At 59.3% G+C, this 45,714-nt stretch carries 42 protein-coding genes and 1 pseudogene; 17 read left to right on the top strand and 26 right to left on the bottom strand.

Features of this window, described 5'->3' with window-relative positions; all coding sequences use genetic code 11:
• The 4 genes from PHAMO_RS13590 to hpnC all read right to left on the bottom strand — a co-directional run.
• Positions 1 to 1,005, bottom strand: a protein-coding gene (locus PHAMO_RS13590) for an IS3 family transposase (protein WP_155801811.1) whose coding sequence is annotated in 2 segments (ribosomal slippage) — positions 1 to 744 and positions 744 to 1,005 — 1,006 coding nt annotated over the 2 segments. Because the reading frame shifts where the segments join, the coding sequence is not laid out codon by codon here. This gene is flagged as partial in the annotation.
• Between the two features lie 428 nt (positions 1,006 to 1,433).
• A complete protein-coding gene (locus tag PHAMO_RS13580; RefSeq protein WP_004156750.1) occupies positions 1,434 to 2,030 on the bottom strand; it encodes a superoxide dismutase in 597 nt (198 codons plus the stop codon).
• 97 nt (positions 2,031 to 2,127) lie between these two features.
• Positions 2,128 to 3,348, bottom strand: coding sequence for a hydroxysqualene dehydroxylase (locus PHAMO_RS13575; RefSeq protein WP_004156748.1), 1,221 nt, complete (start codon positions 3,346 to 3,348; stop codon positions 2,128 to 2,130).
• Positions 3,349 to 3,362: 14 nt separating this feature from the next.
• Positions 3,363 to 4,226 carry a squalene synthase HpnC gene (hpnC, locus tag PHAMO_RS13570; RefSeq protein ID WP_004156745.1) on the bottom strand — a complete coding sequence of 288 codons (864 nt, stop codon included), beginning with the start codon at positions 4,224 to 4,226 and terminating at the stop codon, positions 3,363 to 3,365.
• Positions 4,227 to 4,284: 58 nt separating this feature from the next.
• Between hpnC and PHAMO_RS13565 the strand changes: the two genes are divergently transcribed.
• Positions 4,285 to 5,127 carry a phytoene/squalene synthase family protein gene (locus PHAMO_RS13565; RefSeq protein ID WP_004156743.1) on the top strand — a complete coding sequence of 281 codons (843 nt, stop codon included), beginning with the start codon at positions 4,285 to 4,287 and terminating at the stop codon, positions 5,125 to 5,127.
• A 310-nt stretch (positions 5,128 to 5,437) separates the two neighbouring features.
• On the opposite strand, the gene PHAMO_RS19090 is transcribed toward PHAMO_RS13565, so the two are convergent.
• Positions 5,438 to 6,034 carry a transposase gene (locus tag PHAMO_RS19090; RefSeq protein ID WP_155801810.1) on the bottom strand — a complete coding sequence of 199 codons (597 nt, stop codon included), beginning with the start codon at positions 6,032 to 6,034 and terminating at the stop codon, positions 5,438 to 5,440.
• Here PHAMO_RS19090 and PHAMO_RS13555 point away from each other — a divergent pair.
• Positions 5,957 to 7,223, top strand: a pseudogene (locus tag PHAMO_RS13555) (IS256 family transposase). The gene PHAMO_RS19090 and the pseudogene PHAMO_RS13555 sit on opposite strands and share 78 nt — an antisense overlap.
• Here the strand turns inward: PHAMO_RS13555 and PHAMO_RS13550 are convergent.
• The 4 genes from PHAMO_RS13550 to PHAMO_RS13540 all read right to left on the bottom strand — a co-directional run bounded on the left by PHAMO_RS13550 (position 7,208) and on the right by PHAMO_RS13540 (position 9,566).
• Positions 7,208 to 7,756 carry a hypothetical protein gene (locus PHAMO_RS13550; protein WP_004156735.1) on the bottom strand — a complete coding sequence of 183 codons (549 nt, stop codon included), beginning with the start codon at positions 7,754 to 7,756 and terminating at the stop codon, positions 7,208 to 7,210. The pseudogene PHAMO_RS13555 and the gene PHAMO_RS13550 sit on opposite strands and share 16 nt — an antisense overlap.
• Positions 7,756 to 7,920, bottom strand: a complete 165-nt coding sequence (locus PHAMO_RS19545; RefSeq protein ID WP_004156734.1) for a hypothetical protein — start codon at positions 7,918 to 7,920, stop codon at positions 7,756 to 7,758. The genes PHAMO_RS13550 and PHAMO_RS19545 overlap by 1 nt, the downstream gene beginning before the upstream one ends.
• A 184-nt stretch (positions 7,921 to 8,104) precedes the next feature.
• Positions 8,105 to 9,307: a site-specific integrase gene (locus PHAMO_RS13545; RefSeq protein ID WP_155801809.1), complete on the bottom strand. Its 1,203-nt coding sequence runs from the start codon at positions 9,305 to 9,307 to the stop codon at positions 8,105 to 8,107.
• Positions 9,308 to 9,377: 70 nt separating this feature from the next.
• Positions 9,378 to 9,566 (bottom strand): DUF6538 domain-containing protein, encoded by a 189-nt coding sequence (locus PHAMO_RS13540; RefSeq protein ID WP_004156725.1) that lies wholly within the window; start codon positions 9,564 to 9,566, stop codon positions 9,378 to 9,380.
• Positions 9,567 to 10,381: 815 nt separating this feature from the next.
• On the opposite strand from PHAMO_RS13540, the gene PHAMO_RS13535 reads away from it, so the two are divergent.
• Positions 10,382 to 10,606 (top strand): hypothetical protein, encoded by a 225-nt coding sequence (locus PHAMO_RS13535; RefSeq protein ID WP_004156723.1) that lies wholly within the window; start codon positions 10,382 to 10,384, stop codon positions 10,604 to 10,606.
• A 75-nt stretch (positions 10,607 to 10,681) separates the two neighbouring features.
• On the opposite strand, the gene PHAMO_RS13530 is transcribed toward PHAMO_RS13535, so the two are convergent.
• A complete protein-coding gene (locus PHAMO_RS13530; RefSeq protein WP_004156722.1) occupies positions 10,682 to 11,137 on the bottom strand; it encodes a hypothetical protein in 456 nt (151 codons plus the stop codon).
• Positions 11,138 to 11,298: 161 nt separating this feature from the next.
• On the opposite strand from PHAMO_RS13530, the gene PHAMO_RS19540 reads away from it, so the two are divergent.
• Entirely contained in the window at positions 11,299 to 11,568 is a 270-nt protein-coding gene (locus PHAMO_RS19540) for a hypothetical protein (RefSeq protein WP_004156721.1), read from the top strand.
• Positions 11,569 to 11,603: 35 nt separating this feature from the next.
• Here the strand turns inward: PHAMO_RS19540 and PHAMO_RS18625 are convergent, their stop codons facing one another.
• Complete coding sequence (locus tag PHAMO_RS18625) at positions 11,604 to 13,328, bottom strand: ATP-binding protein (protein WP_155801808.1); 1,725 nt, start codon at positions 13,326 to 13,328, stop codon at positions 11,604 to 11,606.
• A 463-nt stretch (positions 13,329 to 13,791) separates the two neighbouring features.
• Between PHAMO_RS18625 and PHAMO_RS13520 the strand changes: the two genes are divergently transcribed.
• A complete protein-coding gene (locus tag PHAMO_RS13520; protein WP_004156718.1) occupies positions 13,792 to 14,946 on the top strand; it encodes an EAL domain-containing protein in 1,155 nt (384 codons plus the stop codon).
• Between the two features lie 57 nt (positions 14,947 to 15,003).
• Here the strand turns inward: PHAMO_RS13520 and PHAMO_RS13515 are convergent, their stop codons facing one another.
• The 5 genes from PHAMO_RS13515 to PHAMO_RS13495 form a co-directional block, all read right to left on the bottom strand.
• On the bottom strand, positions 15,004 to 15,192 hold the full coding sequence (locus PHAMO_RS13515; protein ID WP_004156717.1) for a YgaP family membrane protein: 189 nt from the start codon (positions 15,190 to 15,192) through the stop codon (positions 15,004 to 15,006).
• Between the two features lie 78 nt (positions 15,193 to 15,270).
• A complete protein-coding gene (locus PHAMO_RS13510) occupies positions 15,271 to 15,927 on the bottom strand; it encodes a Crp/Fnr family transcriptional regulator (RefSeq protein ID WP_004156714.1) in 657 nt (218 codons plus the stop codon).
• Between the two features lie 111 nt (positions 15,928 to 16,038).
• Positions 16,039 to 16,413, bottom strand: coding sequence for a NifB/NifX family molybdenum-iron cluster-binding protein (locus PHAMO_RS13505; RefSeq protein ID WP_004156712.1), 375 nt, complete (start codon positions 16,411 to 16,413; stop codon positions 16,039 to 16,041).
• Between the two features lie 42 nt (positions 16,414 to 16,455).
• Positions 16,456 to 16,998 (bottom strand): ubiquinol-cytochrome c reductase iron-sulfur subunit, encoded by a 543-nt coding sequence (petA, locus tag PHAMO_RS13500; protein ID WP_004156711.1) that lies wholly within the window; start codon positions 16,996 to 16,998, stop codon positions 16,456 to 16,458.
• A 129-nt stretch (positions 16,999 to 17,127) separates the two neighbouring features.
• A complete protein-coding gene (locus tag PHAMO_RS13495) occupies positions 17,128 to 17,553 on the bottom strand; it encodes a nucleoside deaminase (RefSeq protein ID WP_004156704.1) in 426 nt (141 codons plus the stop codon).
• Between the two features lie 153 nt (positions 17,554 to 17,706).
• On the opposite strand from PHAMO_RS13495, the gene PHAMO_RS13490 reads away from it, so the two are divergent.
• Genes PHAMO_RS13490 through rsmD form a run of 3 tightly spaced genes read left to right on the top strand, consistent with a single transcriptional unit; the run spans position 17,707 to position 19,791 of the window.
• Positions 17,707 to 18,360, top strand: coding sequence for a gamma-glutamyl-gamma-aminobutyrate hydrolase family protein (locus tag PHAMO_RS13490; protein ID WP_004156700.1), 654 nt, complete (start codon positions 17,707 to 17,709; stop codon positions 18,358 to 18,360).
• Positions 18,357 to 19,262, top strand: a complete 906-nt coding sequence (locus PHAMO_RS13485; RefSeq protein WP_004156686.1) for a pseudouridine synthase — start codon at positions 18,357 to 18,359, stop codon at positions 19,260 to 19,262. Before PHAMO_RS13490 ends, PHAMO_RS13485 begins: the two co-directional genes overlap by 4 nt.
• Entirely contained in the window at positions 19,237 to 19,791 is a 555-nt protein-coding gene (gene rsmD, locus PHAMO_RS13480) for a 16S rRNA (guanine(966)-N(2))-methyltransferase RsmD (protein WP_040567230.1), read from the top strand. Before PHAMO_RS13485 ends, rsmD begins: the two co-directional genes overlap by 26 nt.
• Positions 19,792 to 19,925: 134 nt before the next feature.
• On the opposite strand, the gene PHAMO_RS13475 is transcribed toward rsmD, so the two are convergent.
• The 4 genes from PHAMO_RS13475 to PHAMO_RS13470 all read right to left on the bottom strand — a co-directional run bounded on the left by PHAMO_RS13475 (position 19,926) and on the right by PHAMO_RS13470 (position 23,521).
• Entirely contained in the window at positions 19,926 to 22,253 is a 2,328-nt protein-coding gene (locus PHAMO_RS13475) for a response regulator (protein WP_051002432.1), read from the bottom strand.
• A 229-nt stretch (positions 22,254 to 22,482) separates the two neighbouring features.
• Positions 22,483 to 22,629 (bottom strand): DUF3096 domain-containing protein, encoded by a 147-nt coding sequence (locus tag PHAMO_RS19085; protein ID WP_002730109.1) that lies wholly within the window; start codon positions 22,627 to 22,629, stop codon positions 22,483 to 22,485.
• 238 nt (positions 22,630 to 22,867) lie between these two features.
• On the bottom strand, positions 22,868 to 23,158 hold the full coding sequence (locus PHAMO_RS19535) for a hypothetical protein (protein WP_002730108.1): 291 nt from the start codon (positions 23,156 to 23,158) through the stop codon (positions 22,868 to 22,870).
• Positions 23,159 to 23,203: 45 nt separating this feature from the next.
• Positions 23,204 to 23,521, bottom strand: coding sequence for a BON domain-containing protein (locus PHAMO_RS13470; protein WP_002730106.1), 318 nt, complete (start codon positions 23,519 to 23,521; stop codon positions 23,204 to 23,206).
• Positions 23,522 to 23,975: 454 nt separating this feature from the next.
• Between PHAMO_RS13470 and PHAMO_RS19530 the strand changes: the two genes are divergently transcribed.
• Both PHAMO_RS19530 and PHAMO_RS13465 read left to right on the top strand, forming a co-directional pair.
• Positions 23,976 to 24,140 (top strand): hypothetical protein, encoded by a 165-nt coding sequence (locus PHAMO_RS19530; protein ID WP_155801806.1) that lies wholly within the window; start codon positions 23,976 to 23,978, stop codon positions 24,138 to 24,140.
• A 64-nt stretch (positions 24,141 to 24,204) separates the two neighbouring features.
• Entirely contained in the window at positions 24,205 to 24,594 is a 390-nt protein-coding gene (locus PHAMO_RS13465) for a PRC-barrel domain-containing protein (protein WP_002730104.1), read from the top strand.
• 113 nt (positions 24,595 to 24,707) lie between these two features.
• Here PHAMO_RS13465 and PHAMO_RS20235 read toward each other — a convergent pair whose 3' ends face one another.
• Positions 24,708 to 25,028, bottom strand: coding sequence for a collagen-like protein (locus PHAMO_RS20235; RefSeq protein WP_002730103.1), 321 nt, complete (start codon positions 25,026 to 25,028; stop codon positions 24,708 to 24,710).
• Between the two features lie 368 nt (positions 25,029 to 25,396).
• Here PHAMO_RS20235 and kdpF point away from each other — a divergent pair, with 368 nt between their 5' ends.
• The 7 genes from kdpF to PHAMO_RS19525 all read left to right on the top strand — a co-directional run bounded on the left by kdpF (position 25,397) and on the right by PHAMO_RS19525 (position 33,690).
• Positions 25,397 to 25,486 (top strand): K(+)-transporting ATPase subunit F, encoded by a 90-nt coding sequence (gene kdpF / locus PHAMO_RS13455; RefSeq protein WP_002730102.1) that lies wholly within the window; start codon positions 25,397 to 25,399, stop codon positions 25,484 to 25,486.
• 9 nt (positions 25,487 to 25,495) lie between these two features.
• Positions 25,496 to 27,202 carry a potassium-transporting ATPase subunit KdpA gene (kdpA, locus tag PHAMO_RS13450; RefSeq protein WP_002730101.1) on the top strand — a complete coding sequence of 569 codons (1,707 nt, stop codon included), beginning with the start codon at positions 25,496 to 25,498 and terminating at the stop codon, positions 27,200 to 27,202.
• 14 nt (positions 27,203 to 27,216) lie between these two features.
• The gene (gene kdpB / locus PHAMO_RS13445) at positions 27,217 to 29,268 is read left to right on the top strand and encodes a potassium-transporting ATPase subunit KdpB (protein ID WP_002730100.1); all 2,052 of its coding nucleotides are present in this window, start codon (positions 27,217 to 27,219) and stop codon (positions 29,266 to 29,268) included.
• A gap of 13 nt (positions 29,269 to 29,281) precedes the next feature.
• Positions 29,282 to 29,896: a potassium-transporting ATPase subunit KdpC gene (kdpC, locus tag PHAMO_RS13440; RefSeq protein WP_002730099.1), complete on the top strand. Its 615-nt coding sequence runs from the start codon at positions 29,282 to 29,284 to the stop codon at positions 29,894 to 29,896.
• A gap of 11 nt (positions 29,897 to 29,907) precedes the next feature.
• Positions 29,908 to 32,613 carry a sensor histidine kinase gene (locus PHAMO_RS13435; RefSeq protein WP_002730097.1) on the top strand — a complete coding sequence of 902 codons (2,706 nt, stop codon included), beginning with the start codon at positions 29,908 to 29,910 and terminating at the stop codon, positions 32,611 to 32,613.
• The gene (locus PHAMO_RS13430) at positions 32,610 to 33,287 is read left to right on the top strand and encodes a response regulator (RefSeq protein ID WP_002730095.1); all 678 of its coding nucleotides are present in this window, start codon (positions 32,610 to 32,612) and stop codon (positions 33,285 to 33,287) included. Before PHAMO_RS13435 ends, PHAMO_RS13430 begins: the two co-directional genes overlap by 4 nt.
• A 100-nt stretch (positions 33,288 to 33,387) precedes the next feature.
• A complete protein-coding gene (locus PHAMO_RS19525) occupies positions 33,388 to 33,690 on the top strand; it encodes a hypothetical protein (protein ID WP_002730093.1) in 303 nt (100 codons plus the stop codon).
• Positions 33,691 to 33,751: 61 nt separating this feature from the next.
• Here the strand turns inward: PHAMO_RS19525 and PHAMO_RS13420 are convergent, their stop codons facing one another.
• The 5 genes from PHAMO_RS13420 to PHAMO_RS13405 form a co-directional block, all read right to left on the bottom strand.
• Positions 33,752 to 33,976, bottom strand: a complete 225-nt coding sequence (locus PHAMO_RS13420; protein ID WP_002730091.1) for a hypothetical protein — start codon at positions 33,974 to 33,976, stop codon at positions 33,752 to 33,754.
• Between the two features lie 23 nt (positions 33,977 to 33,999).
• Entirely contained in the window at positions 34,000 to 34,125 is a 126-nt protein-coding gene (locus PHAMO_RS20230; RefSeq protein ID WP_268869805.1) for a hypothetical protein, read from the bottom strand.
• 30 nt (positions 34,126 to 34,155) lie between these two features.
• A complete protein-coding gene (locus tag PHAMO_RS20475; protein ID WP_456085342.1) occupies positions 34,156 to 38,886 on the bottom strand; it encodes a GH36-type glycosyl hydrolase domain-containing protein in 4,731 nt (1,576 codons plus the stop codon).
• 4,252 nt (positions 38,887 to 43,138) lie between these two features.
• Complete coding sequence (locus tag PHAMO_RS13410; RefSeq protein ID WP_002730088.1) at positions 43,139 to 43,828, bottom strand: acid phosphatase; 690 nt, start codon at positions 43,826 to 43,828, stop codon at positions 43,139 to 43,141.
• A 369-nt stretch (positions 43,829 to 44,197) separates the two neighbouring features.
• The gene (locus tag PHAMO_RS13405) at positions 44,198 to 45,418 is read right to left on the bottom strand and encodes a DUF2325 domain-containing protein (RefSeq protein ID WP_002730086.1); all 1,221 of its coding nucleotides are present in this window, start codon (positions 45,416 to 45,418) and stop codon (positions 44,198 to 44,200) included.
• Positions 45,419 to 45,714: the final 296 nt, after the last annotated feature.

Here is a 45,714-nt window from a genome sequence, read left to right as displayed (position 1 = left end):
ATTCTGTCGCTTGATCCTGCACCTCCGCGATGGTTTCGAAGAGGAACTGGCCCAGCCATTCATGCCGGACCGTCCGGTTGTAACGCTCGACATAGGCGTTCTGCTGCGGCTTGCCGGGCTGGATGTGTTGGAGGCCGATGCCGCGCGTCTCGGCCCATTTCATCAGCGTGCCGCTGATATATTCGGGACCGTTGTCGACCCGAATTGTCGCTGGCTTGCCGCGCCATTCGATAATTTGGTTCAGCATCCGGACAACCCGTTCTGCGGGCAGCGAAAAATCGACTTCAATGCCGAGCCCCTCCCGATTGAAATCATCCAGCACGTTGAGAAGCCGGAAAGCCCTGCCATCCTCCAGACGATCCGCCATGAAATCCATCGACCAGACCTGGTTGGGGGCGTCTGGTACCACCAGTTCGTCGGGCTTGTCGCGTTTGAGCCGCTTCCGGGGCTTGATGCGCAGGTTCAGTTCCAACGCGCGATAAATCCGATAGACCCGTTTGTGGTTCCAGTCATGCCCCTGGATATTGCGCAGATACAGGAAGCAGAGGCCGAACCCCCAGGTCTTTCTGGCCTGGGTCAGCCCGATCAAAAGGTCGGCGATCTGCTCGTTCTCGTCGGAGAGCCTCGGGCTATAGCGATAGCACGTCTCGCTGAGCCCAAACGTCCGGCACGCCAACGCAATACTGATCCCTCGTCGCGCCACAGCTGTCTCGGCCATCTCCCGGCGCTGGGATGGCCGGGTTATTTTTTTCCGAGAGCCTCCTTCAGCAATTCGTTTTGCATGCTGAGCTCGGCGAACATCTTCTTCAGCCGCCGGTTCTCGTCCTCCAGCCCCTTCATCTCCGAGATCATCGAGGCGTCCATGCCGCCGTATTTCGCCCGCCATTTGTAGAACGTCGCGCTGCTCATCTGGTGCTCGCGGCACAGCGTCAGGACCGGGATACCCTCCTCCGCCTGACGCAGGATCCCCATGATCTGGGCGTCCGTGAACCGACTCTTCTTCATCCGAATCTCCTCGTTCGCAAAACCGAGAAAATTCTACGTCCGCATCCCCTTATTTCCAGGGGGGATTACCGGACCAAGTCGTGGCGCAGGTTGATGATCTGGTCGAGCCGCGACCGGAACAGGTCGCCCTCGGTCTGCGGCGGTCTCTTGTGCGGCGTCATCTCTCCTCCCCGAGCGGCTCTGAGAGAATGCAATCACAACCGATGGGGGGGCGTAAAGGGGCAAGGTTGGGATACGAAATTTGCCGGGAATCGGGGGGACACGACGCCGAATCTGGCAAATTCGATTACTTCGCCACAGCCCCAAACCCAGGTGACAGGCCGGGCTTGGGGTTATTCACGGACGACTAATTATTATTTATCGCTACATTAAAACCCCCTGGAAGGATATCTCCCAGGGGGCTGTCGTGTCGTAGTCTTAAGAAAGCGTTAGTTCAGATTGGCTTCAACGAAGGACCAGTTGACGAGATGGTCGAGGAATGCCTGAATGAAGTCTGGACGGCGGTTTTGCCAGTCAAGGTAATACGCGTGCTCCCACACATCGATGGTGAGTAGCGCTTTTTGGCCGTGCGCAAGGGGAAGATCTGCATTGGCGGTCTTGGTGATCTTAAGCTTGCCGGCATCTTCGACCAACCAAGCCCAGCCCGATCCAAACTGCGTCACAGCCGCGTTTTTGAATTCAGTTTTAAACGCCTCAAATCCGCCGAAGTCGGTCTCGATTCGAGCGAGCAGGTGGGGGCCGGGCTGCCCGCCGCCGCCCTTGGTGAGGCTGTTCCAAAAGAAGGTGTGGTTCCACACCTGAGCGGCATTGTTGAAAATGCCTTGTTTGGCAGGAAGATCGGCTGCGGCGATATGAATCAACTCTTCGAGCGATTTGGACGCCAGATCGGTGTCCTTGATCAGACCGTTGAGGTTGTTGACATAAGCTGCGTGATGTTTTCCGTGGTGAAATTCAAGGGTTCGTGCCGAGATGTGCGGCTCCAGCGCATCAATAGCGAAAGGAAGCGGCGGAAGCTCGAAGGCCATGGGGTACCTCGCTCTCTCAGAATGTTCTTGTTAGGCTTAGAAGAAGTCTAAACCATCCTGGGAAAGATAGGCATTTATCTAGGAGATGTGAAGGGTCTTACAGCCCAAAGGATAGGGTCTTTTGTTCCAATGCCCGCTGGGCTGCGTACAATCCGCTACTCACCGCGGCTTCGATCGTGCAAGGCCAGGGCGAGCGCAACCAGTCTCCCGCAAGAAATAGTCCGGGAATAGGGGTCTCGTGGCCTGGACGGGAAACGATGGTGGCGGGATCATGGGCCAGAGTGGCTCGGCGCTCCTTAATGACACGTGCCGGAGGCACTGGCCGTGCGGGCATCCCGATGGCGAGGGTCGCTTCGTTCCACAAGATATCGGCGATCTCTTCGCCCGAACGATCGACCAGCCCCTCTGCTGCCGAAACCGTCACAGAAAGCACATCGCCGCGAGGAAACAGCCAGTGAGCATAACCGTTGACTAACCCCATGAATGGCACCCCCTGAGGAAGCGTCACGGCGTGGTCAAGACGGAAATGTGCGTTGACAATGGTGCGGGTCGGTAAGGGAGGAATCCAACTAGGCAAGACTGCCGCTGCTGCCCACGGGGGGAGAGCCAGGATAACCCGATCATTAGGACCAAGCTTAACCGAACGGTTATCAAAATTAAGTCGGTCCGGAGCCACGCCGATCAGACGGTGGCGGAAGTGAATTTCGGCTCCGAACGTGCTCAGAGTGGCGAGGGCAGGGGCAACCAGTGCCGCCGACAATCCCAATGGGAAGGTCCAAGGTGACAGCGCGGGGGCACCACCCAGCAAAGCGCGGCGCATCGTCCACGAGAACATTCTCGCTGAGGATTCTTCGGGCGTCGTGTTGAGGATCGCTTCGCACAACGGCTTCCAAAGTCTGGAAAAGCTCCGGGTTTGTCCCAGTTTGTCCGAGACGCTGGTCTCGGCCCCAGTCCAAGGCAGGCCGAGCGCCAGGAGTATCTCGCCTAATCCGGCGGGAAGGCTGGTCGGGCTGACGGTCCAGCGCGATTTATCGGCCAGATCGAAGAAGTCGAATCGAGGCGGGGCAGGGACCATAGCCTCGATTCCGCCGGTGGCGCGGGCATAACTCAAGGCGATCCGGTTTGCGCCGAGGAGCAGGTGGCTGCCGTTGTCGATCAGTCTGTTCAACTTATCATCGAAAAATGAGCGGCATCGCCCCCCAGCGTGACTGGCGGATTCATACAGACAAACCCGCGTTCCGGCACGGGCCGCGGCCGTGGCGGCCGCGAGACCGGCCAAACCGGCACCAACAACATGCAGAGTCTTTGGATTGGACATACTTATCCGCCGCCTTAAAATAACAACCCGCGCGCCACACCGACGACAACGACACCTGCATAGTCAAGCGGAGACAGTTTGACGCGTGTGGCGAGCGGATCGCCAGTACGAAGCCGTGCCGACAAAACTTCAGCAACCCGGACGGTGATCGCCGTCTGAAGCCGCAGGCGAATATCGCGTATCTTGCCGACCAGAGGACGGGCATTTGCAATCAGTCCGTCAGTCTGATCGAGCATCTGATCGAGCACCGTCCGCAAGGCGGCAGGACTGGATGGTTGACGCAGAACCTCGCGGGTCAAGCCTGCGGCCGTCAGAAGGTCAACCGGAACATAGACCCGGTTCAGTTCTCTCAGATCCTTGCCGCAGTCCTGAAGATGGTTCAGAACCTGTAGGGCTGCACACAAAGCATCGTTGGCAGGAAAGGTTTCGGGAGACTCGCCGTGCAGTGTTAACAGGAAACGTCCGACTGGTGCCGCAGACGAGCGACAGTAGCTCATCAGGTCGGACCAATCTGTGCAATAATTACGCAAGGCATCGCGGCGAAAGGCATTTAACAATTCTGCCGCAGTTTCTATCAAATCGGGATCGCCCGACACGGCGTGACGATAGGCGGTGGCAAGTGCCAGATCTGGCTCCTCGCGGGTACCACGCAATGCGGCTTCCAGCGCGTCGAGCGCAGCGACCTTTTCTTCAGCGGTCAGAACCGCAGAATCGGCGACATCGTCGGCGTGGCGGGCGAAGTGATAATAGGCCATCACCGTCGCGCGGCGCGATTTGTGCAACAATAGCGACGCGACCGGAAAATTCTCCTCGTTCGCGGTCTTACTGGCTGCGGCAGACAAAGGGGCTGCGGCGCTGGTCAAGGCGAATCCTTCCATGGACGTATCGGTGAGGAATTCGCATATATGACACGGATTGCACGGAAGGGACAGAGTCTTGCCTGATCGGAAACCGGCCCTGTCTTACGCGGCCTCTCTGCTGCGCTGCGACGACCGTGAGCGCTTCCTTACCGTTTTGTTCGCTCCGGCGGACTGCCGCGAGGATTTGTTCGCGCTTTACGCGCTTAATGTCGAATTGTCTCGGATACGGGAACAGGCCCGCGAGCCAATGGCGGGGCTAATTCGCTTGCAATGGTGGCGAGATGCGCTGTTGGCAGGGCAGGGCGGGGCCGGTCACCCGCTCGTAGCGCCTTTGCGCGAAGCGATCCGACGCTACCATCTCGATCCAGATCTTCTCGATGGGCTTCTCATCGCCCGTGAACGAGATTTCGATCCAGATCCTCCCGCAGATCCAGACGATGCGGAAAAACTGGCAGCCGCTGGCCCTGTGGGATTGGGGCTGCTGGCTTTAGCCATATTAGGGGCTAATAAAAAAAGTGGTGAGGCTGAACGCAATGCAGTCTGTGCCGTTAGTTCCGCCTGGGGTGTGCTGGGCCATCTCCGTTCGATTGCCTATCATGCCGCCCTCGGACGGGTGACATTACCGGCCTCATTATTGCCTAAAGACGGAGCTGTGGCGATCTTGGCCGGACGCGCCACGGGAGAAAGCTTGTCTAAGGCGACGCGGACCATGGCTGAACGTGCAGAACGTCACCTTATTCACGCTCGAAGCGTCAACGTAATGCGGGAGGCTCTTCCGGCCTTGTTGACAGCGGTTCAGGCTAAGACATATGCGGCCGCGTTACGGCGCTCGAATTGGAATCCATTCGAGCCGCGAATTGCCCGTAATCGCTCACGACCCTTAGCCTTAGCCTGGACGGTTTGGCGAGGACACCTCTGAAAAAGCCCCATTAGGAAAACACTGGGCATCTCACCCCCACCTTGTTTTCGCCATAATATACATTATGCGAGAGTGGGGATCTCAAATTTCAAAGCCCTACTTTGTTAATTCCATGAACACAATTAAAGTAACGACATTCTTTAACCACGTAGCCCCATGCTGGGGGAATGATATGGCTAGCCCGGATTATTCATCCGGCTCCGGAGCGGCCATGATTTTGGCATCGTGAGGCCGTTGCGCCAAGGGCGCTATGAGTTCGGTCTTGCGGGTTGAAGGGAGGGGTTTGGCTGGGGGCACATAGCCCCATTTTTCATGGCGGCAGCTTGGCGGTTCGTGCGGCGAGCAGCGCCAGACTTTCTTGGTGGGGGTAGCTCGACGGCAGGGCAACCTTGATGCGGGTGACCATCTCGGTGACGCGGGCGGCGATCTTGATGAGGTTCATGCGAATGGTGTCGAACTGGGCATCGCGCCAGAACGATGTCTTGGGTGCCAAGCCGCGCAGGGTATGGATCAGCCAGTAGGCGGCGGTGTGGATGAGCAGGCGGAACTGGTTGGCCGTGGCGCTGGAGCAGGAGGTTCGGTCGGAGGCCAAGTGCAGCTTGTGTGCCTTGATCAGGTTCTCCATCTGGCCGCGGCGGCAGTAGATCTTTTCGCAGAGCGTTCCGGGCAACCCTCTGAGATTGGTGACGATGAAGCGCGAATCGGTTCCCTGCGCCGACGCCTCGACACGGGGAGCTATGCAGGAAAATGGGTGATGACGGCCTGAAGAGGGCGGCGTATCGAGGCGGGTAACCAGCCAGCCAGAACCTCCCTGAAGGAGCGATACGCCATGAAGGAAGATAGCACCGTAGTTCGCCTTCGTCAGCCCGATGAGCTTGACGATCCGTTGACCGAGATTCTGCGCCAAGGGGCGCGGCGTCTGTTGGCCCAGGCGGTGGAACAGGAGGCCGAGGCTTTCCTGGCGGAGATGAAAGCTTGCAAGCTGGCCGATGGCCGTGACCGGGTGGTGCGCCACGGTCATGGCCCGGAACGGAGCCTCCAGACCGGGATCGGACCGGTGGCGGTGTCGCGGGTGAAGATCCGCGACCGGGGCGCCACCAGCGGCGCGGACCAGATCCGCTTCACCTCGGCGATCCTGCCGCTGTGGGCGCGGCGGACCAAGAGCCTGGATGCACTGTTGCCGGCCTTGTATCTGCGCGGGATTTCGACCGGCGATTTCCAGGAGGTCTTGTCGGCTCTGCTCGGCAAGGAGGCCCCCGGCCTGTCGCCCGCGGTGATTTCCCGGCTGACGGCGGAGTGGTCGGGCGAATACGAGCGCTGGCAGAAGCGTGACCTGTCAGCGTGCCGCTATGTGTATGTCTGGGCCGATGGGGTCTATCTTCAGGCCCGCATGGAAGACAGCGCCGAATGCATGCTGGTGCTGATCGGCGCCACCCCGGAAGGTCGCAAGGAGCTGATGGGGTTCCAGGTCGGCGTTCGCGAGAGCACCCAAAGCTGGCGGGAATTGCTGGTCGATCTGAAGGCTCGTGGTTTGGCCATTGCTCCAGAACTGGCCATCGGTGATGGCGCGCTGGGCTTCTGGAAAGCGATGGACGAGGTGTTCCCCTCGACCCGCCACCAGCGCTGCTGGCTGCACAAGACCCACAACATCCAACAAGGCGGCCAAATCCGTCCAGCCCGGCATGAAGAAGGACCTCGCCGAGATCTGGATGTCGCCCGACCGGGCGGCGGCGGAGAAAGCCATCGATGTCTTCGCCTCCAAATACGGCGCCAAATATCCCAAGGCGGTCGAATGCCTGGAAAAGGACCGCCACCCCTTGCTGGCTTTCTACGATTTTCCCGCCGAGCATTGGGTGCATTTGCGCACCACCAATCCCATTGAAAGCGTCTTTGCCACCGTCCGGCACCGCACCGTCCGGACCAAGGGGGCTTTGTCGGCGACGACCGCCAAGCTGATGGTCTTCAAGCTGGTCATGGCCGCCGCCAAAACCTGGCGTCGTCTCAAGGGCGAAAATCAGTTGCCCAAGCTCATCAGTGGCATCAAATTCATTGACGGTGTCCAGAGCCCCGAGGCCGTTTCTCAAACCGCCGCCTGATCGGGCTCGTCACCCAGATTCCAGCATAGCTCTGCCGGAAAGAGTTCTCCGCCCTCAGTGAATAGGCCCCTTACCGTCTCAAATGGTTCACCCGCTTCATCCATCGCCGCATGAAGCCGACGAATGACCGCGCAATCTAGATAGCGAAGAAGAATGTCCTCGTCACCTGAATGGGCTTTTTTATTGACTGGAAGATCTCCCAGATCGCGATCCATGTCATGCGTTGATTTTAATGACTCATAGGCGAAAGCTAGAGTCTCAAGACTTTCTCTTGACATGAGGTCAAGGCAGGCGCCAAGGTTAATGATCGCCCCCACAACAAAGGGCGTTTCGTATTCTCCGCGAGAAACCTTCCACTCAGCCCATTCGAGCGCCCTCTGCGGATCAGCTTCCCAGAAATATACCCCGGGGCCAAGCCAATCATATTGCTGTTCGCTGGCATTCAAGACAGCATGACCTGCGAGAACATTCTCGCCGATTGCCGCATCACATCCGTGATAGCCGAGAACGAATGATGTGTGGAGGCGGCTCATTAAGCCGTCTTAGGCTCCTGCGAATAGCTCGGCGCAAGCTTGCCATCAGCGAGGTAAATCCCCTCGCGCACCAAGGTATCGCGAGCCGACGCGATCGACTTGGTGGCTTTTTCAGTATAGTCTGCGAGAGCGGTCTTGACGCGAGTTTGTTGCTCCTTGGTCATTGAACCCTCCCTTGCTTACGTGCTCAACGCAGCAATCACTAAAGTGGGAAGAAGCGACAAACCCGCTATCTGCGCCACAACGACAGCCGCATGAGCAAAACTCATAATCATGGCTATCCTAGGGAATATCGGCAGATCTCGCAACCGTTCTCTGCCTCCGTCATCGGCGATCGGTCACCGAGGATCATCCTCGCAAATGCGACAGATCCAACCCTTCATACTGGACGCGCTCAACGATGGCTTGGCGCCCCCGTGCGCCCAGGTCGATAACTCCATCGTGGGTGTAGCTGTCGGTGACAGACTTCGCCGTGTGCCCCACGATGATTTGGATCGACGCCTTGCTCAGGCCCGCGTGCCCGGCCCAGGTGATGAAATTGTGCCGGAACGAGTGGAAAGATAGTCGCTCGGTCTTCACCTTGATCCCGTCGAGGTATTGGCTGAAGTCCTTGCTGAACTCTGACGACAGACGGCCCTGGGCGTTCTCCTTCATTCCGTAGAACACCGGGCCGCCGCCCGCCCGCCGCCGTTTCTCGACCATCCGAATGAAGCCGAGTTGTTCAAGCTGACTGTGGACAGGAACCAGCCGCTTTGCGTTCCTGGTCTTCAGGCTGCGGCCGCCGGTAGTGGTGATGTTCATACAGGCGATGCTATCAACCATCAGAAGGTCGTCGGTGGTCAGGCGAAGGATTTCCTCCATCCGCGCCCCAGAGAACAAGGCGATCAACGGCGCCCAGCGATATTGATCCTCAGCCTGGACGGTGCCGGGCAGGTGACGCTGTGCCTGCTTGCTGGCCGCGCACCCGGTCCAGATCGGCGAACTGAAGATCGTTGCGAGTTGGGCAAGGGTGAACGGGTCCTTGTTGTCCTCGTCGTCCACCTCCAGCATCAAACTATGGGTCGGGTCGTTGTCGATTACCCCGCGCTTGATCGCCCACTTCATGAACGACCCTACGGTCGAGATGTATTTATTGATTGTCTTCTCGTCCAGGGTGGGCTGGTTTAGCTTGTCGTTCAGCGCCAACACCCCCTTGAACGACAGTCCCTTGAACTCTTTCTTTGTGTTCGCGTATTGCGGAAACCGCATCAGTTGATCGCGCCAGTTCCTGACATCGGTGCGTTCGATCGACTGGATCGACCGTTCGTGGCCGATATAGTCGAGGAAGTAGCGGAACGTCGTGGCGTAGTCCTTCTTCCCCCCGTCTGTCAGATTGCGCTTCTGGGTGATGAACAGGTCGAACAGGTCTGGAGGCCGTTCGCCGGGGGCGGGCGTGGCGGCGACGGGTTCTGTCAGATAGGTGTCGCGCGGCACTGCGTCGAACCGCCCCTGGTCACGTTGAACGCGGATTTCGGCAAGCTCAGCCAGGGCGCGGGCCAGATTGTGCGTCAATCCCTTGTATAGATCCGACTTTTGGTCGATTTCTAGTCGATTGGCACGGATCAACGCATCGGCGACGTTCTCAGCGGGCGAGGTGTCGCCTCGCCCGAGGCGTTACGGACGGCGCCTTGCGCCTTGCGTCGATCGCGTCCTTGGTTTCGAGGCTCTTCCACACCTCACTTTTGCCGACGAACTGGACAAGCCGCTTCGGCACTCGAACACGGACATAGTAGACCGCGCCGCGCCGAACGACGTTGGTGGCAAGGCTCATGGAATGGTTCCCCGCGTGGCAGGCGTGCGTAACAGTCGTGTGTAACACCCCGGAGCGAGAAAACAAGCGTTTCCAACGAACTCCAGGTGCCATGCGGGGTTCAGACCACCACGGAGAGCGTCCCTCTCCCTCCGCCATTTTATCGACCCAAAACCTTGATCTCATTTGTTAAATCAAATCGAGCTTGGTTCCGTCCCCCAAATTATAATTGTTTGCTTCAGCCCCCCGTATGTGGTGCGTCCGCGCTTGATTTTGGGCGGGCTGAACCCATTCATTCGGCCCTATAATCGTTCCTGACCTGATTTGTCAGCGTTGGATGTCTGACTCAATTTAGCCTGAATCGCGCCGAAGATAAGCCACTGTTCCCGTTGAGACTCTGGACCGTCAACGCTTTGTCCCCGAAGGGGATGCATCATGGTCAAGATTTTCACCGCCGCACTTCTGTGCACCGCCCTGTCTGGATGTATTATTCAACCCATGCATCCCGGCCGAACCGTGTATTACGAACCGGCTTATGCCCCGCCGCCCGTCTATTACGCTGCTCCGCCACCACCTCGCTTTTTCGCTCCGGGCGGTGGGTATGGCCATGGCCACAGATACTATCCGCCTCCTCATTCCCATTTCCGGCCCTGGCGGTAGCGATCACTGATCGCGTACTCTCCACCCTCTGGCGACGACGATTGAACTTGCCGCGACGACGCGCACGTTCTACACCGGCACAGCACACCCAGACGTCCTTACGGCGGCGGCCACCGATGCGGCAGTGTCGGCGACAGGCCGAAAGACGATACGTCAAAGCCAGAGGAGATGCGGCAATGGCCCGCAAGAAAGCGACCGACAACGCGTTTGTCTTCTTCGACGTCCTTTACGAGGACGGCACCCGTAGTTCAAACCGCAAGATTGCCAGTACCGAATTGCTCGGGCTGGAGGGAGACGTCCCCGCCAAGGCGCTGATAGAGGCACAGGATCGTGTGATTGCCGAGAAGTCAGGCAATCCCCGTGGTCCGATCAAGACGATCGCCCGTTCCCCCGGTCAGTAGCGCTCCAGCGGTTTTATAAGCAGGAGCGGCGATGAACTCCTCATCTCATGCCGAATACGCACCGGATTGCCTCTCTCACCAATAAGGCGTGATCCGGTCCGCAGTGTTTGTCGTTACGGGTTCGATTCGGCGGGGAGTGCTGCGGGCGAGCAGAATGAAAAACGCTCCCTGCATTCCCGACAGCCAGCCGAAAGCAAGGAAGCAGACGACAGAAGCGTCGGTCTTGGTCTCGTTGGCGACGAAGGCAGGACCGGCGCACAACACCGCGCCAATAGCGGCGGCGGCAAGGCAGATCGGAATGATTCTGCGCAGCCAGCGTTGCTGGTTGTAGCCTTCGTGCCGCTCTGCTACGGCACCAACAAACAGCAACGGCGAGCAGAGAACCCCAAAGATTATTGCATTACGCCACAAACTGGACGGGACCATCCCCACCGAGGCGATGAAAAGATAAAGGGGGGTGATCGAAGCGGCCCCGATCAAGGTTCCGATTCCGGCTCCGACGATTATCCGAGCCATCCTTGCCAGCGTCATGGTCTTTCTCCCCGCAAACCGTCGGCCACGTTCCCTCTCCGACGATCGAACCTGATTGTACGCCGATTCTCGATCGGACATTAAAAATGTAGATTACCACGTTCTGCTGTTGTCGGGCCGCGACGTCAATCTTTTCCTGTCCGATGGCGTAGAAACCCTGAATGAACGCATCGTTCAGAGGCGGTTCAGGGGGCGACAGGCATTCTCTGTTCATCGGTATCCCGTCGATGAGAAAAGAGAAATGGAGTCATCCCGTGATCTATCGTGCAATTCGTGTTGTCTTTGCCGCGATCAACTTTGCACTGGCCATACCAGCTTGTGCCGCCACATCCGGCGATGCCATTTTTGCGGCGGGCTTCACCCCGACTCAACCGAGCGGGTGCTCCTTTATCGAATTAGCCGATAAAGAGGAAAGAATCATTACCTGTTGATGTGGGGGATGTGTGGCAAGGCGGCGACGCCCAACTCATCCAACGTTCGCCAGAACGCGAGCGGGAGGAGACGTGCTCTCATCGGGTAAAATAACCCGTGATGGAGGTAAAATAATCTCAACCCGAGTTCCTTCGCCGATCCGACTGAAGACGGTCAGGCTGCCGTTATGCAGGGCACAGATGCCCGCTGATAGCGGCAGGCCAAGCCCCGTTCCCTCGATCGAACCAACATTATTGGCGCGGCCGAACGGCGTCAGGGCCAGGGTCGCTTCCTCCTCGCTCATTCCCCGGCCATTATCCGTCACCGTGATCTGACATTCCTGATCGACGGTGATGGATGCAGCGATGTTCACTTGGCATCCATTCCCGCCATATTTGACGGCGTTGGTGCCGAGATTCAGTAAAACCTGTAATAGACGGCGACGGTCGGCCCACAGTTTCAGACCGGGAGGATCGACCTGAACCGTGACGGTGATTCCGGCCGTTTCCGCCTGCTGCGATATCATCGCCTCAACCTCGTGGAAAAGATCGGCGAGATCGAGAGCTGAGACCTCCAGCCGCAGACTGCCAGCTTCGATCGCGGCGCTGTCGAGGAGATCGTTAACCAGATCGAGCAGCAATCCGCCCGAGCGATGGATATCGGCAAGATAGCCGTGTTGCCCAGGGGTTAAACGTCCGTGAAGTCCTCCCATCAGTGCATCGGAAAATCCAAGAATGACGTTGAGGGGCGAGCGCAATTCATGGGATAGCGAAGCCAGGAAGACCCGGCGGCGGTCCATCATTCGTCGCAAGTCGCGGGTCCGTTCTTCGACGCGATGTTCCAGACCCTGCGCCTCTCGCTCCAACCGACTGAGCAGCCGCAGGACCAGAAGGGTTCCACCCAGAATCACGCCGCTGACTGCCAGCAGAATGAAGATACCGAACCAGACTCTCCGCCACCAGGGTGCCATGATCTCCTGATTCGAGAGCGACACCGCCAAAACCAGACCATAGGGTTTGATCATGCTGAACGATGCCGTCCGGGGCAGGCCGTCCAGCGGAGACGTCTCGGTGACGGTGCCTCGGGTGGGATTGTCAACAAAGAGGCGAAACGTCTGATTGTCATCGAGAACCCGTCCCACGGCACCCGGTAAATGAGGGGAGCGGGCCAAAACCAAGCCGTCGGATCGCATCAGGGTGATCGCGCCGCCATTCTTCACCCGGAAACGGTTGTACATCTGTTCCAAAGCGCCGATATCGATGGCGGTCAGAGTCATTGCCGCCGGACTCGACGGATCGGCGACCTTGCGTACCAGAGGAATGACCCATTTCCCGTTGATTCGACTTTGGATCGGCGATGAAACGACGATCCGCCCCGGCTGGGCATCCTTTAGATAGGGGCGATCTCCAACCTGGATTTCACGGTGACCCGATAGCATCCGCAGTACCCCGTCATGGCCGATGACGGCGAAGGGAACGATGCAATCGTCATCGCCGAGAATCTTCATGAAGCGGGTGGCTGCGACAGGATCGGGGGCCATTGGCCCCTGTGCCGATTGCTCAAGGCTATCGAGGAAGAGATCGGTGAGCGAGACGAGCCGCCGCACATGTTCAGCGGCAACCTGACTCATCCGGTCCAGTCCGTCCCGTCTGTCCCGCCATGTATTGCGGTAATCTTCCGCCAGCCACAGAGCGACCGCAATCCAGGCGACCAGCGATGTGAGAACCGCCACGGCGATCACCACCATCCGCGCTGGTCGATGCCCTATAACCGCATCCACGGCATCCCCCGGTTTTATCTTCCAGGGAGAAAACTACAACCGATGATTATCATCTGCAATGGAAACGAGATGGCTAAAAGGATAGGGGTGTTGGAAATCAAAAGAAAGGGGTGGATGTAGGGTGTTTACCTGACAAGATAGGACGCGAAAGCAGATAACATTTATTTTATTTATAATTAATATTAAATTATATTAATTTCAGCTTTTCTCAGAAAAGTAGAATTACAACCAAATATACATAATGAAGTCTGTCGCAATTTAAGATTGAGTTCATCGAAAAAATGATCCGACGATTACACGGCAACTTCACACTTTGAATTTACCCAAGGTGTAGGCGATAACCTGTAACAGCCTTATGACATAAACGGCATTGTCTTCTGGTAGGGGGGCCGTTGCGTCAACAGCTTCGCAGAGCCGGTTCCATCCGTACTCTGAGGACAGGTCTTTCAGGGGATATGCAGGAATGGCCGCGCCGAATACCAATTTGCTGATTTATCTGAAACAGATCGGTACCCCATCCGGCTGCCGTGCCCTGCATCTTCACGTTTCCGGTCTTCCCAAAGGAACCAAGACCCGCGACAGCATCACTCAGGCGATTGGACTGCTGAACGATTTGAACCGCCGTTCGACGGTCAATCGGGTGTTTTTGCTCAACACGCTGGACATTGTTTTTGTCTCGACCAATCTCGACACTGGCCTGCTGCGGCAAACGGCGTCGAACATCCACAAGATTTTCGGACGCGAGCCGATCCCTTCCAATGTCTATGGTACCGAAGATTTTGCGACTCTGATTGATATTTCAGCGAACGATACCCGCTTGCTCGCTTATGCCGAGACGTTGTTCGCCTCGAACGTCACCGAGCCTGATGACGACGATAAAATGCGCGGCAGTGTTCAGATTTATCTTCAGGTGATGGAGCGGATCGGCAGCACCGACATCTCGACGATTCTGCTGAGTCAGCCAGCTTATGCCACGGTCGCCGAGGGCAAGATGATCCCGGTATTCCGCGAGATGTATGTCTCGATCAAGGCGCTGGAGGATGCCTTCTGTCCTGGCTCCAGTCTGGCCAAGCGGCGCACCCTGTTTACCGAACTGACCGAACATCTCGACAAGGCGGTGTTAAAGGTCGTGGCGCGTCAGCCCGAGTTCGGTCACCGCAGCCTCAGCCTTAACCTCAATCTGATGACCCTGACCTCACGCGAGTTCGCCGCGTTCGATGGGATGCTGACAGAGGCGCAGCGAGCCAAGCTTGTACTCGAATTTCATCGCAACGATGTGGTCGCTAATTTCGCTCTGTTCCAGCGTCTGGCCCCCAGTCTGACCGATCGGGGCTATTCCCTTTGCATCGATGCGCTTGATGCCCAGCTTCTCGCCCATTTCGACCTGAAGGGGCTGCATTGCCGCTTTGCCAAGCTGTTCTGGTCTCAGGAGGCGCTGGCGTCGGGAGACGCTTTGCGCGACCTGATCGCGGAACGAGCCCATCGCGACGAGGGAGTCGAATACATCCTGGCCCGTTGCGACAACGCCGCCGCGATCCGTTTAGCCCGGCATGCGGGATTTTCTCTGCTTCAGGGCAAGCTGATTGATTACATGGTTAAGCATAACATCCCATTGTAAGCAGCATGCCCGCCCGTTCTGGACGAAAGGGCGGGCATGGGGGCGAGGTCCGAAGGATCAGGCCGACTTGTTGGTGTTGATGCCCAGCAGGGTATAAGCCGGGCACCAGCCGACCAGACCGCCCAGCAGGGGGACCGCACCGATCCAGCCCCAGACCCCGATGGTGCCGGTCAGGGTGGCGACAATCAGCGCAACGCCCACTGCGATACGAATGATACGGTCGAGGCCGCCGACATTGGTGGTCATGAGCATGGTTCTCCTTGAGTTTCGCGGGATCGCTGAACCCGATATCACCACGACCAAAGCGATGGTTCAGTGACCTTGTCACACACCTTGAGAAAGCTGCCGGAGCGCGATCGGATCGCACGGTTCGATCAGCCCTCGTCCCAGGCGGACCCAGCCGCGCCGTTCAAATTCCTTCAACTGGCGACTGATGACCTCGCGGGCGGTCCCCAACTCGACCGCGATCTCTTGATGGGTGGTGCGGATCGTTCCGCCCGGTCCGATGCGGGCGGCAAGCCAGCCCGCCAGACGGACGTCGATACGACCGAAGGCCACTTCCTCGATCAGAAGCAGCAAATCGGATAGGCGGCTGGCGTAAGCGGAAAAAACGAAATCGCGGAAGGATTCGGAGAGCGCCAGCAATTTGCGAAAGGCGTGGACTGGCAGCACGATCATTTCGACGTCGGTTTCTGCGATGCCTTCCGCGTCGTAATCGCGGGCCGTGATCAGGCAATTAGCCGTCAGTACGCAGGTCTGACCGCTTTCGACTCGGTACAGGACGATTTCCCGCCCACCTTCCGAGATCTTGTGGACCCGAATAGCTCCTTCGACCACCAGAACGTAGTTCTGACACGTCGCGCCATCGCGAAACAGTACGGTCCCGGCCGGCACCCGAACAAGGCGGGCGGCATCGTCGAAAACCCGTGCCGAATCGCGATCAAGGTCGGGAAGGCTGGGATGGCGGAGAGCGGGCGGCATGACGACGGCCTCTTGAACGGGAACAGGTGATTGCGGCTACCATCTACCGCTCTGTCCGTTGGGACAAGCCGTCCGCTCTCGATCGATGATCTGAACTCACCGGGACAAAGGTTAGTGCCCGTTGCAGGCCGAGGCCGGGGCGAACGCTTCGGCGTTTCCATCAAGGAGGGCTTGCAGCGCCGATCCGACATTTTCCGCGCCGACGTGACGATAAACGGCGATGTTGGCTGATTGAAACCCCATCAGGGGCCGCATTCCCATCCCCGTAGCGATCATCGCCGTTACCCCATGATCTGCCAGCAAGCGGACGGGAACCATGCAGCCCCCTTCGGCATGATCGACCCCATGCAAGGTCGTCACGTCGGCAACGGCCCCGTTTTCGACCCGCACGAGGGTAAAAAGATCGCACTGGCCGAAATGGGCGCTGACCTGGGCCTCAAGTCCCCCCGGAAGATCCGAGGGAATAGCGATAAGAGCCGAACTCATTCGATTAAGGTCTCCAAAAAATAGACAGGTGGGCAAGACGGTTCATCCGATCTTGACCTGGGTGTCGGTGACAAAGGCGTAAGGGGGAACGACAAGATTGCTCGGAGCGGGGCCTTTGCGGGCGCGCCCCGACGTGTCGTATTGCGACCCATGGCAGGGGCAGAACCAGCCGCCGAACTCGCCGCGCGGTTCGCCGGGCTTCTGTCCGAGAGGGATGCATCCAAGATGAGTGCAGATGCCGACGACGATGAGCCAATCGGGGCGTTGGACCCGAACGGCGTCGGTTTGCTGATCGCGCAGGGAAACGGAATCATCCTTGACGGCCTGGGCGATTTCCTCCGGGGTGCGGTGGCGGATGAAGACCGGGCGTCCGCGCCAAGTGACGGTTACGGATTGACCGACCGCAATTTGGGACAGGTCAACTTCAACCGTGCTGATGGCTTGGGTGTCGGCGGCTGGGTTCATGCTGTCAACCAGCGGGATTGCCGTTGCCGCCAGACCGGCCGCGCCCAGTCCTATTGTCGCGGTCGTCAGGAAATCGCGACGGTTACAGTCGCATTTCGTCTCGATCGTGGATTCGGACATGGCTTTTCCTCCGTCATGTGACGTGAGGATATTTTAGTTCTTGCTGTCATTGCTTCGGCAATGACAATTGTTAATCGATCTGATTTTGTGAAAATATTCTTAATATAGGGTGTGTAATCGTTTTTTCGTTTATCGTCTGGCTCGGAAGAAGTCGCGCAAGAGTGCCGCCGAGCGTCTCTCGTCGAGACCGCCATAGATTTCGGGGCGGTGATGGCAGGTTGGATGGTCGAACACGCGGGCGCCGTGATCGATGCCGCCGCCCTTGGGGTCGTAAGCGCCGAAATAGACTCGCCGAATTCGGGCCAGGGCAATCGCCGCCGCACACATCGGGCAAGGCTCCAGCGTTACGTAAAGGTCGCAGCCCTCTAATCGTCCGCCCCGTTCGGCGGCGGCGGCGCGGATCGCCAGAATCTCGGCGTGGGCGGTGGGATCGGATAATTCCTCGACCCGGTTTCCGGCGATGGCCAGGATCTGTCCGTTTCGGACCAATACGGCTCCGACCGGCACTTCGGCGCGGGCGGCGGCGGCCTCGGCCTCGGCCAGGGCAATCTGCATGAAGCCGTTCATTCCGTCGCTTTACCATGGCTTCGGCGTGGACGGAAAGGTATAGGAGGGCTGCCCCAAGCCCAAGGAACAGCTTTGACAACGAGTCGACGACCGATTATCGGCATTACTCTCGATAGCGAGCAGCCCGGCGGCTACTCAAAGATGCCGTGGTACGCATTGCGTTGCAATTATTGCGAATCAGTTGCCGCCGTTGGCGGTTTGCCCCAGCCTTTACCGCATCATCCCGATCTAGCCGAAGACTATCTCGACCGCCTTGACGCCCTGATCGTTTCGGGTGGTGCGTTCGACGTCGATCCGGCATTGTTCGGGGCCGATAGCTGTCACCCGGCCGTTACTCTCAACGCGACCCGGACAGCATTCGAATTGCGGATCTTGACCGGCGCGTTGGCCCGTGATCTGCCGATCCTCGGGATCTGTGGCGGCCAGCAATTGCTGAACGTCGCTCTGGGCGGTTCGTTGATCCAGCACATTCCTGACGAGGTGGAGGATGCGCTGGCTCATGAACAGTCCACCCCCCGCACCGAGCCGGGGCACGAGATCGAAATCGTCGCCGGAACCCGGCTGGCCGCGATTGTCGGAACGGGACGGATCGCCGTCAATTCCGCCCATCATCAGGCGGTAAAGCAGGTGGCTCGCGGCTGTATCGTCGATGCCGTCGCTCCCGACGGGGTAATCGAGGGAATCGAGGCGCCCGACCGGCGTTTTTGCATCGGGGTGCAATGGCATCCCGAATTTTTGATTGGCCCGGCCGACGGCAAAGTGCTGGCGGCTTTGGTGGAGGCGGCAAGACAATGACCGATGAGCAGGACGAAATCATCAGCCCGGCTCCGGCCGGAGAGCGGATCGCCAAGCGACTGGCCCGCGCCGGTCTGTGCTCGCGCCGTGACGCCGAACGCTGGATCGCCGACCGGCGGGTCGCGGTCAACGGCGTGGTGCTGGACAGCCCGGCCTGCGTCGTCGGCGCGGCCGATCTGATTCTGGTTGACGGCCAGCCGGTCGCCGAACCGGAACGCACCCGGTTGTGGCGCTATCACAAACCGGCGGGGCTGGTCACCACTCACCGCGATCCCGAGGGGCGCCGGACGGTGTTCGAGACTCTTCCCGCCGATCTGCCCCGCGTCGTTTCGGTCGGAAGGCTCGATCTCAATTCCGAGGGGTTGCTGCTGCTGACCAATGACGGCGCCCTGGCGCGCAAGATGGAATTGCCGTCCAACGGCTGGGTGCGGCGTTATCGCGTTCGCGTCCATGGCGAGGTCGATCCGGTCGCGCTGCAACGGTTGGATCGGGGCGTTACTGTCGAGGGGCAGGCCTATGGCTCGATCAAGGCAACGCTGGACCGCCAGCAGGGGGCCAATGCCTGGCTGACCGTATCGCTGCATGAAGGTAAGAATCGCGAGATCCGTCGGGTGATGGATTACCTTGGTTGGCCGGTGACCCGGCTGATTCGTGTCGCCTATGGGCCGTTCCAACTCGGCACGCTGGAGGAACGGGCTGTTGACGAGGTGCCGGGTAAGGTGCTGCGTGAGCAGACCGGCGGAGCCAAGCCGGTGCTTCGCCCCAAGGCTGATTCCCGTCCCGCCGGAGAGCGGGAAAAGGAGGAGCGGCTGAAGGAGCAGGATCAGAGGAAGAAGGCCGCGCCCGACCGGCGCGCCGGGGGCAAGGGGAATGCCGATGCGAATCGTCGCCGGAAGCCATAAGGGCCGCCGTCTGGTCGCGCCGTCTGGCCTGACGGCCCGCCCGACCGCAGACCGGGTGCGTCAGGCGCTGTTCGACATCCTGGCCCATTCCGATCTGGTCGATCTGGAGGGGGCCACGGTGATCGACGCCTTCGCCGGGTCGGGGGCCTTGGGACTGGAAGCCTTGTCGCGCGGCGCGGCGCGGGCGTGGTTCATGGACATCCACCCTCAGTCTCTGGCTTCGGTGCGCGCCAATGTCGAGACCTTGCGGGAGGAGGCGCGAACGCGGCTGATCCGGGCCGATGCCATCCACCCACCCGCCGCCGAAGCCGCCTGTACCCTGGCTTTTCTCGATCCGCCTTATCATGGCGGGTTGGCTGCTCCGGCGTTGGCCGCTCTGGCGGCGGCGGGCTGGTTAGCGTCTGGAGCGCTGGCGGTGGTCGAGGTGGCGGCGGACGAGGATTTCGTCCCCCCCGCAGGGTTTACGCTTGCCGACAGCCGTCGCCACGGCCCCGCCCAGATTGCGTTCGTGGTGCGAGCCGAAACCTAAGGCGCGATGCATTCTATGGGTATTACGCTTTAGGGGATTGATTCATATATGTCCCTCGTCGGGCGTGCCCTCCGGGCATTCGGCCGCCGCAATGGCGGCAAGAGCATCGTGCATCAGGTTTGACGCACGATGCTCTAAGTGCTCCGATTGGCGTCGATGACGGTGCGCAGCAGGTCGAGCAGGGCTTTCGACTTGGTTTTGCGCATCACCGAAGCGCGGTGATTCTCGACGGTGCGCTGACTGATGCCCAGGCAGTGAGCGATCGTCTTGTTGCGGTGACCGGCCAGCAATTGTTCGAGAACGTCGTATTCGCGTGGAGTCAGACTCGACATCCGTTCGATCGCGTCGTTGCGGCGGATGCTCTCGGTCGCCAGATCCTGTCCCTGTTCCAGCGCCCGATCGACGGCGGCCAGCAACCCTTCGGGGTCAAGTGGTTTCGAGACGAAATCAGTCGCGCCAGCCTTCATGGCGGTAACCGCCATCGTTATGTCGCCGTGTCCGGTCATCACAATAGCTGGGAGCCTGCGGTTTTGGCTGCGTAAATGCTTCAGCAATTCCAGCCCCCCCATGCCGGGCATTACGGCATCGACCAGCAGGCACCCCTCGCGGGTGGAGCCGACTGCGTTCAGAAAGGCTTCGGCGTTGGGGTAGCTCTCGACCGACCGGCCTTCTTCTGTCAAGAGCGCTCCCATCGTCTGGCGCAAGGCCTCGTCATCGTCGATCACGAATATCGTTGGTCCCATCGACCGGGCGTCCGTTCCCGGCCGTTGTGTCCGCGATAGCAGAACTCCCGCCGCGTGCAGCAATTGGGTCGTCGAGACCGGCTTCGTCATGTGGATGCAGCCGGTGTGAGTCCCGATCTTGCGCAAGGTGGTGGTCGAGATGTCTCCGGTCAGTAAAATCACCGGAAGATCGGGCTGTTCTGTGGTCCGCAATCTGGAGATAAGGTCCAGTCCAGTCGGGCCATCGCGCAAGGTATAGTCGGTGACGACCAGATCGAACGCTCGGGGGGATACGGCGGCCAGGCTGATCGCGGTTGCCGCGTTGGAGGTGACCGTTACCGTCGCTCCCTCAGCGGTAAACAGAGAGTTCATCATCGAACTGATGGCGATGTCGTCTTCGACCACCAGGATTCGGCGTTGACGGATCGCGGCGTTCATACTTTCGAACGGCGGTAGACCGGGTACGGTGATAGGAGTTTCAGCCTCGGCCAGGGGCACTTCGATCGAAAAGACCGATCCTCGTCCGGGTTGCGAGCGCACCTTCAGGGTGTGACCGAGCAGCTCAACTTCTCTTTTTACAATGGAAAGTCCCAGGCCAAGACCGCAATTTTGCCGGTCAGACGGGGTTTCGATCTGAACGAATTCATTGAAGATCGAGTCGATCTGGTTCTCGGCGATGCCGATGCCGGTATCGCAAACCTCGATACTCAGGTGATTGCCCCGGCGGCGGCAGCCCAGCAGAACCTTACCATGGTGGGTGTATTTGAAGGCGTTTGACAGCAGATTACGCAGAATTTGCTCAAGAATTTTGGGGTCGCTGTGCACGAAGAGGTGCGAGCTCACAACCCGCCAAGTGTTGCCTCCTGTTCCGGCATGAAAGGCGAAATCTCGTTCAAGCCGTTCAAGCAGGACGGCGATCCGAAAACCGATCGGCTGGGGGGTGGTGAGGCCGGCGTCGATCTGGTTGATGTCGAGCAGGGTGTTCAACATTCCCGACATTACGTCCAGCGCTTGGTCCTGGCTGGCGAGCAACTCGCGCAGCCGGGGGTCGTCGAATCGGCGCGCCATGACGCCGCAGATCAGGTAGAGGGTTTGCAGGGGTTGGCGCAAATCGTGGCTGGCGGCGGCAAGAAAGCGTGACTTGGCCGAGGTGGCCCGTTCCGCTATCTCCTTGGCGCGGAGGAGGGCGTCCTGGGCGCGTTTGCGTTCGGTGATGTTGACCATCGCCACGATGCAGTCCTGGCCGGTAATGTCGGCAAGACCCTCCAGAATAACGACGTCGTTCGGTTCTCTTTCCCCTGATTTCAGAGCCACTTCGCAGTGTTCGGTGTCTTTTCCGCTGAGAATCCGTTCGAGGAACGAGGTGAAGTCCGGCAAAGACTCATCGGCGACGAATGCTCCAAGCCGCTGCGACGCGCTCAACTCCGGCGTTGTTCTCAGCAACGCGATGGCGGCGCGGTTGGCCCGCTTGATCAAGCCGTTCCGATCCAGAGTGACATATCCAACCGGCGCGAAATCGTATAATTCAGTATAGCGGGCCAGGGCTTCTTCGGATTCGTGCCGGGCATCCTGAAGGGCTTCGTTCTGGCTCTCCAGTTCAATCTGGTGGACGCGCAATTCGTGAACCAGGCGTTGCGCATCCTCGACAGTTAGAGTGGGCGCGATCGCATCCAATGCCAGTTTTGTCTGCGGCCGGATGTCTTTTGGTGGGTTCGGTATGTCTCTGCGGTTGAAGGTCATGGCAAGGGCCTCTTGGGGGACGATGATTTCAGGTTTTGCGTTGAGGCGGCTATTCGCCGTGTCGCTGACGAAATCAGCGTGCTACAGAGACGTTCGAAGCGCTGGGACGGCTGATCTGGTTTTTGTGTCGGCATGACGACCTGTGGTTCAAGATCACCTTTATAATATTAATCTATAGGTAGTACCGACAGGATCGGAATATACTCAGGTTGTAGTACCTTATCAAACTCTAGAATAGCCTGGGTGCTAATCCAATTACCCCTATGATGATCAGGTAGATCGCTACGATGTAGTTGAGCAGCCCCGGTTGGACCAGTATGACGATTCCGGCGACCAGGGCGACGATCGGTTCGATCGGAAGGGTGTGCAGATCCATGACGAAGCTCCTTGGCAAGAGGGGGGCAAGAGGCACCGGAACGCTTTCATTCCGTTTGCGCTCAAGGGGAACTCAGTGCGGTGAGTTCCACCTTTCGCTGGGGCGTCCAGACAATCCGCCTTGCCGCGATCCGATCAGCAGCAGAACCAGTGTGATCAGCAGAATGCCGCTATACATGGCGCCAGCTCCTTTGAAACGAAGGTGTGTCTGGCCACCCCCGGTAAATCGATAGGGTGGCTTAATTCCCTTCGACGATGACTTCTCCTTTTGGTGTCAGGACGATATGGATTGTCTGTCCATCTCGGACTGCGGTTCCGTGCCAGAAATTGTCGCACCCTTTCTTGAGACTGCTGATTTGGCGGTAACCTGCTTTTTTTATTTTTCCTTGTGCCGCTTCGATCGACGATGCGTCGATCCGATCGCCAGGGGCGCAGCCTGGGGGCCGATCCTGACTGGAAGCCGGAACTGTTGATAAAAGAGCGATGGAAAGAGACGTAACCGCTATCATCAGTTTTGATTTGATTGCCATGATCGTCCTCATCGGTCTGATTTAAGATCGGGGCTCGAACTGGCTCTATCGAACGATGATGTTGTTTCTGACGGAGCGAACGCCTTCAGTATTTCGTGCGATTTCTCCAGCCCGTTCCTTCGCCTTAGCCGAATCAACGAAACCGCTTAACTGAACGACATCTTGCATTGTCTCGACACTGATCTGAGACGCTCTCAACGATGAATCATTGATGATTTGAGCGTTGACTCGGGTGGTAACGGTGGCGTCATCGACGTACTCGCCTGTAGTTTCCCGGCCCGAAAAAACCGTGCAGCCAGATACCATGACTGTAACGGCAGCAATGCTGATAGCATTTCTGAAGTATTTGTTGTGATTAATCATGACTCATTCCTTTTTGACGTATTTCTTAAAGCATATTCGTTAATCATATTTAATCGTATTTTTGGAAATTTTATTTTAATAATACGATTTATTTTAAATAAATACTCTTTAAGTTTTATATTTCATCCAATAAATAACTTATCGTAACAATGTATGAAAATTATTTTTTTGTGTAGACTCGGAATATACCCAACCATCCTTAAGTATATGAGTAATAATTGTCTTTGAATTTTGTTATCTTATATCCTCAATTTTTGATAATTGAGGTTGAATTTAGCTGCTTTAATTATTTTGAGTATTTTCCGATAATTAAATTAGTTGTTAATTATGATAATTTATTCGTCGTTGACGGCGGTTTGTATTGCCGGTGTTGGCGGTTCCATCCAATGCAATTGGATTGCCTTGTCCGGATTGATGGTTTCCGGATGGCGACGGCAATGAAAGGGAGGCTGGCATGAATACAGATCAAGGCGGAGGCCCGACGGGGCGGGCCAGATCTGTTCCCGATGCGATGATCGATCAATACAATGGCGATACGACATGGAATCAATATATCGATCGTGATGTTAAGTCAGAAAAAAACCTAATTATATTCGTGGGCTGGGAAGAATCAGATTGAGAATCGTCGCATCTATATGACGGCTCGGTATGGCTTTGATCGCCACATTAACAATGGAGACGACATGAGAAATTTCATGAAGCTGATGACAGCGGTTGCTGTTTTCTCGGTAACTCTGGGCGGTCAGGCGATGTCCCAGGGAACGCCGCAGACGCTTGGTTTGCTCAAGGTCGATTTCAAGACCGTAGCTACCGGTTATCGGACCTCCAAGGTCGTAGGCAGCGCCGTTTTCAATGAGTCGGATCAGGTGGTGGGCAAGATTGACGATCTGATCGTGACCCCCAGCGAGACCGTTCCCTTTGCCGTGTTGTCAGTCGGTGGTTTTCTCGGCGTAGGGTCGAAGTATGTCGTTGTGCCTTATAGCGCACTTGAAGTGCGCGATAAGAAGATCCTGCTTCGCGATGCCACCAAGGAAAATCTGAAGAGCCTGCCTGAATTCAAGTATTCAAATTAAATTTTGGCTGAGGCGGAATTTCCGTCTCAGCCAATTTTATCGATTATATTATCAATGATACGGCAAACAGCCGGAGACGGCTTATGCCGTCTCCGGCTGTTTGGTGTTCTGGATCAGCGGTTGGAGGGAACGACCACAACCGTGCCACCCTGTGCGCCTGTCGCGCCTGTGTTGCCCCGGTTTCCCGGACGGCCAGCGGCTCCCGGATCGCCGGGTTCGCCCTGCATGCCGGTATAGCCGGTGTTGCCCTGATTCCCGGTTTCGCCCTGAGCGCCGGTATAGCCGGTGTTACCTGTGTTCCCCTGTTGTCCGGCTGCGCCAGTAGCGCCTGTGTAGCCGGTATTGCCCTGCACGCCTTGCGGTCCAGCAGGTCCGGTGCATGCACTCAATCCAAGGGCCAAAAGGGCGGCAATAGATAAGGATGCATACCTCATCTTTTATCTCCTTAATTCATGAAGTTTATTTAATAGTGATTTGTTGATTTGATAATATCACTTTTCTTGTAAAATTTTAGCATCGGGTTTTACTCATTAATCTTATCTTTAATTTCGTAAGAAATCCTTCTTGATTATTTATTGTATCTTTATTCGTCCTGATCTGAATTTTTTCATCTTTATGGTTTCTTTACACCCTTCCGCATGGCGCGCTGATGTCGAAGGGGGGTAGGGAATGCACCTCGCGGAACCCCTATCGGAGAGTCCCGATGCTCGACGTCGTATTTTTGATCGCCACCCTGGCGTTTTTCTCCCTTTGCGCGCTTTTTGTTCGCGCTTGCGACCATCTTTAGTAAAAGGCGCTTCCTATGTCCTTCGACCTGATCCTTGGCGCGATCGCCGCCCTTGGCCTGCTGGGCTATCTGGGCGTGGCGCTGATCCGCCCCGAACGTTTCTAGGAGGATGGAATGGACGCCAACGGCATCCTCCAAATTCTGATTTTTATCGCCCTGATCGTCGGGCTGACGCCAATCCTGGGCGGCTTCATGTCGCGACTCTTTTCCGGCGAGAGGGTTCTGTTAACCCCGGTGCTGGCTCCGGTCGAACGTGGCCTGTACCGCTTGGGCGGGATTGATCCTGCCGCCGAGCAGCATTGGAGCCGTTACGCTCTGTCGCTGTTGGCCTTTAATCTGGCCGGGGCAGTGCTGCTTTATAGCTTGCAGCGCCTTCAGGGCGTGTTGCCGCTCAATCCGGCAGAGATGGGAGCGGTGCCTCCCGACCTTGCCTTCAATACTGCGATCAGCTTCATCACCAACACCAACTGGCAGTCTTACGGCGGCGAAACCACGATGAGCCATCTGGTGCAGATGGCGGGTCTGACCGTTCAGAACTTCGTTTCGGCGGCGACCGGAATTGCCGTCGCGGTGGCGCTGATCCGGGGATTTGCCCGTCACAACGCCCGCGCCATCGGTAATTTCTATGTCGATTTAACCCGTGCCGTTCTTTATCTGCTGCTGCCGATCTGCATGGTCGGAGCGATGATTCTGGTCTGGCAGGGGGTGCCGCAGACTCTGCTGGCCTCGGTTGACGTCAATACCCTGGAGGGTATCAAGCAGACGATCGCCCAGGGGCCGGTTGCCAGCCAGATGATGATTAAGCATCTCGGCACCAATGGCGGCGGGTTCTTCAACGTCAACGCCTCTCACCCGTTTGAAAATCCCACCGCTCTGGTCAATCTGATCCACATGGTGTCGATTCTCGCCATTGGTGCCGGTTTGACCAACTCTTTCGGCCGGATGGTTGGAGACACCCGTCAGGGCTGGGCTTTGTTTGGCGCGATGGGAACCCTGTTCGTCCTGGGGATTACCGTGACGTATTGGGCTGAGGCTCAGGGCAATCCGGCGATGGCCGCCCTAGGGATTGACCCGACGCTGGCCGGTAGCCTGGAAGGCAAGGAAGTCCGTTTCGGAATTGCCCTGTCGTCTTTGTTCGCGGTCGTCACCACGGCGGCAAGCTGCGGCGCGGTCAACGCGATGCATGACAGCCTGATGCCGCTGGCGGGGATGGTGCCGCTGATCAACATGATGCTGGGCGAAATTGTCATCGGTGGTGTTGGTGCTGGCTTTTACGGCATCATTATCTTCGTCATCCACACGATGTTCATCGCTGGCCTGATGGTCGGCCGCACCCCGGAATATCTCGGCAAGAAGATCGAGGCCAAAGAAGTCAAGCTGGCGGTGATGGCTACCCTGATCTTCCCCGTTTCCGCCTTGGGACTGGGGGCGGTCGCCTTGCTGGGCGGTTCCGCCGCGATCCCGGCCGGAGGTCCGCACGGATTGTCCGAACTGCTTTACGCCTATGTCTCGGCAACGGCCAATAACGGCTCGGCCTTCGCTGGTTTTGGCGCGAACACCGTTCTCCACAACAGCTTGCTTGCGTTCGCAATGCTGCTGGGCCGCTTTATCGTGATCATCCCGGCGCTGGCTATCGCCGGAGCCTTGGCCGCGAAGAAGACCGTTCCTGCCTCGGTCGGAACATTCCCCTCTCATGGCGGATTGTTCGTCGGCCTGCTGACCAGCGTCATTCTGGTGGTGGGTGGCCTGACCTTCTTCCCCGTCCTGGCGCTGGGTCCGATCGTTGAGCATCTGATGCTCGCGGCCGGAATCCTGTTCTAAGAAAAGGTGCTGCGATGAGTATCCATCGTCCCCAATCCCTGGCGCTGTTCGATGGCGCGATCCTGTCCCGCGCTGCCGGCGAAGCCGTGCTCAAGCTCGATCCTCGCCAGCTGATCCGCAATCCGGTGATGTTCGCGACCGCCCTGGTCGCGCTGTTCGCCACGATCCTGACCGTGAAAGACATCAGTCAGCCTCACGTCGCGGTGATGGCCCAGATCTCAGCCTGGCTGTGGTTTACCGTGCTGTTTGCCAACTTTGCCGAAGCGATTGCCGAAGGGCGCGGCAAAGCTCAGGCTGCGTCTTTGCGCGGCACCCGCACCGGCACGATCGCTCACCAGATCGCATCGATCGATTCCGCCAATTCCCATGACGTTCCCGCGGAACGCCTGCGCGTCGGCGATCTGGTGGTGTGCGAGGCTGGAGATACCATTCCCGGCGATGGCGACGTGGTGGCGGGGATCGCCACCATCGATGAAAGCGCCATCACGGGCGAATCCGCTCCGGTCATTCGCGAATCCGGCGGCGACCGTTCGGCGGTGACCGGCGGTACCCGTGTCGTGTCAGACCGGATCGTGGTGCGGATTACCGCCGATCCGGGGCAGTCGTTCCTGGACCGGATGATCGCCCTGGTCGAAGGGGCCAAGCGGCAAAAGACTCCCAATGAGATCGCGCTGACCATCCTTCTGGTGGGGATGAGCCTGATTTTTCTGATCGTCGTCGCGACACTCCCGGCCTTTGCCTCTTGGTCCGGTACGACGATCCCGATGGTGTTTCTGATCGCTCTGTTCGTGACCCTGATCCCGACCACCATCGGCGGTCTGCTGTCGGCGATCGGCATTGCCGGGATGGATCGGCTGGTGACGTTCAATGTTATCGCCAAGTCGGGCCGTTCGGTCGAGGCGGCGGGCGACATCGACGTGCTGCTGCTCGACAAGACCGGCACCATCACCCTGGGGGCGCGTCAGGCGGCTGAATTTCTGCCGCTCTCGACCGTCAATGAGCGCGATCTGGCCGAGGCGGCGTTTCTGGCCTCGCTGGCCGATGAGACCCCGGAAGGGAAGTCGATCGTTGCTCTGGCCTTGTCCCGTTTTGCCCTGTCCGAACCGCCTCTGGCCCGGATGAGCTTCATTCCGTTTTCGGCTCATACCCGGATGAGCGGGGTGGATATCGATGGGATCGAGATCCGCAAGGGCGCGACAGACTCGATTACGGCTTATGTCGCCAACAAGACTGGACGCACGCTGGGCGGCATGCCGCGCGATCTGGTGCAGTCGGTGGAAAAGGTGGCTAAGGCCGGTGGAACGCCGCTGGTTGTCGCCCGCGAGGATCGGCTGCTGGGGGTGATCCATCTGAAGGACATCATCAAGCCCGGCATCCGCGCGCGCTTTTCCACCCTTCGGGCGATGGGAATCAAGACGGTGATGGTCACCGGCGACAATCCGCTGACCGCCGCCGCGATTGCCGCCGAGGCCGGGGTTGACGATTTCCTGGCCGAAGCGACCCCGGAAAAGAAGCTGGAACTGATCCGCGAGTATCAAAAGGGTGGTCGTCTGGTGGCGATGTGCGGCGACGGTTCCAACGATGCGCCCGCTTTGGCTCAGGCCGACGTCGGCGTGGCGATGAACACCGGCACCCAGGCGGCACGAGAAGCGGGCAACATGGTCGATCTGGAAAGCGATCCGACCAAGCTGATCGAGATCGTGATGATCGGCAAGCAACTGCTGATGAGCCGAGGGTCGTTGACCACCTTCTCGATTGCCAACGATGTCGCGAAATATTTCGCGATCATTCCGGCGCTGTTTCTTGCCTCGTATCCGCAGCTTCAGGCGCTGAACGTGATGAACCTCGCCAGCCCGCAAAGCGCGATTCTGTCGGCGATTATCTTCAATGCCCTGATCATCATCGCCCTGATCCCGCTCGCGCTGAAAGGCGTTCGTTACAGACCCGCCAGCGCCGAGACCCTGTTGAAGCGTAATCTGCTGATCTATGGGCTGGGTGGTCTGATCGTTCCTTTCGCCGGGATCAAGCTGATCGATCTCGCGATTGCCGCCCTTGGCCTCGCCTGAACGGAGAGATGACATGTTGAAAGAGCTTCGTCCCGCTCTGGTGATGGTGGCGGCGATGACCGTCCTGACCGGGCTGGCCTATCCGCTGACCGTTACTGGCCTGGCCCAGATCGCTTTTCCCTGGCAGGCCAAAGGCAGCCTGATCGAATCGGGCGGCCAAGTAGTCGGCTCGGCCTTGATCGGTCAAAGCTTCACCGGCCCGGCCTATGTCTGGGGGCGTCCATCGGCGACGGTCGCCACCGACCCGGCCGATCCGACCAAGACGGTGTCGGCTCCCTATAATGCCGCCAGTTCAGGCGGCAGCAATCTCGCCCCCTCCAGCCAAGCCTTGATCGATGGGGTAACGCAGGCGGTTGCGACGATTCGCGCCGCTCATCCCGACCAGACCGGACCAGTGCCGGTCGATCTGGTCACGGCGTCGTCTAGCGGCCTCGATCCCGATATCAGCCCGGCTGCGGCGCTGTGGCAGGCGGGCCGGATTGCCCAGGTTCGCCATGCCCCGGTCGAGGACGTGAAAGCCCTGATGATCCGGCACATCGAGGGACGTTTGCTCGGCATTCTGGGTGAGCCGCGAGTCAATGTGCTCCGCCTCAATCTGGCGCTGGACGAACGCTGGCCAATGAAGTGAACTGAGTTTCTATGACCGATGACCGCGATAACCGTCCTTCTCCCGAAGCCCTGCTGGCCGAAGCCCAGCGGGAAGGACGGGGGCGGCTGAAGATCTTTTTGGGTGCCGCTCCCGGTGTCGGCAAGACTTATGCGATGCTTCAAGCCGCCCATGAGCGGGTGCGCGAGGGGCTGGATGTCGTCGCCGGTGTGGTCGAGACCCACCGGCGACGCGAGACCGAAGCGCTGGTCGAAGGAATCGAACTCCTTCCCCAGCGTCAGGTCGAATATCGCGGGCGTTCGTTCCGCGAAATGGATATCGACGCCCTGTTGCGGCGGCGGCCCAAGATCGCCCTGATCGACGAACTGGCCCATACCAACATTCCCGGTTCCCGCCACGTCAAACGCTGGCAGGACATCGACGAATTGCTGGCGGCCGGGATCGATGTCTATTCGACTCTCAACATCCAACATCTGGAATCTATCAACGACGTTGTTGAGCAGATTTCCGGCGTCAAGGTCCGGGAAACCCTGCCCGACAGTGTTCTGGCCACCGCCGACGAGATCGAAGTGATCGACCTGTCGCCGCAGGATCTGATCAAACGGATGGAGGAGGGCAAGGTCTATGTGCCCGAGCAGGCGCGCCGGGCGATGCGCAGCTTCTTTACGCCCGGCACCCTGACGGCGTTGCGCGAGCTGGCGCTGCGCCACGCCGCCGAGCGGGTTGATCGACAGATGGTCGATTACATGCGCGCCCACGCCATTTCCGGCCCTTGGCCGGCGCGGGAACGTATCCTGGTCTGTTTCGACGAGAAGGTTGATGCCGAGCGTCTGGTTCGCGCCGCCAAGCGCGCCGCCGAACGTCGGGGGGCTGCCTGGGTCGCGGTGACGGTCGAAACGGCTGTTGCTCACATCGTTACCGAGGCAGAAAAGGATCGGATGGCGGCGGCAATGCGGCTGGCGACCCAATTGGGCGGCGAGACCGCGACGCTTCAAGGCGACGATGTTGCCGATACCGTCCTGACCTATGCCCGCGAGCGCAATTGCACCCAGATCGTCGTTGGACGCGCCCGGCGAAGCGGCCGGTTCGGGCGGTGGGGCAAATCGGTCACTGACCGTCTGATCGAACGGGCCGGTGAGTTTACCGTGATTCTGGTCGGACGCGACGACGATGAGAAGCCCCGACCGCCATCCGCCCCTCCCGTGCCCACGCAATCCGGCTGGCGAACTGGATTGGGATATGGCTTCGCCTTGATCGCGACCGCAATTGCCACCGGGCTGGGCTTTTTAATCGATCTGTGGCTGCCGATCGCCAACATCTCCGTGGCCTATCTGCTGGCGGTGATGATCGTCGCCATGCGGTCGGGCCTGCGTCCCGGTATCGTCGCCTCGATCGCCAGCTTTTTTTGCTTCAACTTCTTTTTCACCGAGCCGAGGCTGACCTTCGCAATCACCGACAGCAAGAACATCCTGACCGTGGTGTTCTTTCTGATCGCGGCGGTGATTATCAGCAATATGGCGGCGCGGTTGCGGATGCAGATCGAAACGACCCGCGAAAACGCCCGGCGCACCACTAATCTGTATGATTTCGGGCGCAAGATTACCGCCGCCGCGACTCAGGACGACGTGCTGTGGGCGGTAGTGCATCATGTCGCCGTTACCATTCATGGCAAATCGTTGACGTTGCTGCCGGGCGCGGTTGGGTTGGCCATCGCCGCCGGTTATCCGCCCGAGGATCAAATCGACGACAAATCCGCCGCCGCCGCCGATTGGGCTTGGAGCCACGGCAAACCGGCCGGACGCGGATCGACGACTTTGCCGACAGCGGAGTGGCTGTTTTTGCCGCTAAAAACAGCGCGCGGGCCGATCGGGGTGTTAGGGGTACAGATGATCGAGGGAGCCGACACGCCGTCTCCGGCCCAGCTCCGTCTGCTTGAAACCCTTGCCGATCAGGCCGCTGTCGCGATCGAACGCACCACTCTGGTCGCCGACATTGAAGAAGCGAAGGTCGCCACCGAGCGCGAACGGCTGCGTTCGGCGCTGTTGTCGTCGTTGTCGCATGATTTGCGCACGCCGCTGGTGTCGATCATGGGGGCAGCCTCGACTCTGATCAGCTATGACGATTCGCTGGACAGTAACAGCCGCCTCGATCTGGCTCAGACGATCCAGGATGAGGCGGAGCGGCTCAACCGATTTGTTCAGAACCTGCTCGACATGACCCGGCTAGGGTCGGGAGCCTTGAAGCCCAAGGTCGATTGGGTCGATCTCCACGATATCGTCGATGCCGCTGTCAAGCGAACCCGGCGTCTGGCCCGTCATCACACGATCCGTGTCGATATCGATAGCAAGATGCCGCTACTTTGCCTCGATGCGGTGTTGATCGAACAGGTGTTCTTCAACCTGCTCGACAATGCCTGTAAATACGCGCCGCCCGGCACGACGATCAAGGTCTGGGCGGTTCGTGCCACCGACCATATCGCCATCGAAGTTGCCGATCAGGGGCCGGGCATCCCTCCCGGAGACAGGGAGAAGGTGTTCGACATGTTCTATCGGGTTCAGGCCGCCGACAGCCAGACCGCTGGAACTGGCCTTGGGTTGGCGATCTGTCGTGGCATCATCGAGGCCCATGGCGGTACCATCAAGGCCGAACCCGGATTGCACGGGGCCGGAACCTGCATCATCATTCACTTGCCGTTGCCTCCTGATCTTGATTTGACGGCGAAAGAGGGAGCGGCATGACGCGTATTCTGGTAATCGACGACGAACCGCAGATCAGAAAGTTCATGCGGATTTCGCTCTCGGCCAACGGCTACGACGTGATCGAAGCCGAAACCGCTGCCGATGGGATCGCCGCCGCTCGTGGGCAATCGCCAGACCTGTTGATTCTCGATCTCGGTTTGCCCGATCTCGATGGCCAGGAGGTGATCAGCGCGGTACGCGAATCCTCCGATGTGCCGATTATCGTGCTGTCGGTGCGGGCCGAGGAACTCGACAAGGTCGAAGCGCTTGATCGCGGTGCCAACGATTATGTGGTCAAGCCATTCGGAATCGCCGAATTGATGGCCCGTGTTCGCGCCGTTGTGCGCCAACGCGGAGCCAAGGAGGCGGCGGACGCCGTTATCGAAGCAGGGGGCGTTCGGATCGACCTGACCCGCCGTGTCGTCATTCGGGGGGGAGAGGAACAGCGCCTGTCGAAGAAGGAATGGGAATTGCTGGAGGTCTTTGCCCGCAGTCCGGATCGATTGTTGACCCATCGCGACTTGCTGCTGAAGGTCTGGGGACCGGCGCATGTCGATAACACCGCCTATCTGCGGGTCTATGTCAATCAGTTGCGGCAAAAGCTTGAGGCCGATCCATCGCAGCCGACTCTGATCGTTAACGAGCCGGGGATCGGATATCGGCTGAAGATGTGACCGTATAAACCCTGAGTCAGGGTTTTTTTACAGTCTTCCCTGTCGATATTTTACGCCGTTCCGCTCGACAATGGCCCCCGTCATCCTGACGGAGGCCATCATGGAAAGCGGCGATATCATCGGCTTACTGGTCGGCGTTGGGGCTCTGGCGGCGATGGTGGGCGTACTGACCAATGTCTATCTCCACCCCGACCGTTTCGAGTGGCTGGAAATCCTCCCGGAGGACTCACGTCCGGGGCGGCTTGTGGTCCGTCCCGGCCTTTTTCTTAGGGAGGGGCGGGCGACTCTCGACGAAGGTGGAGGCCGCCGCAGCAGCCGGTTTTACGGCGCTCTTCGGCTTCTTGGGCTCGCGGCTACTGCGTTTTTGTCCTTTAGCCATGGTCCGTTCTCCAGTTTTTTCTGAGAAAGTTCGGCCTCAATGGCCCTGCCAGACCCCGAGGAGTTCATCTCATCGGGGTCTAGTCTTAATTGAGTGGGGGCCGGTCCAAGCCTGCATCGTGATAGCGACGCAATGCCGGTTCCGAATCGGCGGGATCGTCGAAAACGATGCTCATCCGCTTCTGATCGAAGCGGGTTCCCGTCGCGAAATGCCAATCCCCACCCCGTGGCGTCGCGTTAAGAAATTTCGCCAGTCGGTCGATTCCGTTCATGCCGTCGCAAACGGCAAAATCTATCGTTCCGGTGATCATGGCGTGATCTCCTCGGATTTGATCTATCCAAGATAGGGTTTCAAGAAAACCCAGGTGACGATCCCGACGGCAAGAAGCAAGGGGACGGCGAAGGGCGGATTCAGAAGATCCTTCGCGGAGAAGTCTGGTGCTTCGTTTTTTTCTTCCATGATATTTTCCTCTTTTCTTGTTTTTATTCTTTAGTTACCGAGGCGAACGCGCAGGCGGTGAATCTGCCCGTCATCGACGAGGATTTGCCGCAGCGGAGATGCATCTATGGCGATATCGTCGAGGAACGCGGCGGCGATACCGCGTTCGACTCCATCCGGGTTTTCGACCGAGATGCCATAGCGGGCGGAGCCGTGTCGTAGCGTCAGTTCGAATCCGGGCCAGGTTCTGGGGATGCACGGGTTCAGAATAAGGATGTCGCCTTCACGGCACAGGCCGAGAATTGATTCGATTCCGGTGCGCTGCATCCAGGCCGCCGATCCGCTGTACCAGGTCCAGCCGCCCCGGCCGACATGAGGTGGTATCGCATAGACGTCAGCGGCGACGACATAGGGTTCGACTTTGTAGCGGTGCAGGTCCGCCCGTGTCCGCGCGTGGTTGATCGGGTTCAGCAGCGAGAACAGGTCCATCGCCTTTCCCCCTTGTCCCAGCGCGGCAAAAGCCATCGCCGACCACAGTGCGGCGTGGGTGTATTGACCGCCATTTTCACGAATTCCAGGGGGATAGCCCTTGATATAGCCGGGATCGTGCGGCGTTTTGTCGAATGGTGGTGCGAACAACAAAGCCAGCCCGTCCTTGGGCCGGATCAGATCGCGTTCGACTGCCGCCATGGCGCGGGCCGCCCGTTCCGGCTCGGCGGCTCGCGACAGAACGGCCCAGGATTGTGCAATCGAATCGATGCGGCATTCCGTACTGTTGGCTGATCCCAGCGGGGTTCCGTCGTCGAAGAATCCCCGGCGGTACCAATCGCCATCCCATGCTTCGGTCTCTAATGCGGCCTGAAGAGCCGAGGCATGGACGCGCCAGGAAACGACCCGGTCGTTCGCGCCGCGGGCGGCGGCCAGGGGCGTGAAGGCGGTCAGGGCCGCATGCAGCATCCAGCCTAGCCACACGCTTTCTCCTTCTCCCTTTTCTCCGACGCGGTTCATGCCGTCGTTCCAGTCGCCGGTGCCCATCAGCGGCAGGCCATGGCGTCCGAGGCCAAGGCTGCGATCAAGCGCCAGGGCGCAATGTTCGAACAACGGAGCGGTGCTGTCGTCGATTCCGGGGCGGAAGAAATTATCGGTTTCTCCCTCTTTCAGGCTCGGCCCGTTGATGAACGGCACCGATTCGTCGAGGATCGAACGATCCTGGGTGACGGCGACATAATGGGCGACTGCGATCGCCAACCAGACCCGATCGTCGGAGATACGGGTTCGCACCCCCTGGCCGGAATGGGGCAGCCACCAATGCTGGACGTCACCTTCGACGAACTGCCGTGCCGCCGCGCGCAGCAGATGGGTGCGGGTCATCGCCGGACACGTCGCGGCCAGCGCCATACCGTCCTGCAACTGATCGCGGAAGCCATAGGCTCCGCTGGCCTGATAGAAGGCCGACCGTGCCCATAGGCGGCAGGCCACGGTCTGGTACAGCAGCCATCCATTCAGCATGATGTCCATCGCGCGGTTGGGCGTCCGCACCTGGACCGCGCCAAGAAGGTCGTTCCAGAAATCGGCGACGTCCGTCTCCATCTGGTCGAGATCGGCCGTGCGGATGCGTTTAATCAGGCTTTGGGCTTCTTCCGCCGTCGCTGTCTCGCCCAGCAGGACGATGATTTCGGTTTTGGCCCCAGGGGCCAGATCGACGCGGACGCGCAGGACTCCGCACGGGTCGAGTCCAGCTCCAACCCGGTTCGACAGGGCGCCGATGCTTCCGGCGAGTGCTGCCGGTCGTGCCAGCGATCCGTTGCGACCGATGAACTCGCGGCGGTCGCCGGTCCATTCGGTCTGAAGGCCGCCGAGGTCAAGGAACGCAACGCGGTTGCCAAAAGCGTTTCGCCAGGGATTACGGGCCAGCATCGCTCCAGTCGCGCCGTCGATCTCGGTGGTGACGAAGGGCAGCGAGGCCGAACGTGAGGCACCAAGGACCCACTCGACATAGACCGTCACGGTCAGGCGACGATGGCGGCCCGAAAGGTTGCGCAACTCCAGGCGTGAAATCTTAACCGGATCGACAAGCGGTACGGTCTGGGACAGGTCGAGGACGATACCGTGCGATGAAAGCTGGAACCGGCTGTAGCCCCGTCCATGCCGGGCGGTATAAGTGGCCGTCTCGTCGCGAATGGGCGATGCGGTCGGCGTCCATATCACGCCGCTATCCTCGTCGCGCAGATAGATCGCCTCGCCGGGGCGGTCGGTGACGGGATCGTTCGACCACGGGGTTAACTGATTCTCGCGGCTGCTGACCGACCAAGTGTAGCCACCGCCATCGGTTGAGGTTTGAAAGCCGAAAGACGGATTGGCAATGACGTTGATCCAGGGGGCCGGAGTCGTTTGTCCCGGCCCGAGAACCGTCACATATTCCATTCCTTCGAGGGCAAATCCGCCCAGGCCATTGAAGAATTCCAGCTTGGGGAGGGGAGGGGGTGGCGTCCGAAGGGCGACGAATTCCTCTGTCGTGGATAATCTGAACGGAGTCGTCGTGGTTGGTCTGGCGCGGACCGGCCTGTCTGCGGGATCGCGACTTTCTGTCCGGCGGTCGAGTTGTTCGAACAGGCTACCGCGCTGAGAGACCAGCACGACCCGTGCCACCGACAAAAGCAGGGCAACCGTCGCGGCCGGAATCAAATCGGCCCGTAGGAGGAAAACGCGCCCTGGCTGTACGCTTTCGCTCTGGTGGCGAGGTTGGCTGACCCGGACCAGGGCATCCAGCGCGGTCTGGAGATCTTGGACATACGAGGGCGGGTGTTCGTTGAGGATCACCAGATCGACGGCCAGATTCTTCATCCGCCAGTATTCTTGTGCCAGCAAAACTTCGCGGGCGAGACCGATCGTGTCGGTGTCGGCGATCCGCAGCAGCAGAATCGGCAGGTCGCCGGAAATACCTTGCGGCCACAGATCAGATTGTGGCCCCGCGCCGCGCCGAATCGTATCGGAAGACGGACGCAAGGTTGACGCGGCATGAATCAAATGCCCGGCCAACCGCTGGAACAGACTGGCTTCGCCCGCCGAGATTCCAAGGTGATGACGCTGAACCTGTGCTTGGGTCCAAGCTAAAGTCGCTGCCCGGCCGAAGGCGGTGACGTCGCGATGCTTGTCTATGCAGGCCAGCACGCCCTCGCGGGTGGTGGCGACCATGGTCCAAAACGCGATGCGGACGGTTTCACCCGGCGCGATGCGAACGCGGCGGCGCAACGAGAAGATCGGGTCCAGCAAGGTGCCGACGCTGTTCGACAGGGGGCGGCCATCGATCATCGCGATTGCGGAGCGGATTGAATGGCCTCGGCCAAGAAAGCGGGCCCGGTCGGTTTCGAATCCGATAGCGCCGATGGTTTCACCTTCGACGACCGACAAATGAGCGGCCCAGACTTCCCGTTCGGCCGGATCTCGTCTCCGCCGCGTCGCTAGCAAAGCTCCGGTCGAGGCAAGGTATTCGGTCTCGACGAACAGTTTGGAAAATGCCGGATGCGCGATATCGGCCGCCTGGGGCGCCAGCACCAGTTCGGCATAAGACGTGACATCGATCTCTCTGCCCCGGCTATCGCCATTGACGATCGAAATCCGGCGGATTTCGGCATTGTCCTCGGCCGAGATCAGAACCTCCATTGTTGTTTTCAGCAATCCGTCGCGACGGGTGAATTCCGCCCGGTCCTCGTGGAATGAGATTTCGGACAGATCTGGCTCGTGTCCGGTGGGCTGAAGCCCCGCCGACCAGACCGCGCCGCTTCGGACGTCGCGGAGAAAGATGTACGAGCCGGAATCGTCGCAGGTGGAATCCTCGCGCCAACGGGTGACGGCAAGATCGTTCCAACGGGTATAGCCCGATCCAGACGCCGTAAGCATGGTGGTGAGCTGACCGTTCGACAACAGGTGGGTGGCGGGTGTCGCCTGGTGGGCATAGGCGAAGCAGCGTTCCCCCGACAACGCTGTTTCGAGCGGGGTATTGGAATTGACCTCGGCGGCCCAGGGATGCGCCACCGAAACGTCGCGCGGCATCCGCTCCTGCAACAACAATTCGGTCGCCTGGACGATCGGTTCTGCGTGGAACCGGGTCCGCATTGTTCCATCGAACAAAGCATCGGCGATGGCGATGATCGTCATGCCCTGGTGATGAGCCATGTAGGCGCGGACGACCGAAACAGTCTCGCCTTCGGGAACGCGGGACGGGGTGAAGTCGAGAGCCTCGTAGAAGCCATAGCGCCCCCGTGCGCCGTCTGTCGTCAGCCGGTTCAGATTGGCGGCGGCGGCATGGGGATCGACCATTGCGGCTAATGCTGTGGCATAGGGGGCGATTACCCGGTTTTTGCCCAACCCGCGTTTCAGACCCAGGCTGGGAACGCCGAAATTAGAATATTGGTAGGTGAATTCCTGATCGCGGGCGCTGTAGGCGGATTCCGAGATTCCCCAGGGCAGGCGTAGCGTCGCGCCGTATTCGATCTGTCGGCGGACCACCAGTCGGCTGGTCTGTTCGAGCAGGCTTCCCATCGGTCCGCGCATCACCAGCGAGGGCATCAAATACTCGAACATCGACCCGGACCAAGAGACCAGGGCGGCACTGTGCGCCACCGGAGCCATGGTTCGGCCCAGCCGAAACCAGTGCCGGGCCGGAATGTCGCCCTTGGCGATGGCGATAAAACTGGCGAGCCGGGCCTCCGATGCCAGCAGATCGTAACAGTTCGGGTCCAGCGTCCCTTCCGGCACCAGATACCCGATCGACAGCAACATGCGGCCGCGGTCGAGCAGGAAGCCGAACTCCATCGCCAGGGCCATCTCGCGGGCGGTCTTCTCCAGCGCCGAGAGACGGGCCGCCATCTTTGTCGTGTTGCCTGGTTCGGCATCGCGACGGTGGCTCTCGATCGTGTTCAGGCTCGCTTCGGTCCAGAACAGCAAGTCGGCGTCGCCATCCGTGCCGCGCTCGATCACCAGAGCGCGGGCAATATCGACCATGATTTCGGCTTGGGCCGCCATCCGGGCGAGGCCATCGCGGTCGGGAGATCCATAGCGCAGGATGGTGGTGATCACATCGATGGATTCGTCGAGTTGATCCCAGGTCACCGTCTGGGTCAGCGGGCCGTCGCGCAGGCTGGTCGCTTTTTCGCGCGTCAGATCCAGAACGTCATTCAACCCGGCACGGCGCGTTTCAATGTCGATCGGGAGTACCTGCCACTCCCGGCATGTGTTGGCGAGGGCGATGAGATGACCGGCGAGATTGCCGCTATCGACAGAGGAAATGTATTGAGGGTCGAGTGGACGCAAATCTCTCGTATCGTACCAATTATAGAAATGGCCGCGAAAGCGTGCCATCGACCCCATCGTCGCCAGTGTCGCCTCCAGCCGTTCGGCGGCGGTGGTGGTGCCGATCCAACCGAAATCGCGTGCGCACGCCACCGACAGCAGGTAAAGGCCAAGATTGGTCGGCGATGTCCGGTGTGCCAGAACCGGGATGGGGTCTTCCTGAAAATTGTCGGGTGGAAGCCAGTGATCGGTCGCGGTGACGAAACTTTCGAAGAATCTCCACGTTCTCCGCGCTGTTAGTCTCAGCGCCTGCGTATCGGGTTCCGAGACCGGCTGGTGTCCGGCTGTCCGCGGCGACAGACTGATCCAACGCGCGACCAGCGGAGAAACCAACCACAGCGACGCGATCGGAACGGCGATCATCCAGGTGCCTTGTTCCAGAAAAGCGACGCCGCCCAGTGTCACCAGGGCGATGATGGGAGCTCCCGCCATGCGGCGGATGAAGCCGATTGCGTCAAGGCGCGGGCCGATTGACGCCTGTGCCGCCGGAACCCATTCGAGCAGGTGACGGCGGCTGACGTACAGACGCCACAGGGTGCGGGTAATCGCATCGCTCATCAGCCATGCCTGATGCGCCCGGAAGATTACCACCAGGGCTGATAAGGTGACCGCTTGGACGAAATCGTCGCCCAGTGCACGAAGGTGGCTGATCAGCGTGACGCCGGGACGTTGCGGTTGAATCGCAGCGATGACCGGAATTAAGGCCGGAATGAAGATCGTCGCCAAAATGAAGCCGGTCCAGGCCAAGGCAGGCTCGAACGGCATTGTCCATCCTACGATCAGGGCCAGAATTGTCGTCGGTGCCGACAGGGTGGCGCGCAGGTTGTCGAGCATCTTCCAGCGGCCGATCTGAGGAAGGACGTCGATCCGTCCGTCTCGACCGGCGGGGATCGGCCCACAGCCGAGAATCCACGGCAACAACTGCCAGTCGCCTCTGGCCCAGCGATAGTGACGCAGGGCATCGACGTCATAACGGGCGGGGAATTCCTCGACCACCTCGACATCCGAGGCGAGACCGGCCCGGACGAACACGCCTTCGAACAGGTCGTGACTGAGCAGCGTTGAATCCGGCACCCGTCCGGCCAGGGCGGCTTCGAAGGCATCGACGTCATAGATGCCTTTGCCGACATAAGACCCTTCGCCGTACAGATCCTGATAAACGTCGGATACCGCCGAAACATAAGGATTGATGCCGCTCATGCTGGAGAAAATGCGTTGGAATGCCGACCCTTCGCGACCGATCGGCAGAGACGGCGTTACCCGTGGCTGCAAGAGGCCATAGCCCTCGATCACCCGCCCGGTTAACGCGTCAAAGCGAGGCCGGTTGAGCGGATGCGCCATCTTGCCGATCAGGCGGCGGGCGGTGTCGCGTGGCAGACGGGTATCGGCATCCAGGGTGATAACGAAGCGGATATCGGGGGGGGGCGATGGCATCTCGCCACCAATAGCAACGAAACTGGTGTCGGTGGCACCGCGCAGCAGCCGGTTCAGTTCATGGAGTTTGCCGCGTTTGCGCTCCCAGCCCATCCAGCGTTTTNCGCCTTCGCTCCAGATTCGTTTGCGGTGAAACAGGTAGAATCTGGCTCCCGCCGGGGCTGGACCATGCTGGCGATTGAGCCGTTCGATTCCCGCTGCCGCCACCGTCAGCAGGAAATTGTCCTCCACAGTCGTCTCTGTCGTCGAATCGGTCCAGTCGGAGAGTAGGGCGTAATGGATTTCCCCCTCGGGGCTGGCGAGGTGGTGGATTTCCAGCCGTTCGATCTGTTCTTCGATCGCCTCGGTCGATGTCAGCAGGCAGGGGACGACGACGATGGTCCGCAACGGTGCGGCGATCCCGTGGGAGAGTTCCAGTCCCGGTAGCAAGGTTGGCCTAAACCCAAAGGTTACGACCCGATTGACCAGGGCGACGGCCGCATCGATTGCCGGGGTCAGCCCCAACGCCGCGAGCAGGCACAGGCTGATCGTTTCCAGTCCGTTCAGCCAAAGAGTCAGCAGCGGCATCGCGAGGAGAAGGGTGGCGATTCCTCCGGTGGCGAGGGCATAGCCACCGATGCCGAACAGCCGGATCAACCGTACCGGCCAGCGCCTCAGACGCGGGTGATAGCTGATCGTGTTTTCGAACTCGGTGCGTCCCCCGGCGATCAGATAGTATCCAGGATCGTTGAGTCGGTTCGTTTCCTCTTCCGTGACGGTTTCGTGCTGGGATTTAGCGGCGGCGATGGCGGCGTGGGTGACCTCAAGCTCCGACAGCCCCGACCGTCGCGCCAGATCCTCGACCGCGCAGCGGTATAGGTTGCGGGTCGGGAAATCCATCGCATCGAATGCGCATTCGGAGGCCAGTGCGTCATCGACCAGGCAAATGCTTTCGACGATCTCGTTCCAATCGATCTCGGAAATCAGGCGCAGGCTGGTGATGATGTTGCGGACGGTGACATTGGCGGCCCCGAGGCGTCGGTGACTGTCATGAACGACCGTTTCGACGGTTACGCCCTGAGCCGCCAGACGGCGGTCGAGCCAACTCAGCGCCGGGGTAATCCGCACATCCTGATCGCGCAAGCGGTGGACCAATTGGACCGCGAACGCCTCGGCCATCAGGACCGTCCCCTGTCCGGCGAGGATATTCTCGATCGGTTCAACATCGCTCCCCTCGAGTCCCAACAGGCGGTCGGCCAGAGCGTTCGCTTGCTGGCGGGCGGCGCGATCCGTCAGAATCTGTTGCCCCACCCGTCGTAAATTCTCGATCAGTACGATCTGGAGGGTGATCGATACCGCCCACAACTCGCCGATCGTCAGCGGCTGGATCTCCTGGTAAGCGCGGACATACCGGATCAGCATGCTGGGATCGAAACGGCTGTCGCCATGGGCGACAAAGGCCCAGGCCAGTCCGAACACCCGAGGGTAGAGGGCGAACGGACCTTCGGAAAGTTTCGGCAATTGCCGGTAATAGCTGCTGGGCAAGTTGGACTGAATTTCGCGGATCTGGCGCTCGATGACGTAATAATTATCGACCAGCCATTCCGCTGCCGGGGTGATCGCGCCACCTTCGTCGATGACCCCCACCATGTCCCGATAAGCGCCCAGCAGAACGGTTCCATTGTCGGCCAGCCGAGGGGCCAGTGGACGTCCCCGGATTGACTTGGCCGTTACTGTCTGGGCGACCGCCAGACTGCGGGCATGCTCTTCGATTCGCTCGACGCTGAACAACTCTTCACGAATCGGCTCACGGTCGTCCCAGAGCGACGCGACGCGGGAGCGGAACGGTAATCGGATGGAAAAAGATCTGAGGAAGGGAAGAAATGATCGCATCGGCCCCGGTCTCCTTCTCGCTGCGCGCGGCGGTATCGCGGAACTCGCGTCTGAACGAGCAAGACCCTTTGTGGCTATTTCTAAGCGAATGGACGGTTCGTCGTTTTGACGAAAACGATTTTTCGCCTCGGGTCCAGGCCATCGGCATGGGAAAGAGAGGGCGTTCGCCGGAATTTTTAGCCGACGTTACGTTTTTTTAAGCTGTTTTTGTAGCCGATTGTCTATTGGCAATTAGTATTGCCGACGCTTCGGTGTCGTTTGTATGCTTATCTATTGTTGTCCGATTCGCATCGGAGTCAACAATACTTTTATATATTTATAATGTGTTGTGTGCCGGCGTCTCGCCATTTATGACGATGAAAGGGCAGGCCGGGCGTCAGGGCTGACGCGCGGCCTCCATTTCGGCGGTTGCCTCGGCCAGATCGGCGGCAAAGGCCGGATTGGCGAACAAGCGTTCGGCGATGATAAGACCTGCCATCCGTCCGGCTTCGACGTCGCTGGGGTAGTGGACGCCACCGATCATCCGCTGCTCGCCATAGTGCCGGGCGCGAGCGAACAGGGCATCGCGACGGTCGGGGGCCATCCGAGCCAGTACTTCGGCGGTCAGCATCGCATAGGCGTTGTGACGGCTGGGATAAGAGCTGCCCTTGGGCCGGGTGACACAGGGATCGAGGGTCGGTTCAACCAGGAACGGTCTGGGGCGCAGCCAGACCGCTTTCGTTGCGGCAACAATCTGATTCAGATCGTCGCCCAACCGCTCGAACAGGGCGCGGGTCTTGGGCAACCGGTCGAGGTCCAGGTCGCCAATAGCAGGAAGGAAACGGTCGATCCCCTTATCCTCATCGGCTTGAGCCTGCTTCACCTGAGCTTCTGTGCGCTGCCTCTGCAACGAGAGCAGATAGTCGATTTCACTGCGAATAAAGGTCTCGTCGCGCGGGGGCGGCGGCAGGAGGCTGACCAGATCTACTTTCTCCGCACCAAGGTACCCGATGCGTGCCGAGCTGTCGGCATAGGCCGGGAAGGCAATGACGACGAGCAGAAGGAGAACGGCAAAAAAACGGCGCATCGGGGCTTCCTTTGGACTGGAAAAGCACTTTCTACAGAATCTAAGACGTAGACGCATTTATAGGGGTGTGATCTCTCCTGTCCAGAGGCATTTCTCTTTGAAGCCGTTGCAGGGTTGCCCGTCCCGCTGGCCCCAGCGAGACAGTCCACCGTCGGCCATCGCAATTCATGCGGATATGTCCGCCCCGTGCCATTTCCTGGAGACAAGCGGACAGTGATTTGTGCCGTCCGCAATCCGATATCACCCCCTCGACAACCGAGACGACCCGGCCCAATGGCTGCGGGGCGGGCAAGACAAGCTCCAGCACGGTCCGCCACATCTGATCGCGGCACGTGGGATCGCACCGTTCCACCGGTGTGGCGGGCGCGGTCATGATGGAGTGGGCGAGGACAAGGTGTCGAGCGCGGCGATGAAGGCTCCCAGGCCCGAGCGCCGGACCGGAACGAAGGGCTTGCTCCACCGGCGGCACAGTTTCTTCAACTGATCGTGAGCGGCATGGCTGACACAATCGACCGGGAACATCACCGCGTCCGCATTGCCCAGCAGCCCCTGCAAGCGGCCGATATTGTCTTCGACGCCGCCGTCATGGTGGATCAAAATGCCGTTCCGCTCCGACACTAGTTTTTGCAGATGCGGCACCTGCACCGATCGTCCACCGACATACAGAATGCAGCGACCGCACAAATCGGGGCGGTTGCACGGTGCGGGGCAACTTGGTCGGTCTCGGCCGCCTGGCAAGGCTTCGTTCAACCGTGCTTCCAATGTCTCGACCTCGGCACGCAGAGCCGTCAGTTCCGTGGTCTGTTCGGTTAGACTGCGGTCAAGATCGCCGATGATTTCTTCGGCGATGCGGGTACGATCCTCGGCCTTGCGGGCGCGATTCTCGGCAAGATCCAGAGCTTGTTGTAAATCCTGCTGAATGACCTTCAACGACCGGATTTGCTCCGTTGTGTCACCGCATTCGCGCAGACGCCGATTCTCGGCCTGTTCGAGGGCAAGCAGGTCGCGCAAAGCGGTGTCTCTGCTGGCGATTTCGTGGTGGAGCCGTTCCTGCTGGCGTTTGATTTTGCTGTTCAGCTCGGCCTTTTCTTTTTCCAGGCCGGCCATTTGCCTCATGTCCGCCCGCACCATCGATCCCACCTGATGCGACAGCATGTGGATTTCGCCGAACACCAGAGATTGAAGGGAATCGTCGGTGGCGGGGTGGGTCATCAGCGCCCAGAGCGGCCCGGCGACCTCGCCCCGACCCAGGCACTCTTTCCACAGCGTTTCGACCGCATCGCGATTGGTGACCCGAGAGAAGCGCTTGATCGATAGGGCGTATTTGCGATCAAGCGCCTTATGGAGGGCTTTGCCGAGCGAACGGTCGCGTGAGGCGAGATGGACCATCGCCGAATGGATTTCATATTCGGTCGGATTCGGCTTGGCCAATTCCAGGCCGTTGCGTGACGCGATTCCGCGCAGTTCCGGCAGTGAGAGGCAGGTGCCGATAATGGTGCAATGACAATGGGTATCGATCTCCCATAATTTGCGGCGCAGACGAAGGCGGGGTTCGGGGGGGACCTGATCGCTTTGACAGACCTGACACATGGGGGGAACTCCCTGACGCAAATGCGAGTCATTATTAATATCGATGACTATCGTCTTTCCGTGTCGTTTTTGTCAATGGTCACTTTCTCCTGTTGCGCTTATCGGCAGCGGAGGCTGCCCTCTATTCCTGATGGTTGATCGACCGGAATAGGCGTTGACTCCATCGATGTCAGATGCGAATCACTCGCAAATTGCGGCGAGGTCGGTTCTTAAGTCGCCGCAATCCTGTCCGGGAGTGAGGAAGCGGTGGGGGATGGCGTCAAACCGGCGGTCATGGTTTTGAGTGGAATACGAAG

This window comes from Magnetospirillum molischianum DSM 120, from assembly GCF_000294655.1.
Taxonomy (GTDB): Bacteria; Pseudomonadota; Alphaproteobacteria; order Rhodospirillales; family Magnetospirillaceae; genus Phaeospirillum; species Phaeospirillum molischianum.
Note: the sequence above shows the minus strand (reverse complement) of the source record. Positions and strands in the feature narration are given on the sequence as shown.

What these genes read in the sequence shown, in the direction of transcription:
- PHAMO_RS13535 (WP_004156723.1), top strand. Translation starts at nt 10,382, where the DNA reads ATGGCCCGCAAGAAAGCGACCGACAACGCGTTTGTCTTCTTCGACGTC.
- PHAMO_RS19525 (WP_002730093.1), top strand. Translation starts at nt 33,388, where the DNA reads ATGGAAAGCGGCGATATCATCGGCTTACTGGTCGGCGTTGGGGCTCTG.
- PHAMO_RS13475 (WP_051002432.1), bottom strand. Translation starts at nt 22,253, where the DNA reads ATGACCTTCAACCGCAGAGACATACCGAACCCACCAAAAGACATCCGG.
- PHAMO_RS13580 (WP_004156750.1), bottom strand. Translation starts at nt 2,030, where the DNA reads ATGGCCTTCGAGCTTCCGCCGCTTCCTTTCGCTATTGATGCGCTGGAG.
- kdpC (WP_002730099.1), top strand. Translation starts at nt 29,282, where the DNA reads ATGTTGAAAGAGCTTCGTCCCGCTCTGGTGATGGTGGCGGCGATGACC.
- PHAMO_RS13495 (WP_004156704.1), bottom strand. Translation starts at nt 17,553, where the DNA reads ATGCAGATTGCCCTGGCCGAGGCCGAGGCCGCCGCCGCCCGCGCCGAA.
- PHAMO_RS13420 (WP_002730091.1), bottom strand. Translation starts at nt 33,976, where the DNA reads ATGATCACCGGAACGATAGATTTTGCCGTTTGCGACGGCATGAACGGA.
- PHAMO_RS20475 (WP_456085342.1), bottom strand. Translation starts at nt 38,886, where the DNA reads ATGTTGCTGTCGATCGGGTATCTGGTGCCGGAAGGGACGCTGGACCCG.
- PHAMO_RS13470 (WP_002730106.1), bottom strand. Translation starts at nt 23,521, where the DNA reads ATGATTAATCACAACAAATACTTCAGAAATGCTATCAGCATTGCTGCC.
- PHAMO_RS13550 (WP_004156735.1), bottom strand. Translation starts at nt 7,756, where the DNA reads ATGAGCCGCCTCCACACATCATTCGTTCTCGGCTATCACGGATGTGAT.
- PHAMO_RS13530 (WP_004156722.1), bottom strand. Translation starts at nt 11,137, where the DNA reads ATGACGCTGGCAAGGATGGCTCGGATAATCGTCGGAGCCGGAATCGGA.
- PHAMO_RS13405 (WP_002730086.1), bottom strand. Translation starts at nt 45,418, where the DNA reads ATGTGTCAGGTCTGTCAAAGCGATCAGGTCCCCCCCGAACCCCGCCTT.
- hpnC (WP_004156745.1), bottom strand. Translation starts at nt 4,226, where the DNA reads ATGGAAGGATTCGCCTTGACCAGCGCCGCAGCCCCTTTGTCTGCCGCA.
- PHAMO_RS13435 (WP_002730097.1), top strand. Translation starts at nt 29,908, where the DNA reads ATGACCGATGACCGCGATAACCGTCCTTCTCCCGAAGCCCTGCTGGCC.
- kdpB (WP_002730100.1), top strand. Translation starts at nt 27,217, where the DNA reads ATGAGTATCCATCGTCCCCAATCCCTGGCGCTGTTCGATGGCGCGATC.
- PHAMO_RS19530 (WP_155801806.1), top strand. Translation starts at nt 23,976, where the DNA reads ATGAATACAGATCAAGGCGGAGGCCCGACGGGGCGGGCCAGATCTGTT.
- PHAMO_RS19535 (WP_002730108.1), bottom strand. Translation starts at nt 23,158, where the DNA reads ATGGCAATCAAATCAAAACTGATGATAGCGGTTACGTCTCTTTCCATC.
- PHAMO_RS13515 (WP_004156717.1), bottom strand. Translation starts at nt 15,192, where the DNA reads ATGACCACCAATGTCGGCGGCCTCGACCGTATCATTCGTATCGCAGTG.
- kdpA (WP_002730101.1), top strand. Translation starts at nt 25,496, where the DNA reads ATGGACGCCAACGGCATCCTCCAAATTCTGATTTTTATCGCCCTGATC.
- PHAMO_RS20235 (WP_002730103.1), bottom strand. Translation starts at nt 25,028, where the DNA reads ATGAGGTATGCATCCTTATCTATTGCCGCCCTTTTGGCCCTTGGATTG.
- PHAMO_RS13410 (WP_002730088.1), bottom strand. Translation starts at nt 43,828, where the DNA reads ATGCGCCGTTTTTTTGCCGTTCTCCTTCTGCTCGTCGTCATTGCCTTC.
- petA (WP_004156711.1), bottom strand. Translation starts at nt 16,998, where the DNA reads ATGTCCGAATCCACGATCGAGACGAAATGCGACTGTAACCGTCGCGAT.
- PHAMO_RS20230 (WP_268869805.1), bottom strand. Translation starts at nt 34,125, where the DNA reads ATGGAAGAAAAAAACGAAGCACCAGACTTCTCCGCGAAGGATCTTCTG.
- rsmD (WP_040567230.1), top strand. Translation starts at nt 19,237, where the DNA reads ATGCGAATCGTCGCCGGAAGCCATAAGGGCCGCCGTCTGGTCGCGCCG.
- PHAMO_RS13430 (WP_002730095.1), top strand. Translation starts at nt 32,610, where the DNA reads ATGACGCGTATTCTGGTAATCGACGACGAACCGCAGATCAGAAAGTTC.
- kdpF (WP_002730102.1), top strand. Translation starts at nt 25,397, where the DNA reads ATGTCCTTCGACCTGATCCTTGGCGCGATCGCCGCCCTTGGCCTGCTG.
- PHAMO_RS13520 (WP_004156718.1), top strand. Translation starts at nt 13,792, where the DNA reads ATGGCCGCGCCGAATACCAATTTGCTGATTTATCTGAAACAGATCGGT.
- PHAMO_RS13490 (WP_004156700.1), top strand. Translation starts at nt 17,707, where the DNA reads ATGCCGTGGTACGCATTGCGTTGCAATTATTGCGAATCAGTTGCCGCC.
- PHAMO_RS13510 (WP_004156714.1), bottom strand. Translation starts at nt 15,927, where the DNA reads ATGCCGCCCGCTCTCCGCCATCCCAGCCTTCCCGACCTTGATCGCGAT.
- PHAMO_RS13485 (WP_004156686.1), top strand. Translation starts at nt 18,357, where the DNA reads ATGACCGATGAGCAGGACGAAATCATCAGCCCGGCTCCGGCCGGAGAG.
- PHAMO_RS19085 (WP_002730109.1), bottom strand. Translation starts at nt 22,629, where the DNA reads ATGGATCTGCACACCCTTCCGATCGAACCGATCGTCGCCCTGGTCGCC.
- PHAMO_RS13465 (WP_002730104.1), top strand. Translation starts at nt 24,205, where the DNA reads ATGAGAAATTTCATGAAGCTGATGACAGCGGTTGCTGTTTTCTCGGTA.
- PHAMO_RS13505 (WP_004156712.1), bottom strand. Translation starts at nt 16,413, where the DNA reads ATGAGTTCGGCTCTTATCGCTATTCCCTCGGATCTTCCGGGGGGACTT.
- PHAMO_RS19540 (WP_004156721.1), top strand. Translation starts at nt 11,299, where the DNA reads ATGAACGCATCGTTCAGAGGCGGTTCAGGGGGCGACAGGCATTCTCTG.
- PHAMO_RS13540 (WP_004156725.1), bottom strand. Translation starts at nt 9,566, where the DNA reads ATGAGCCTTGCCACCAACGTCGTTCGGCGCGGCGCGGTCTACTATGTC.
- PHAMO_RS13575 (WP_004156748.1), bottom strand. Translation starts at nt 3,348, where the DNA reads ATGTCCAATCCAAAGACTCTGCATGTTGTTGGTGCCGGTTTGGCCGGT.
- PHAMO_RS19545 (WP_004156734.1), bottom strand. Translation starts at nt 7,920, where the DNA reads ATGACCAAGGAGCAACAAACTCGCGTCAAGACCGCTCTCGCAGACTAT.